The following is a 57,671-nucleotide window of genomic DNA, read 5'->3' as shown; positions in this document are numbered from 1 at the left end:
GAGCTTGGACAGCGTCGGGTCCCAGACCCAGGCCGCGTCGATCTGATTGCCCTGCCACGCACCGGGAATCGCGTCCGGCGCGAGGTTGATCAGCTCCACCTTGCCGGTGAGTCCGGCCTTGTCGAGCGCGGCGAGCAGGCTGTAGTGCGACGTGGAACCGAAGGGCGTCGCCACCTTCCTGCCGGCCAATCCGGCCAACGTGGTGATCGACTTGTCGCGCACGACCAGCGATTCCGAGGTGCCGATCACATCGTGGATCCAGATCACCTGCACGGGCAGGTTCAGCGGTGCCGACAGTGCCTTGGTGGCGGGGCTGGAGCCGAGCGTGCCGATGTCGAGGCCGCCCGCGCCGAACGCCTGCACGACGTCGGCGCCGGAGGAGAACTGGCTCCAGGTGATCTTCGCGTTCGGCAGGCACGCCTGCAGCAGGTTGCGGTCCTTCACCAGCAGGTCGCCGTTGGGGATGGCCTGGAAACCCAGGCGGACGGTGCTGGTGACGCTCGGGTCGGCGGCGAACGGGCAGCTCGCGGCCGCGCCGGTGTCCTCGCGCCCCGACTCCACGCAGCCCGCGGTGACCGCGAGGACGGCGGAGAGCGCGGCCGAGGTCGCGGCGACCTTGCGCAGTGCGGATTTCATGACTTGCCTTTCCAGGGAACAGCTTTGGTGCCGATGAACACGATCACCGCGTCGAGTAGCATCGCCGCCACGCCGATCACGATGATGCAGGCGATGGTGAGCGGCGTATTCAATTGCGTGCCCGCGATATACGCGAGACCGCCGATGCCGGGGATGCCGTTGTTGAGTTCGGCCGCGACGACCGTGGTCCAGGCGAAGGCCGTCGCGATGCGGATGCCGCTGATCACGTTGGGCAGGGTCGCGGGGAGCACGACCAGCGAAACAACCTGTGCGCGACCGGCACCCAGTGAGCGCGCGGCGTTCAGGTAGTCCTGTTTGACGCCGAGCACGCCGTCCAAGGTCGCGATGACGATCGGCGGGAACGCGGCGAGGAACAGCAGCCAGATCTTGGCGGTGTCGCCGATGCCGAACCACACGATCAGCAGACCGATGTAGCCCAGCGGCGGCAGGGCGCGCAGAAAGTTCAGGATCGGCTCGGTAACCCACCGCACCGGCGCGACCATCCCCATCACGAACCCGACCAGCGGCCCGACGACGATCGCCGCACCCACCCCGATCGCGATCCGCTGGAGACTGGCCAGCAGGTGTTCCCAGAGGTAGTAGTTCTGCTCGCCGACCACGAACCGATCCACGCCGTCGGCGATCCGATGCGTGGAATTGGCCCGCACGAAGGCATCCCACACCGCCCTCGGCGACGGCAGATACAGCGGGTCGACCAATCCGGCCGCCGTCACCACCGTCCACCCGGCCAGCACCGCACCGAGCGCCACCACGGCGGCCAGTACCGATCCACCCCGCCGTGGTGCCTTCACAGAACTGGGTTTCGAACCGGCCGCCGCAGCAGCGTCCACGTCCGACACCACTGCGGTCACCCCGGCACTCCTCACCTCCGGTGCCACGGCGGATTCGCCGAGCACTGCGAGTGCAGACGCTATCGGCGCAGGTAGCCGTCGGGGGAGGTTAAAAGTCGCGCTGAGCGGAAGTCCGGTGGACGCGACTCCGCCATTGGGCTAACCTGTTAGCTAAGGAGGCGTCATGGCAGGGAACGCGGCGGAACAGTTCAATATTCACGACGCGAAGACCAACCTGTCGCGCATCATCGAGCGGGTGGAGCGGGGGGAAGAAATCGTGATCAGTCGTGCTGGAACTCCGGTTGCCAAGGTGGTTGCGTTGAGCCGTCGGGTCAATCGCACCGGGCGGGGTTCGCTGCGTGGTCGGGTGGAGTTGTCCGCTGATTGGGATTCGCCCGAGACCAACGCCGATATCGCGCGCGACTTCGGCGCATGAGCCTGCTGCTGGATACCCATGTGATCCTGTGGTGGCTGACCGACGACTCGACGCTCGCTCCAGGGCTCCGGGAGCGGCTCGACCACGATCCCGATGTCTATGTCAGTGCGGCATCGGTATGGGAGATCGCGATGAAGCAGGCATCGGGAAAGCTCGTGGGTCCTGCCGACCTACCCGAACGGGTGGTGGGCGGCGGGTTCCTGCCGCTGGCCATCGATGCGCGCCATACGATCGAGGCGGCACGCCTGCCGATGATCCATCGCGACCCCTTCGACCGAATTCTGGTCGCCCAGGCTCGTTGTGAGGAGTTGACGCTTGTCACCCGCGACCCGCATTGCCTCCAGTACGAGGTCGATTCGCTGCGCTGCTGACTCAGGCGCGCAGGCGTTCCTTGCGTAGGCGGTCGACCTCGGGAAGGTCGAGGGGGGCCAGGTCGGTGGCGGGGATGCCGAGGGCCTTGGCGATGAGAAGGTCGGCCAGCTCGGGGTTGCGGGCCAGCGCGGGGCCGTGCAGGTAGGTGCCGAAGACCGAGCCCTGGACCACGCCCTCGGTGCCGTCGCCCACGCCGTTGCCGACGCCGCGGGTCACGCGGGCGAGCGGGCTGGCATCGGAGCCGAGAGCCGTTCCACCCCGGTGGTTTTCGAAGCCGGTGAGGGGTGCCTTCAGGCCGGGGACCAGCGGCGTGGTGGTGACCTCGCCGATGGCGCGCACCTTCTGCGGCGAGGTGGTGACGTCGAAAAGGCTGACGCCGTCGACCTTTTCGCCGGCCGAGGTCTCATACCAGTTGCCGAGCACCTGGATAGCGGCGCAGATGGCCAGCACGGGCGCGCCCTTGGCGGCGGCCTGCTGGAGGCCGGGGTACTTCTGCAGGTGGCGGGTGGCCAGGCGCTGGGCGGAGTCCTCGGCGCCGCCGAGGGTGTAGATGTCGAAGGAATCCGGGACGGGATCAGCGAGGGTGATGTCGATGATCTCGGCGTCGTAGCCCCGCATCCGCAGACGCTGGCGCAGGACCAGGGCATTGCCGCCGTCGCCGTAGGTGCCCATCACGTCGGGCAGCACGAGGCCGATACGAAGGGTTGACTCGCTCATTTGCGGGCCTCCAGGTCACGGTTGAGATCGCGGAACGCGGTGTAGTTGGCCAGCACCTCGACATGTCCGGCGGGACAGGAGGCGATGGCGCGCACGGGATCCGGGATGAGCGTGTGTTCGACGCCCGCGTAGGTGAGGCGCACGGCGAGATCGGTGGCGCGCTCGCCCGAGGCGACCACCTGCACGCCCTCGAAGTGCTCGAACCGCACATCCCACAGCCAGGACAGGTCCTCGCCGTCGGGCACCTGACCGTTCACCGCGATCACCAGACCGGCCGAGGACGGGTCGATCATCGACAGCGCTTCCTGCCAGCCCGCGGGGTTCTTGGCCAGCAGCAACCGCGCGTCGTGGTCGCCGACGGTGACGGTGCGGTAGCGGCCCGCGATCTCGCGCACGGTGCCGGTGGCATCGGTCGCCTTCGCGGGCTCGGCGCCCATCGCGACCGCCGCGGCCACCGCCTGCGCGGCATTGCCGCGATTCGCGCGACCCGGCAGTGCCAGATGCAGCGGAGCCCGGAAACCGTCAGGGCCGCACAGATCCTCACCCTCGAGCCACCACACCGGCTGCGGGCGATGGAAATCGGCGCCGGTCGAGCGCCAGTTCTCGCCCTCCCAGACGATCGGCTCGCCGCTGCGCGGGCAACTGGTCGCGTCGACGGCCCAGCCGCTGCCCGCCGAGACCCACACCACATTCGGGTGGTCGTAGGCGATGGAGGCCACCAGCACGTCGTCACAGTTGGCGATGACGATCGCGTCGGGATGACGCAGCAGCCCGGCCCGCAGTTTGCGTTCGATCATGTTGATCTCGCCGACCCGGTCGAGCTGGTCGCGGCTGAGGTTGAGCAACACCACGGCGGCTGGGTCGAGCGCGTCGCTCACGTGCGGCAGGTGCAGCTCGTCGACCTCGATCGCGGCCAGCGCCACACCAGGGTGGAGGCTGAGCGCGGCCACGATGCCCGCGTCCATATTGGCGCCGTCGGCCTGGGTGGCGACGTCGCCGAGCGTGCCGAGCGCGGCGGTCGTCATCCGGGTGGTGGTCGACTTACCGTTCGTGCCGGTGATCAGCACTGTTCGCCGACCGCGTCCGAGCTGCGTCATGATCGACGGATCGATCTTCAACGCGATCAGGCCGCCGATCATCGAACCCTTGCCGCGACCCGCCTTCTGCGAAGCCCACGACGCTGCCGCCGCCGCTCGCAAGGCCAAGCGCCCACGCACCGAGATGTCTGCCACGCCGCGAGTCTATGTGCGCGGTGTTACGCGGTGTTACGCGCCGCGTGCGGGAGGGTGTCACACGGTGTCACGCGCCCCGTCGGGGCAGGTCTGACGTGCGGTTCTGGTGGACGCCGGTCAGGTGCCCTCGTCGAACAGGTTGGGCAGTCCCTTGGCGTAACGGTCGGCGTCGATGATGCGCAACGGCTCGAGTTCTGGGGTGCGGCGCAGCCGGAAACCACGGCAGCGCGGCGCCGACGAGCCCGCCACATCGAGCAGCGCGTTCACCGCGGCACGGGCCGACTCGTTGGCGCCCTCCATGGTCGCCAGGTCGACATCGGTGCGCACGTAATCACCGGCGAGGAAGAGATTCTCGATCGACCCGTGCGGCTCGGGGCGGGCGTCCCACGAGCCGGCGGTATTGATGAGCAACGGGTCGGCATTCGCGTTCCGACTGCCCTGCCAGGTGATTCCCGGATCGAGAAACCAGGAATGCACGTCGGCGGGGCGGAGCAATTGTTCACGATCGTTGAGATGGCTGCTCAACTGTGCCCAGACTTCGCGGAAGATCTCCTCGTGGGTGCACGCGGTGGCGGGTTTGCCGTACAGCATTCCCGGCGAATTCCAGTCGGAGATATCGATCGAAAGGCAATCGGCCACCGTCCCGTCGCCGAAGGACGGCAGTTTATCGGTCCACAGCTGATTCTGGCTGATCGAGGTGAGTGACCACGGCGAATCGACATAGGCCGTGTGTCCGCGCGAAATACGCAGGGGCGCGCGGAAATAGATCTGTATTCCGTTCATCCAATCGACGAAGAGCCGATCCGTCGCGGCGAGTTCCGGCGCCACGGCGAGCACCTGCGACGACCACAGCTTTCTCGCGTGTTCCACCGGCAGCGCCACCACGAAATAGTCGGCGTCGACGGTGCGCGCGCCCGTGGCGTCGGTGATCCCGGCCGCCCGGATTCGCCGGTCGCGCACCTCGAGTTCGCTGACCCGTGCGCCGAGTTCGAAACGCACGCCCAGCTCTCGCAGGTGGCGCACCCACGGATCGATCCAGGCGGCGTTGGTCGTGTTGTTGAGCACGCGGTCGAGGCCGCCGTCGTTGCCGATGCCGAGCGGGTTACCGAGGAACTGCTCGCCCATGCTGCCGATGGTGCGCGTGCTGGCCAGGTTCTCCTTGGCGGCGACCATGATCGAGGTCAGCGACCGGGATACGACCGCGCGGAATTCGTGCGAACGTTCGTGCCCGTGGACGAAGTCGTACCAGGAGGTGTGCTCCCACTGCCCGAACCGGCGGGCATCGCAACTGGTGTTGAACACCATCAGCCGATTGGCGAAGAACAGGCCTTCCGCCGCCGACATCTTGGCGGTCGTGGTGATGGCGCCGGCCAGGGTTTCACGGATCGAATCCGGCGTCGCCTGCGCGGTGGTGATGCTGTCGGGCAGCGCGAGCGTGATGTCGTCGCTGTCACGACGGGAGAACCTGGCCTCCGGCACGGCGATGAGGTTGTTCCACACACCGTCGGGGTTACCCGGATACGGAATTCGGCGCATCGTGTCGGGCAGGTTCTGATAAAAGCCGGGGAAGAAACGGAACCCGTGCTCGCCGGGCAGATCGGGTCGGCCGTCGCGGCCGGTCCCCGGCACGCCCACGCTGCGCGCCTTGCCGCCCAGCGCGCGTGCCTCGTACACGGTGACCTCGAACCCGCGCTCGGCCAATTCGTGCGCGGCGGTGAGCCCGGCGACACCGCCGCCGAGGACCGCCACCCGGCGCCCGGGGGGCGCGGCGAATCCCGGCGCTCCCGCTACGGCCCCCGCCGATATCACCCCCGCTGCGACCGTGCCACGAAGAAGGTTCCTTCGCGAAACGGGCCACCGCTGTTCCGCCATATGCTGTTCAGCTGCCTTGCTCGAGTATTGCCTGGGATTTGCTACCACTCTAGAGCGCGGCGAAGACCTGGTTAGATCGACCTGTGCGTCGTTCGCGAGCTCGAAACCGACCGGTCGCACGGAAACACATCGGGCGACCGGTCACATGCTAGCCAGAGCTCGAGCGATCGTGGGTTGAATTCGGGCTCAGGCTCGGGCCAATTCGGGTGTGGGGGCGGGCGACGCCGCCTTCGGCAGGCCTCGGCCGGTGGTCGCCGCGAAGGCGCCCGCGATCACGATCGCCCCGCCGATGAGCGCGGCCACCGACGGCTGTTCGTCGAGGACCACCCAGGCCGCGGCAATGCCGACGACCGGCACGAGCAGCGACAACGGCGCCACAGTGCCCGCCGGATAGCGGCTCATCAGATAGGTCCACAGGCCCGAACCGCAGACGGTCGCGAGCACGGCGATGTAGGCGACCGCGCCCAGTGCGGGCAAGCCGTCGGCGGAGAACGCGGCGCCGATCGCGCGGAAACCCGTTCCAGGCCCCTCGACAGCCATCGACAGCGCCAGCATCGGCAGCACGGGAACCACCGACATCCACAGCGTCAGGTGCAGCGGGTTGTAGCCGGGGGAGTCGGCACCGGCCTGACGGGCGCCGATATTGCCGAACGCCCAGCCGAGGCCACCCGCCAACGTCAGCAGGACCGGCAGCAGGGTGGCGGTGGCCATGCGGTCCGCGCCGATGATGACCATGCCGAACACGGCGACCGCGAGCCCGGCGACCTGCACCGGCCGCAAGCGCTCGCGCAACAGCACCGCGCCCAGCATCACCGTGAACGGTGCCGAGGACTGCAGTACCAGCGAGGCGAGGCCGGTCGGCATGCCGGTGCGCATCGCCGTGAACAGGAACGCGAACTGCAGGATGCCGAAGCCGGTGCCGTAGAGCAGCAACCAGCGGGTCCGCACGGCGGGCCGCGGAATGAAGATCAGCACGGGGATCGCGATCACGGCGAAGCGCAGCGCGACGAAGAAGAAGGGCGGGAAGTGGTCGAGGCCGACGCGAATGGCCAGAAAGTTCAGGCCCCAGAGCACGACGACGGTCAGTCCGAGCAGGCGATCACGGGAGGTCACGCCCTTATCGTGCGGGCCGCTAAAGATCAGCACAATCGAATAAATATGCAGGGATAACGTAGTTTTACTTCATGTTCTCGATCGAGCGACTGCGGATTCTGCGCGAGCTGGCCGACCGCGGCACGGTGGCCGCCGTCGCCGAGGTGCTGTCGATGACGCCGTCGGCGGTCTCGCAGCAATTGAAAGTGCTGGCCAGAGAGGCCGGGGTCGCGCTGCTCGAACCGGACGGACGCCGGGTGCGGCTCACCGACGCGGGCCAGGCGCTGGTGCTGCGCGCCGATGACGTGCTCGCCGCGATGGACCGGGCCACCGCCGAGATGGCCCACTATCGGGGCTCACCCCGCGGACAGGTGCGGGTGGCCTCGTTCCCCTCCGGCGCGGCGCTGCTGCTGCCACCCGTGCTCGCCACACTGGCCGCCGGCGGAGTGGAACTCGTCGCGGGCGACGAGGACCTCCCGCCGAGCGAGGCGTCGAAACTGCTGGCCGACTACGACATCGTGCTCACCCATCGTGACGAACGCGCGCCGTCGCTGGCCGGGCCGAGATTGTCGGCGCGGGTGCTGATGCGTGAGCCCATCGATGTCGTTGTCGCACCGGATCATCCGCTGGCCGGGCGTTCGTCGGTGCGCCCGGAAGAACTCGCCGAGGAGACCTGGGTGAGCGTGCGCGGCGGGTTCCCGGTCGACGACGTGCTCGAGTCCATCGCCACCGTCACCGGCGTGCGGCCACGGATCGCGCAGCGGCTCAACGAGTTCCGGGTGATCGAAACGCTCGTGGTCTCCGGCTACGGCGTGGCGCTGATGCCGCGCTACGCCGTCGCCCACCCTGACCTGTCGGTGCTACCGCTGGCCGGGGTCCGCGCGGCCCGCGTCTACGAGATCATCACCCGCCCACAGGCGCACCGCAGCCCCGCCATCGCGACGGTGCTCGACGCGTTCGAGGCCGCGGCGCGCGCGGTGATCGCGCGCTGACGGTGCTGTCTCAGAACTGACCCGGCTGGTACTGCTGACCCGGGTAGGGCTGGCCCGGCTGATACGGCTGCTGGTGCTGGTGTTGCTGCTGACCGTGGTAGCTGAAGTCGTCGGCGACCATCGCGGCCAGTTCGAGCAGGGCCCGCCTGGTCGGCTTGCTCACCAGTTCGAGGTCGATCTCGGCGCCCTCGGCCAGGTGATCGTCGAACGGGACGATCTGCACGGCGCGGGTGCGGTCGAGGAACAGCTTGCGCAGCTGATCCAGGTCGACCGTGGAAGCGCCACGGCGAGAAGCGTTCACGACGACGACGGTGCGTTCGACCAGCTTGGAGTAGCCGTGGTGGTCGAGCCAGTCCAGCGTCGCCGAGGCGCTGCGCGCACCGTCGATCGCGGGGGAGGTGACCAGCACCAGCGAGCTCGCCATATCCAGCACGCCCGACATGGCCGAGTGCATCAGGCCGGTGCCGCAGTCGGTGAGGATGATGTTGTAGAACGACTGCAGGATGCCGATGGCCTTGCGGTAGTCGGCCTCGCTGAAGGCCTCCGACACGGCCGGATCCTGTTCGGAGGCAAGCACTTCCAGCCGGCTCGGGGCCTGCGAGGTGTGGGCGCGGACATCCGAGTAGCGGGTGATCTGCTGGTCTTCGAGCAGGTTGCGCACGGTCGAACGGGTCTGGCGCGGCACCCGGTGGGCGAGCGTGCCCAGGTCGGGGTTGGCGTCGATGGCGATGACGCGGTCACCACGCTGGGATGCGAAGGTGGAGCCGAGACCGACCGTGGTGGTGGTCTTGCCGACGCCGCCCTTGAGCGAGAGGATCGCGATCCGGTAATCGCCGCGCACGGGCTGGTTGACCCGCTCGCCGAGATCGCGGTAGACGACATCCGCCGCCGACTCACCCGGGTTGATCACACCGCCGGACACCTTGTGCACGGCCTTGCGCCACCCGCTGCGCGGCGACTTCCGCGCGCGCTTGAGCAGGTTCAGATCGTTGACCGAATGGCCGGGCTGGCCCGGTGCCTGCATGTGCTGCGGCTGGAACGGCTGCTGTTGCTGCGGGGCAGGACCGCCTGCCCACTGCTGACCGGGCGGCGGACCCGGCTGGCCGAGCTGACCGGGGAACTGTCCCTGCTGACCGGGGAACTGTCCCTGATCGGGCAGCTGGCCGGGGAACTGCCCCGGCTGTTCCGGCTGCGGACCGGGCGGCATCCCGCCCTGCATCGGCTGCTGGTACATCGGTGGGGGCGGCGGCGCCCAGCTGTAGATGGGCTCGGACTGCGGGCCCTGCTCCTGAGGGGGGAACTGCTGCTGCTGTTCGGGACCGGGGTACGGCTGACCCTCAGCGCCCGGATACTGCGGCTGGCCCTCGGCACCGGGGTACTGCGGCGGCATGCCGGGATGCGGCTGCTCGCCGGTGGCGTGTGGGCCGGGGTAGGGCTGTTCAGCGCCCGGCTGGCCGGGCAGCCACGGCTGCTGCTCGGGGCCGTTCATCGGCGGCTGCCCGCCGTTGTTCTGGTACGGATCCGGCACCGAGTACGGAGCACCTTGCGCGAACTGGCCAGGCGGTGCGAAACCGGCGGACTGGTACACGGTCTGGTCGGCGAGGCCGGCCGGGCCCGGCTCGGCGACGGGCTGCTCACCGGTCGACGGATCGACGGCCTCACCGGTCGGCTCGGCGGCGGGCTCGGCGGGCACGATGTCGTCCTCGGTCGCGGTCTGCACACCGGAGGGACCGGACGCAGCTTCGGACACGTCAGCCGACGGACTCTGCAGCCACGGCGGCGAGGTCGGATTATGGTCGTTGTTGGTCACAGTTCCCCCACTTGCTCGCTGAACGAGCAGGAAAGCTCGGCGCTGAATATGCCCTAAAACGCTAACACGGGGGCAATTTTCGCGCGTCGGGGGCAGTCGCTCCCGCGCCCCGGAGCGGATTCGCATGCGCCCAGCTCAACCGGTATATCCGGAACGAGGCCGACCGGTCGAACCGAAGTTGTCCACAGCCCCGAGAATCTATCCACAGGGACAAAAGCGGCCGGGACCCGAGGTCCCGGCCGCCATAGAGCAAGCTACTGCGCCGCGCGGTTCACGGCCGAGACGACGGCGCGCAGGGAGGCGGTGGTGATCGAGGTGGCGATGCCGACGCCCCAAACAACCTTGTCGCCGATGGCTACCTCGACGTAGGCCGCGGCCTGCGCGTCGTCACCGGCGGACATGGCGTGCTCGCTGTAGTCGAGGACGCGGACCTCGAAGCCGACGGTCGCGATCGCGTCGACGAACGCCGCCAGCGGGCCGTTGCCGGAACCGCTGATCTCCTGCTCGACGCCGTCGACCTTCACCGTGGCGACGATCGAGTCGACGCCGCCGTCGGTCTCGGCCGCGGTGACCTTCTGCTTGATCCGCTCGAGCGGCAGGATCGGGTTCAGGTACTCGGTGGCGAAGACGTCCCACATCTCCTTGGGCGTCACCTCGCCACCCTCACCGTCGGTGATCGCCTGGATCGCCTGCGAGAACTCGATCTGCAGGCGACGCGGCAGCACCAGACCGTGATCGGTCTTCATGATGTAGGCGACGCCGCCCTTGCCCGACTGCGAGTTCACCCGGATGACGGCCTCGTACGTGCGGCCGACGTCCTTGGGATCGATCGGCAGGTACGGGACCTCCCAGACGATGTCGGCCACATCGGCGCCCTGCGCGTCAGCGGCGGCCTTCATCGCGTCGAGGCCCTTGTTGATCGCGTCCTGGTGGCTGCCGGAGAAGGCGGTGTAGACCAGGTCGCCACCGTAGGGGTGACGCTCGGCGACGGCCAGCTGGTTGCAGTACTCCACCGTGCGACGGACCTCGTCGATGTCGGAGAAGTTGATCTGCGGGTCGATGCCGCGCGAGAACATGTTCATGCCCAGCGTCACCAGGCAGACGTTGCCGGTGCGCTCACCGTTGCCGAACAGGCAGCCCTCGATGCGATCGGCACCGGCCTGGTAGCCCAGCTCGGCGGCCGCGACGGCGGTGCCGCGGTCGTTGTGCGGGTGCAGCGACAGCACGATCGAGTCGCGGCGGGCCAGGTTGCGGTGCATCCACTCGATCGAGTCGGCGTACACGTTCGGCGTGGCCATCTCGACGGTCGCGGGCAGGTTGATGATCAGCGGCTTGGCCGGGGTCGGCGCGATGATCTCGGAGACCGCGTCGCAGACCTCGCGCGCGTAGTCCAGCTCGGTGCCGGTGTAGGACTCCGGGCTGTACTCGTAGCGCCACTCGGTGTCGGGGTAGCGCTTCTCGATCTCCAGGCACAGCCGCGCGGCGTCGGTGGCGATCTTCTTCACCGCGTCGCGCTCGGCGCGGAAGACCACCCGGCGCTGCAGGATGGAGGTGGAGTTGTAGAAGTGCACGATCACGTTCGGTGCGCCCGCGCAGGCCTCGAAGGTGCGCTCGATCAGCTCGGGGCGGCACTGGGTGAGCACCTGGATGGTGACGTCGGAGGGGACCGCGCCGTCTTCGATGATCTCGCGGACGAAATCGAAGTCGGTCTGGCTCGCGGCCGGGAAACCGACCTCGATCTCCTTGTAGCCCATCCGCACCAGCAGGTCGAACATGCGGCGCTTGCGGGCCGGGCTCATCGGGTCGATCAGGGCCTGGTTGCCGTCGCGCAGGTCGACGGCGCACCACGCGGGGGCGCGATCGATGACCTTGTCCGGCCAGGTGCGGTCGGGCACCGTGATCGGCTCCACCTCTTCGGCGAAGGGGCGATACCGGAACGTCGGCATCGAGGAGTTCTTCTGGGTGTTCCAGATGGGCTGGTCGGCCGGTGCGGGTTTGCCGGGGGCCGAAATGGTGCGCGAAGCGGATACGAATGCGTCAGCCGAGGACATGCAAGTTTCTCCGTGGGTGTGAAGGATTCCCTGAATGGGAGCGGGTCGACCGGCGCGTTGGAACCCCGCGACGGGAGCCGGTCCGTATCAGGACCCGTCGCGGCGGCCGAGAAGAAGAGCCCGCTGCAGCATGATCCTCCGAGCTTACCGCGTGCCCACCTTCGCTCGTAAGCGACCCGGGCCAATTCGGTGAATCAAGTCCGCTGCCTTTCGCTCACCGGTTGACCAGTACGGTTTTCCCCATAACGCACGCTTGTACGGGCCTTCGCGTCCGACGAGACGTACCAAAGGAATTCGAATGACTTGGTTACAACAGGTGGCCATCTTCGCCGCGGGTATCGCGGCGGGTGGCATCAATACGATCGTCGGATCGGGCACGCTGATCACCTTTCCTACGCTGCTCGCGTTCGGGTTGCCGCCGGTGACAGCGAATGTGTCGAACACGATCGGGCTCGTCCCCGGCTCGGTGAGCGGGGTCATCGGCTACCGGCGGGAACTGGAAGGGCAGCGGGCTCGGCTGCTGCAACTGGGCACCGCGTCGCTGTTGGGCGGCATCACCGGCGCGATCCTGCTGCTGACGATGCCCGCGGCGGCGTTCAAGGCGATCGTGCCCGTCCTCATCATCGTGGCGCTGATCCTGGTCGTCGTGCAGCCGCGACTGGCCGCGTGGGTGAAGCAGCGCAGGGCCGACGGCGCGTCGGCGGCGCCGGAACACGGCGGGCCGATTCTGCTGGTCGCGGTCTTCGCCACCGGCATCTACGGCGGCTACTTCGGGGCCGCCCAGGGTGTGCTGCTGATCGGCCTGCTCGGGGTGTTCGTGCACGAGGACATCCAGCGGCTCAACGGCGTGAAGAACGTCCTCGCCCTGATCGTCAACGGGGTGTCGGCGGCGATCTTCATCGCGATCGCGGAGGTGGACTGGCAGGTGGTCGCGTTGATCGCGGTCGGGTCGATCATCGGCGGGCAGCTGGGCGCGAAGGTCGGGCGGAAGTTACCGCCGAATGTGCTCAGAGGAGTGATCGTGGTGGTCGGCACCGTCGCGGTGGTCCGCCTGCTCACCAGCTGAGGTCCCACCCGCGCACCACGCGCCGCCGTGACATGTGACAAATGCCCGTACGACCGGGCGATTGTCCGGTTTGCAAGGTATTCTTCGCGTCGGCCATGCGTGATGAGGGAGGTGGCCTGGTGCACAGACGTGCCTTTTTCAAGGCGGCGGGACTGGCGGCTGTTGCCGGTGCTGTGGGAACGACGCTGGCGAGCGTGCCCGCTTCGGCGGATCCGCGCGAGGCGATGTTCCGGTCCTGGGTGCCGGAGATCTTCGCGCCGATTCCGGACGCACCCGCCCACACGCAGGCAATCGTCATCGGATCCGGCTTCGGCGCCGCCGTGACCGCGCTGCGCCTGGCCGAGGCCGGGATCGCCAACACCGTCCTCGAGCGTGGTTCGCACTGGCCCAACGACCCGTGGCGCGAGATCTTCACCGGCGATGATCTGCCCGACGGCCGCGGGTTCTGGCATCGCACCAGCTTCACCGGCGTCACCAAGGTGCCGATGAGCTTCAGCGCGTTCGGCGGGGTGCTGGATGTGACCGAGTATTCCGGGATCGACGTGTGGCGCGCCGCCGCGGTCGGTGGCGGCTCGGTGATCTTCAGCGGGGCGATGGTGGCTCCGCCACGCACACTGTTCGACCAGGTCTTCGGTGGCGTCGTCGACTACGGCGAGCTGGAAAGCGTCTACTACCCGCGAGTGCGCCAGATGCTGCGGCTCGACACCATGCCGGCCGACATCTACAACTCCTCGCCGTTCGCGCACTCGCGCGCCTGGGACGACCAGGTGCGCGCGGCCGGATACCAGCCGCTGCCCAACGACTCGATCTTCACCTGGGACGTGCTGCGCAGCGAACTCGCGGGCACCTCCCGCGCCTCCGCCACCTCGGCCCGCTCGAACCTCGGCAACTCCAACGGCGCCAAGTTCGACCTCAACCAGAACTACCTGCGCTACGCCCGCGAGACCGGCAAGTCCCAGGTGTTCCCCGGCCACCGCGTCGACGCCATCGCCCAGGAGGCGAGCGGCCGGTTCGTGGTCGCCGTATCGAAACTGGCCCCGAGCGGCCAGGTGCTGAGCACCCGCAACCTGACCTGCGACAAGCTGTTCCTCGGCGCGGGCTCCATCGGCACCTCGGAGCTGCTGGTCCGCGCCCAGGCCACCGGCACGCTGCCCAACCTCAACGAGCACATCGGCGACGGCTTCGGCACCAACGGTGACGTGGTGCTGGCCCGCGGCGCGAGCGCCATCGCGGGCCAGGGCCAAGGTGTGCCGAGCGCCAGCCGGATCCACGACGAATCCAACGTGCCCCTCACCCTGGAGAACTGGTACATCCCCGGTATCCCGTTCGAGACCGGCGCGCTGGCCTCGCTCGGGATGGTCCTCGATCCGACCCGCGCTCGGTTCGGCTATCACGTCGCGACGGGCGGCGTCGGCCTGAACTGGTCGACGGCCACGCAGCACGCGGTCGCCGCGGCGGCTCGCGTGGTCGACCACCGGATCGCCGAGCGCGCGGGCGCGGTCGCCGAATACGGCGCGCTCGGCTACGACGCCAACGCCCAGTTCACCGCGCACCCGCTCGGCGGCGCGGTCCTCGGCAAGGCCACCGACGCCTTCGGCCGCGTCCACGGACACCCCGGCCTCTACGTGATGGACGGTGCCGCGATTCCCGGCAGCACCGCGACGGTCAACCCGTCCCTGACCATCACCGCGCTGGCCGAACGCAATATCGAGGCCGTCCTGCGCGGCTGAACACGCCACCGACCGGCGTCGGCAACTCCCCTCGCGGCGTCGGTCGACCAATTAGCGTGGGCAGCGATGTCAAGGCCGACCTACGCGGCGCCGACCGCCAGATATTCAGGAGCAACAGTGGCTTCACCGGGGATCGAACGGGTCGAGGCCCTGCCGGACGTGCGCTCGAAAACGCCGACTCTGCGGACCGACATCCTCATGTTGATCCTCGCGATCATCTCGGTGGTGCTGGTCGTGTGGATCACCTTCTTCGACGTCAGCGGCCCGACGTACCACGCGATCGTCATCGTCGACACGTCGATCTGCGCGATCTTCCTCGTCGAGTTCGTCTGGCGCTGGCGGCGGGCGGGGTGGCCGTGGTCGTTCCCGTTCATCTACTGGTACGAAGTCCTCGGCATGATCCCGGTGACCAGCCCGCTGTTCCGCGGGTTCCGGCTGCTGCGCATCGTGGTGATCTTGATCCGGCTCGGCCGGGTGGCCGACCGGGCGCTGGGGGAGCGGGTCACCGCGACGATCGTCAACCGGTTCGTCGGCACGATCGTCGACGTGATCAAGCGCCCGATGACGATCGCGATCCTCGACGAGGTCTCCAAGGTCCTGCGCGCGGGCCACTACACCCAGAACATCGCCGCCGCGCTGGAGGAGAACCACGCCGAAGTCGACCAGCTGATCATGGACCTGATCAAGAACGACCCGCAGACCGGCAAACTGCGCTACGTCCCGTTCCACGACGACATCATCCGGCTCGTCGCCGACACGGTCTACCGGATGCTGCGCCAGTTGCTCGACGACCCGCGCACCGACGAACTGGTCGCCGACATGTTGCGCGAGAACCTCGACCAGATCAACGACGCTGTCCGTGCCGGTGTGCGGGTTCCGCCCTCACACCGGGGGGCGACGCCCGCCGAGCACGGCGTGCGCCACCACCTCGGTCAGGTCAAGCGTGCCTGATCCGGTCGCGCGGCTGGGCGAAGCGCAGGGTCTCGAAGATCACCAGCGCCGCCAGTAGCGCGCACAGCAGGGTGAGTGAGGCGAGCGCGGGCAGGTGCGCTGCGAACGGGATGAGCGCGAGCAGCAACGCGGCCAGCACCAGGCGTTCGGCCGACAGTGACTTGGTCGCATAGTACTTCGCGAACGTGATGCCGAGCAGGAACAGCGCGGGACCACCGTAGAGCGCGCCGAGCGGGATGCCGTACAGCGGATCGGTGAGCGTGTGATGCGAGGAATCGCCGACGTAGTACAGCACTTTCTTCAAGCCGAGCGAGAGCGCGATGATGCCGACGATCATCGGGAAATGCCCGTACATATAGGTGTTCTGGGCGATCTTGATCTGCCGGGCGTCCTTGGCATGGGCGAACGCGTGCTCGATCGAGATCGCGGCGACATCGAAGTACAGCCACCACAGCAGACCGGATACGGCCAAGCCGAGCATCGAGCCGAGCGTGATCGGCCAGGAGATGGGCAGACCGGCCACGCCGATGCCGATCGAGACGATGGATTCACCCAGCGCCACGATGATGATGAGCCCGTAGCGCTCGGAGTAGTGCTTGGCCGAATTGAGCCGCCAGTCGGTGCCCGCGGCCCAGGTCCACACCATGTCCCCGACGATCGCGGCGAGCCACAGCAGGATCTGGGTGAGACCGGTCGTCATCGCGGCGACGACCAGCAGTGTCGTGCCGACGGTGACCGAGCCGACCGCCCAGCGCAGCAACTGCCTGCGCAGCTGGGAATCTCCGGCGCTGATCGTCCAGAACACTACGACGTGCACCAGTCGCACGACCAGATAGGCCACCGCGAAGACCAGCGGACCGAACCAGCCACCGGGCAGGTCGCTGAAGGCCTCGGGGATGGTGAGCGCGGCGAGGAACGCACCGCCCATCGCGACGAACATGGCCACCCGCGTGATGCCCTCGTCGGCGCGTACCACGTTGCCCAGCCACGAATACGCGATCCACAGCCACCACATCAGGGCCAGCACCAGCGTCGCGCGCAGCATGTTCGCCGCGGTGGTGTCGTCGGCGGCCAGCGCGGTGACCATGGTGAAAGCGAAGACGATCACCAGGTCGAAGAACAGCTCGAGCTGGGTCACCGAGTTCTCTTCGGTGACGGGCTGGAACCGGACCCGTCGATTTCCGATCATGGGTCAATGTTCGCACCCCGGGTGGCGATTCGCGGACTGAGAATCGACGACGCGGGGGTGCCCGGACGGTGCGGCTACCCGACCGCGAAGCCCCCGACCTCTGGATACCGCTCGGCGAAGTCGATGAAGTTCGCGACCGTCTCCTCGTGCAGTTTGCGCAGGGTCCGGTTGAACAGGATGCCCGGAATGGGCAGCGGAAGGGACAGCTCCACGTGGTAGTCGACCTCGGTGCCCTCCGGGGTGTCGACCAGTTCGATCCAGCCGCCGCCCTTGGAACCGCGGCTGCTGTCGACGACCCGCCACTCCGACCGGTACTGCTCCCAGGAGTATTCGAGCACCTGTGCGTCGGAGTTACCCATGAAGTGGGCGGTGGCGAAAACCCGGCGCGGTCTGCCGTCGGCATCGCGGGGCCCGACCCGGACATCACTGAGCGAGGTCGACCACTCCGACATCAGGTCAACGGCCAGTAGTGCGTCCATCACTTGGTCGATCTCGGCGTCAACGGTGAATCGGATGTCGATCTTCGAGCGCATCTTTGTCTATCCTCCGAACCCCCGCAGCTTTCGCGCCCGATTGTGCACAGTCGTCCTAGTGATCGTCAACACGTCTATGGTCTGGACATATGACCGGGTCAGCTGCTTATCACACGGTCGACGGCGGTTTCGATCAGTGCCATGCTCTGTTCCTCGGTGAAGATCGCGGGCAGTGTGAGGTGTTCGACGATGAGCCAGTTGAGCGCCAGATAGAGCAGTAGTACCGACTCCGCGTCGCCGGGCATACCGGACGCCAGATGGTTGCGGACGTTGAAATCGATGTCGGCTCGGACGCGTTCGGTGAGCACCGTGCGCAGTTCGGGGCGCCGAGTGGCCTCGAGGCGAAGTTCCAGCAGCGCGAGATAGGCCTTGCGATGCGATTCGATGCGTCCGACCAGCTCTTTCATCAGCGCGGTGATGTTCGCGATGTCCTTGGGGCCGTCGCTGACCAGGGCCATCGTCTCCTCGCTCGGCTGCACCACCTCGTAGAAGCGGACGCCGGCCTGGGTGAGCAGCTCGTCGCGATTGGCGAAGTAGTTCGACGCGGTGCCGGCGGGGACGGCCGCCTGTTTGTCCACCGCGCGGAAGGTGAGGCCGCGGGCGCCCTCGTCGGCGAGGACCTCGATGGCCGCGTCGAGCAGGGCTTGTCGTCGTTCGGGATTAGTTCGCACTTGACACCACTCCATCTGTAGTACTACGTTGAAACCACTTCAATCAGAGTACTACACATGAGGCGGTAACCATGCGAAAGCTTGTCTACTACATCGGCGTCTCCCTCGACGGCTACATCGCCGGCCCCGGCGGGGAGTACGAGTTCTATCCGACGCCGCCGGAGTACTCGGGCTGGCTCAACGCCGAATTCCCCGAGGCCGTCCCGGTCCACCTTCGCCCGCATTTCGGCATCGACGTCGACACACCCAACAAGAGCTGGGACACGATGCTCATGGGCCGCGGCACCTACGCGGCGGCCTACGACGCGGGCGTCCTCAGCCCGTTCGCCCACATGCGGCAATACGTCTTCTCCTCCTCGCTGGGGCCGGTGGACGCACCCAACATCGAGATCGTCGACGGTGATCCGGTCGAGCTGGTGCGCGAACTCAAGCAGCGCGACGGCCTCGACATCTGGCTCTGTGGCGGCGGGAAGCTCGCGGGTCAGCTCCTCGACGAGATCGATCAGCTGATCGTCAAGAGCTATCCGGTCATCGCGGGCGCGGGCATCCCCGCCTTCACCGGCGTCTTCAAACCGACACTTTTCAGCCCGACCCGGCGCAAGGAATTCGACAGCGGCGCGCAGGTCACCTGGTTCGATCGGAGCTGAATCCCGTGGTTATCCACAGGTGACAAGCCTGTGTCGTTTTCCACAGGCAGGGTAGGTAGCAGCGAAACCGGTGGCCCGGGGCCGGTACTCTTGGTCGCTGATACCAACCTGACACTCGATCGTGAAGGACCTGCTGTGGCTCTCGTAGTTCAGAAGTACGGAGGATCCTCGGTGGCTACCGCCGAGCGGATCCGGCGCGTCGCTGAACGGATCGTGGAGACCAAGAAGCAGGGGCACGACGTAGTCGTCGTGTGCTCGGCGATGGGCGACACGACCGATGAGTTGCTCGATCTCGCGGAGCAGGTGGCCCCGGCGCCGCCTGCTCGCGAGATGGACATGCTGCTCACCTCGGGCGAGCGCATCTCGAATGCCTTGGTGGCCATGGCTATCCACACGCTCGGCGCCGAGGCCCGCTCGTTCACCGGTTCGCAGGCCGGCGTGATCACCACCGGCGCGCACGGCAACGCCAAGATCATCGACGTGACCCCGGGCCGCCTGCAAGAGGCGCTCGCCGAGGGGCAGATCGTGCTGGTGGCCGGCTTCCAGGGCGTGAGCCAGGACAGCAAGGACGTCACCACGCTGGGTCGCGGCGGCTCCGACACCACCGCCGTCGCGCTGGCCGCGGCGTTGAAAGCCGACGTCTGCGAGATCTACACCGACGTCGACGGCATCTTCTCCGCCGACCCGCGCATCGTCCCCGACGCCCAGAAGCTCGACAAGATCTCCTACGAGGAGATGCTCGAGATGGCGGCCTGCGGGTCGAAGGTGCTCATGCTGCGCTGCGTGGAGTACGCGCGCCGCTACAACGTTCCCGTTCATGTTCGGTCGTCCTACACCGACAAGATCGGCACCACTGTTTTCGGATCGATGGAGGACATTCCCGTGGAGCAGGCAATCCTGACCGGCGTCGCACACGACCGCAGCGAGGCCAAGGTGACCGTCGTCGCCCTGCCCGACGAGCCGGGCTACGCGGCCAAGGTGTTCCGCGCGGTGGCCGACGCCGAGATCAACATCGACATGGTGCTGCAGAACATCTCCAAGGTCGACACGGGCAAGACCGACATCACCTTCACCTGCCCCAAGACCGACCTGGTCCGCGCGGTGCAGATGCTCACCGCGCGCCAGGACGAGATCGGCTTCGCCGAGATCCTCTCCGACGATCACATCGGCAAGGTCTCCCTGGTCGGCGCCGGAATGAAGTCGCACCCGGGCGTCACCGCCACCTTCTGTGAGGCGCTGGCCAACGCGGGCGTCAACATCGACCTGATCTCCACCTCGGAGATCCGCATCTCGGTGCTCGTGCGTGACACGGAACTGGATGAAGCCGTGCAGGTGTTGCACAAGGCATTCGATCTCGGCGGCGACGAAGCCGCTGTCGTCCACGGCGGAACGGGGCGTTAAGCAATGGGTGTACGTGTAGGTGTTGTCGGTGCGACCGGTCAGGTCGGCGCCGTTATGCGCAAGCTGCTCGAAGAGCGCAACTTCCCGGCCGACGAGGTGCGGTTCTTCGCCTCCGCGCGTTCGGCGGGCAAGACGCTGCCGTGGCGCGGCGGCGAGATCGTCGTCGAGGACACCGAGACCGCCGATCCGACGGGTCTCGACATCGCGCTGTTCTCGGCCGGTGCCACGATGTCGCGTGTGCAGGCCCCGCGCTTCGCCGCGGCGGGCGTCACCGTGATCGACAATTCCTCGGCATGGCGCAAGGACCCCGATGTGCCGCTGGTGGTGTCGGAGGTCAACCCCGAGGCCACCCGCAACCTGCCCAAGGGCATCATCGCGAACCCGAACTGCACCACCATGGCCGCGATGCCGGTGCTCAAGCCGCTACACGATGTGGCCGGTTTGCAGCGTCTGATCGTGTCGAGCTACCAGGCTGTTTCAGGCTCCGGTCTCGCCGGGGTCGAGGAGCTCGCCTCGCAGATCCGCGCGGTGTCCGCCGACGCGGAGAAGCTGGTGCACGACGGTGCGGCCGCCGATTTCCCCGCGCCGAACAACTACGTCGCGCCGATCGCCTTCAATGTGATCGCGCTGGCCGGTTCCCTGGTCGACGACGGTTCCTTCGAGACCGACGAAGACCAGAAGCTGCGCAACGAGAGCCGCAAGATCCTCGGCCTGCCCGACCTGCTGGTGAGCGGCACCTGCGTGCGGGTCCCGGTCTTCACCGGGCACTCGCTGTCGATCAATGCCGAATTCGCCGAACCGCTTTCGGTGCAGCAGGCCAAGGAACTGCTGGCCAAGGCGTCGGGCGTGCGCCTGGTGGACGTCCCGACCCCGCTGGCCGCCGCAGGGCAGGACGACTCCCTCGTCGGGCGTATCCGCCAGGATCCGGGTGTGCCGAGCGGTCGTGGTCTCGCGCTGTTCATCTCGGGTGACAACCTGCGAAAAGGTGCTGCGCTGAATACGATTCAGATCGCGGAAGTTCTGCTCGCGAACCGTTGATTCGGTAGTCCTGGAGGTGGGGCTGCTCAGCGGATCGGGCGGATGCCGGGGGTTCGGGGGTCGTTGCCTACGCAGGCGAGGATGGCGCAGCCGGGTGGGATGCTGGCGAACGGGGCGGCCAGGGGTTGGTTGAGGCAATCGAAGACGGTGCAGCCGGGGTAGGCGCCGGGGCCGATACCGAAAACGGCCAGCAGGATGTTGGCGTCGATGAGTTTGCCGGCGTCGAAATCCAGCGGGGGCTCCACGTACGGTGCGGCGATCGGCACCGGGGCGTCGGTGACGGCGGCGAACAGGCGGCGGAAGAACTCGTGGGGCAGTTCTTCGGCATGGGCGAGGATGCCGCTCGGGCCGTAGGCGGTCTGGTTGCCGAACGGGCCCGTCCACATCACCGTCATGTCCAGGCTCGGCAGGAAGAACACGTTCTGCAGGCCCAGCCCGGACATGAAATACGTATCGGGGGGCAGGAAGTCGGGGGATTCACTGCAATCGGCGCCCAGCCAGAACAGGTAGCCGTAGCAGCTGTTCGCCTTCGACGGTGTGCGGGCTTTGCGCAGATAATCCGAGGAGATCACCCGGTCGGCGCCCCAGCGGCCGTCGTTGGAGACGAGCAGCCCGATCTTGGCCAGGTCGTTGGGGGGCAGCATGAGATGGGCGTAGCCGTAGGTATGGCCGGATCGGTCACTGGCCCAGTAGTAGTCGCTGCGCGGGATGCCGAGCGGGTCGAACAGCTCGCGCTGCGCGAACTGCTGCAGCGGTTCGCCGACGGCCAGCTCGATCACGTACGACAGCAGGTCGACATTGCGCTGGCTGTAGCTGAACGTGGTGCCGGGCGGGTTGGTCAGCTGCACCGACAGCGCCTGCACTGCCGAGTGCGGGTCGAGTGGGATCACCGCGGTGATGCCCTCGGACAGCACTCCCACCTGCATGCCGGAGGTTTCGGTGAGCAGGTTCTCGACGGTGATCGACCGGTGTGCCGCGTCGCCGAGACCGGGCGGCAGATAGCGGTCGATGGGTGCGGCGATATCGATTTTGCCTTCGTCGGAAGCGATTCCGGCCAGCAACGACACCACCGACTTGGTGACGCTCCAGATGTTCCACGGCGTATTGCCGGTCTCGTCGTTGCGCAGTCCTTCACCGACGAGGCAGTTGTGCCGGAAGATCTGAACGTTGAGCCGGTTGCGGGTGGCGGCGAACTGCAGTGCCGCTTCGAGTTTCGCCGAATCCAGCCCCACCTGTTCGGGTTCGGCGCGCTCGAGGTCGCGACCTGAGGTCACCTCGCAGGTGGTACTCGGGGCGGCGTGGGCCGGAACGGCGAATAGGCTCGCCGAGGCCAGCACCGCAGCGATCGTTCCCGCGAAAACGCCCGTGATGTGCCGCATGCGGGCGAGACTAGCCCGTGCCACGCACCGTAACCCGTATAGCGTGGCCGCCGAACCCCCTAATCACAGCGCAGATTCACCTCCCCGCGCGAACCCCGTACACCCCCGCGCCGACCGCGAGCACTCCGAGCCCGGCCAGCACCGACTCGATCGGCAACGCGAACCCGACCACCACACAACCCACCGCCCCGAGCACCGGAACCCAGCGCTGCGGCCTGCCCTCTGCGGCGGTCAACGTGGCCGCCGACAGGTTGGCGATGAGGTAGTACGCCAGCACCGCGAACGACGAGAACCCGATCGCCGCGCGCAGATCCACCGTCGCCGCGAGCACCGCGACCACCACACCCACCGCGAGCTCGGCTCGATGGGGGACTGCGTATTTCGGATGGATCAGGGCCAGCGCGCGCGGCAGGTGCCCGTCGCGCGCCATCGCCAGCGCGGTCCGCGAAACCCCCAGGATCAACGCCAGCAGCGAACCCGCCGCCGCCAGCACCGCACCCACCCGAACCACCGGCGCCAGCCATCCCGCCCCCGCCGCCTCGACGACCTGCGCGAGCGGATCACGCGCGGCCGCCAGCCCACCCGACCCCAAGGTCAGCAACGCCGCCACCGCCACCAGCGCGTACACCGCCAATGCCACCGCCAGCGCCAGCATGATGGCTCGCGGAATGGTCCGCTCCGGCGCACGCACCTCCTCGCCGAGCGTGGCGATCCGCGCATACCCGGCGAACGCGAAGAACAACAACCCCGCCGCCTGCAACACCCCGTACGGCCCGATCTCCTTGTCGAGAACCGATGCCCCCGAATGACTCCCACCGATCCCCACCACAACAACCGCCGCCAGCACAGCCAGCACCACCCCCACGATCACCCGCGACGCCAGCGCCGACTTCTGCACCCCCACATAGTTGATCGCCGTCACCAGCACCACGGCCCCCACCGCCACGGCATTCGCCTGCTCCGGCCACGCGTAGCTGCCCACCGTCAACGCCATCGCCGCGCACGACGCCGTCTTCCCGACTACGAACCCCCAGCCGGCCAGGTACCCCCAGAACGCCCCCAACCGTTCCCGCCCATACACATACGTGCCCCCGGACACCGGATACAACGCAGCCAACCGAGCCGAAGACATCGCATTGCAGTAGGCAACAACCGCGGCGACGCCCAAAGCCACCAACAACCAGGACCCACCCACCCCCGCCGCAGGGCCCAACGCCGCGAACACCCCGGCCCCCACCATCGCCCCCAACCCCACCACCACCGAATCCCCCAACCCCAACCCCCGCCGCAGCTGCCCATCCGAAGTCATGGCCCCATCCTCGAGCATGCGCGCGTGATGAGCGACCCGGACGATGGAACAGCTTGAGGGATTCCGAACAGCCCTGCACGAGCCGCAGCGGGATGGAACACTGGCAGAAGGCATTTCATGTCGACCATCTGGTCAGGGGGATCAGCATGCCACCGTCGAATCTCGACGACGCTTTCCGAGGGAACGCGGCCGATTTCCAGGCGCACGAGGTGTTCTCCGATCGGGATACCGAGTGGGCCGCCGTGGTCGATAGCGTCCGCAATGTCTGGGAAGCGGTGTCGACACCGACGTTCGACGTCCAGGACCTGGAGATTCCACGCCGCAACGTTCTCGTCTTCTATGGGGTTGGCGGAATCGGCAAGACCAGGTTGTCACAGCAGATCGCGCGTCGACTCGGTGGCGACGACGTAGCGATGTCGCACTGGGAAGTGCCGGATCCGCCATTGCCCCGGACAGTGCCTGTGTATCTGGATCTGGCGAAGAACACGACCTTCGAATTGGACGAAGTGATCTTGGCGATTCGGCTGGCTCTCGCGTCACACGGCCATCGAGCGCCCGCGTTCGACCTCGCGCTGAGCCGGTACTGGGAGGCATGTCACCCTGGTGAGTCACTCGACGCCTACCTGCGCGCGCGAACGAGGTTGAGTCGAATCTCTTCGAGGTTGCCCGAACAGGTGAACGAGATCTTGGGTGAAGTCGCGGACAACTTCGAGCTCCCCGGCATGGTCGGTGGCTTGGTGAGTCAGGGTGTCGGCGCGCTGGTCAAGGCGCTGCGCGACCGGCATGACCATGCGCTCGCGCTACGTTGCCGAAGGCTGCCCGCCATTCTCGAGGAAGAGCCCGACCTCGACGCCCTCAGCTACTACCCCCATCTACTTGCCTGGGACATCGCTCAATTGCCGCCGAAGCAATCGCTGCTGCCGGTTGTTCTGCTCGATACCTTCGAAGACATCGCCGAGCGCGGCAACCGGAAGAACGAGCGGCTGATCAACCGCCTGGTCTGGTTGATGCCGAATGTGTTGTTCGTGGTGACCGGTCGTAATCGGCTGCAGTGGGACGATGCCCGCCTACGCGAAAAGCTCTGGCGCACGGGCGCGGTCCGCTGGCCGTTGCTCCGATCCGATACCGGTGAGCCGCGACAGCACTTGGTTGGTTACCTATCCCCGCACGACCGGGAAACCTTCCTGGCTCAGCGATTGGTCAGCGACGGCCTCCCGATGATTCCGGGTGAGCACCGCCTGGTGATCGCGGCGAGGTCGGAAGGTCTGCCACTCTACCTCGACATGGCCGCATCACTGTTCGTCGAACTGTTACAGAGCGAGGGCAGCGTCCCGCCGGTGCAGGCGTTCGACCGCGATTTTGCCGAATTGGTTACCGCGACTTTTCGTGATCTCACTCCGGACGAACAATCGGTGGTCAGGGCAGTGAGTGTGCTCGAATCTTTCTCGATCGAGCTGGCAACCACCGCAGCGGGATTGGCCCGTGACAGCGCGGCACTGTGCGTCGTCGACCGGCCGTTCGTGGAATTCGACGAATCAGGGTTGTGGCCCTATCGGGTACACAAGCTCGTGCGCTCAGCGATCCGCAATGCTGGTTTCGACGCCGATTCGCGGGAGCCTTGGAGTGCGGCCGACTGGCGTCGAGCAGCTCAAAGGGCCTTCGACGCGATCGGTGTCCAGTGGCGTGCCGCCGAGGGTGACCGCAGAGTCTTAGTGTTCTGTCTGCGTGAGGGCCTGCGGCTGGCACGCGACTTCTCGTTGCGCCTCGGGTGGCTCGAAGACGCCGCCGTCGAATTCGCACGGGACTCGGCGGCCGAGGCGATCGACATCGGCGATCCACCGAGCACCGCTGACGGCACACCACTGCCCGTCAATGCCGCGGCGGCCGCGCTGGCCGTCGTATTGTCGGTCATCGCGCGACGCAACAGTGCCCACCGTCAGACAATCGCCGACGAGCTCCGCGCGATTCTCGCGACCGGTGACCTCCCCGCGCGGATTCGGGAGATCCCGGAGTACTACATCGCCATGTGCGAGCGTGATCTAGGCAATTTCGACGCGTCCATGCGCGGCATGCGCAAGGTCGCCGACGGCGGCGGTCGGTTGGCGCCCGACGCGCGACGCGGTCTGCACCACCTGCTGCGCAGGTTGGGCAGATTCCGGAACGCGCTGGAGATCGCCGAGAACCTCGGCGCGACGGGCAGGCAACAGCGTGCGCTGGGCGAGCTCTGGTGGTCGCAGGGAAACATCGCGCTGGCGTGTACCTCGCTGGCGGTAGCGCGCGACCAGTCGTCGTCGGCAGGACTGTCCGGTGAGGCGGCGTTGTGCCAGTCCTATCTAGCCTTCGCCGCGGCGTTCCAGGATCGAGCCCGAGCCAATACTCAGGTCGAGTACGCGCACGAGCTGATCGGGCGCGCACGGGTCGGCTGGGCGGAGGTGCTGTTGCAGGTCGCCACTCTGGTCGTTGATGCCGGGCATGACCCGGATCTGCCGCAGCGCGCCGACGATGTCGCCACTTCGGCCACAGGCGTCGGGCTGACCTCCCTTGCCGGCTACGCGCGTCTGGCAGCTTGCTTCCATGCCGCTGTCGTCGATTCACCGCAATTGAGCGAACACGCACAGATGTTGCTCAGGGAGAGCGTTCGGGGGGCCGAGTTCGCCTACCTGGTCGAGATCGCCTATATGTTCACCAACCGGGATTCTCCGTCGACCCTGCGGTCCGACTGGATCGAAGGGGCGGCAACGGCGAAACAGCGGTGGAGCGGGTTGGTCACGGATCGGCGAGCTGAGCTCGCCGCTACTGAGAGGAACTGACGAAGCGGTCATGGCCGAATACACGACGTTGAAGGACCTTGACCCAGAAGAGATCTGCGCCGAATATGACATCGGTAAGGTGGTATCGATCGAGCCGGTATCCGGTGGGGCGGCCAATTCGAGCTTCCGCGTACGTGGTGTGAAGGATGGTGAACCAACCGATTACGCGCTGACTGTGCTGGACAACGATCCGGCGAGCGCACCACAGCTGGCATCGCTGCTCGGCAGGTTGGCGGGCCGCTTCGACACTACCGAGTTGGTTCGTTCCATCGGCGGCCGGTCAGCGGTAACTATCGGCTGCCGGGTCATAATCCTGAAAGTATGGGTCGAAGGGACCGTATACCCGGTCTTCCCGGAGGATCTTCTCGGTAGGGCTGGCGCAGCGCTCGCGCGACTGCATGCGCTCCCTGTCGATGAGGTAGTCGGTGACGAACCGTTGCCATCGCTCGGCCGCAGACTGACGGCCGAACGTCGTTCGCACATCGTTGATTTCGCTGACCGCGCCTTTGCGCAGTGGCTCGCCGTCCGTCTCACCGCACTCGGCGAAGCCGACAGCGGACGACAGCACACTCTGATCCACGGAGACCTGTACTCGGACAACATCATCGTGCGCGGGAGCGGCGATCTCGTCATCATCGACTGGGAAACAGCGTGTCGGGAGGACCCACTGCTCGACCTCGGCATGGCGATCATCGGTCTCGGCGTCGTCGAGGGTCGGCTGGTGCCGGAGCGCGTCGACGCGATCGTCGAGGGCTATTCCTCCGAGATCCCGCTCACCTCGGAGGAGCGCACTGGCGTGCTGCGCGACATGGTCGAGTTGTCAGCCCTGATCATCGCCTTCCACCGCTACTACCGTCACAACGTTCGCTACCCGGGCTCGACCGCGGCCGACAAATACCGCGAGATGATCGGTGTCGTCGACAGCTTGGCCGGCTGCACGCTGTCCGAAAGATAAAGAACGCCGCCAGGTCGATGAGGGTGACCTGGCGGCGTTCGAGTCGATGGGCCGCCTCGAGGACGGCCCGTCAGGGTGCCGACGCCCCACAAGCGCCTCTCGGCGGGTGGTCGCTCGTAGCGACAATGGGGTGAGGCCCGGGGCTGTTCGGACGTCGACAGTGAGTCCAACCGCGGCTGTCGGTGAACTATTCCGGCGGCTCGATGTGATCCACACAACGGCACGAGGCAGGTACGGCGATACGCGTACCTGCCTCGTCACGGGTGGGCGAAGGGCCTGGTTCCGGGCTCTCTCGTAGTCGGAGTCAGGGGTCAGAAGTTGCTGAACCAGTACAGCAGGCTTGCCAGCAACCAGACGATCGCGGTTTCCATGGTCGATCTCCTTGCGTCGGTGCTTCTATCATCGCCGAAAACCCGACTTCGCCGACAAGTTGTTCTTAAGAAGCTCTAGAGACCGACACCGCATTGTTGCTTCAGACACCGGAACAACCGGGTCCGATCGGTCTCGAGGGGTGATCGGTCGGACCCGGCGGTGCAGACCAGAAGGTGGCTCTTCCAAACGCTGAAGACGCACTGCCGACGGTAACCACACCGACGGGCTGGGCCGAAGATGTTCCACGTCGTGTCGGTGAGTACGCGTGCCGGGCCGGTCGGTCGAGGGGTTGATCGGCCCGGGCGTTTGCGTATGGCCCGGATTCGGGTCAGTGTTGGGGGGTGGTCGATATAGCGGAGCACTCCGACGCGCTCGACCGTGCTGAGGTGCGGCTGCGCGAAGAATTCGCGACGATGTTCGAGCCGGAGACGATCCATCGTTTCCTGCATTCCTCCTACGAGAATTTCGCTGCTCGCGCCACCGTGACCCTGTACCTACCGCTGCTCGCCGAGCGGTTCGGGCGGCAACGGTTGCAGGCGCTGGCCAAGCTCGAGGGCAAGGTGGCCCGGCCGCGCCCGACGGTGCTGTTCCTGTGTACGCACAACGCGGGCCGGTCGCAGATGGCGCTCGGCTTCTTCGAAGAGCTGGCGCTGGGCCGGGCGGTGGCCTGGTCGGGTGGGTCGGTGCCGGGTGGGCAGCTCAACCCGGCCGCGGTGGCGGTGATGGCGGAGGCCGGCGTCGACATCTCGCGCGAGTATCCGAAGCCGTGGACCGATGAGATCATTCGCGCCGCCGACGTGATCGTCACGATGGGCTGCGGCGATACCTGCCCGCTGGTGCCGGGGGTGCGCTACGTGGAGTGGATCATCGATGATCCGGCCGGCCTCGAGGCCGAGCACGTGCGGCCCATCCGCGACGACATCGGTCATCGCGTGACGGGCCTGCTCGCCGAGCTCGGCATCGAGGTCACCGATCCCGTAGATACGCCACCCAGCTCCCGTACGGCGTGATGTCGGTGGCGGCGACGGCGGCGTCGTAGCTGCACGCGAAGCCGACCACCGACCGCCCGTCGGCGAGATCGATGCTGGTCAGGGCCATCGGCGGCGGGAGTTCGGCGAGGAATCGGCCGAGCCCCGCAGGGGAGACGAGGAACAGTTCGCCGAGGATCGGTGCGCCTTGTCCGTCGCCGTGGCGGACCAGTCCGGGTTTGGCCGGGGTGGTGTCGAGGGCGGTCAGTCGGTAGGCGTCGGTGGTGGTGATCTCGCCTGCGAAGCGGGCGCCGAGTTGTTCGAGTTGCCAGTGCAGAGGTTGGCCGCGCAGGTGGGCGCCGAAAACGGCAAGGGGCACCCCGGTTTCCACGAGTAGCGGCGCCGGGGTGCCGGTGATGCGGGCGGCGAGGTCGACGGCCGATTGGTCGGCGAACGCGGGGACTACGACCGTCACGCCGAACGGGAGGCCATCGGCGGTGGGCGTGCCGGGGACGGCGACGGCGGCGAGGTCGAGGAGGTTGCAGAAGTTGGTGTAGGTGCCGAGGCGGCGGTTGATCGCGAGTGGGTCGGCGTCGACTTCGGCGATCGACGGGTGTTCGGTGGTGGTGGGGAGCAGGAGGCCGTCGAAGCCGACGAGCAGTTTTGTCGCTGTGGTGCGGGCGCGGGCCAGAGCGTCCAGGTCTTGTGCGAAGGCATGCGCGTCGAGGTCTCGTGCGGCACTGATTATTCCGGCGACAGTGCGGTCGAGGCCCGGTGCGCCCTTGTCGACGAACTCGCCGACCGCCGCATAGCGCTCGGCGACTATCGCGCCGTCGTAGAGCAGGCGGGCCGCGTCGAGAAGAGGCGAGATGTCGATCTCCGTGAGGTGCAATCCTTGATCACGCAGGGCTGCCACAGTTTCCGTGAACGCCGCTCGATAGGCCGGGCTCAGCGGTTCGAGGTCTTCGGGTCGTGGAATGGCTATCTCGGGCTCGGTGGATGCCGCGAGGCGGACGTCGGCGGGCCATTCGCGGCTGCGCGGGTCACGAGAGTCCTTGCCCGCCATCGTCTTCGCAGCAGTGACGGCCGAGTCCAGGTCTGCGGCGAAAATGGTGACCGTGTCGTAGTCGGCGCAGGCGGGCACGACGCCGTGGGTGGGGATGACGCCGAGCGTGGCCTTGATGCCGACGATGCCGTGCAGTGCGGCGGGTACGCGCCCCGAGCCCGCCGTGTCGGTGCCGATGGCGAGGTCGGCGATACCGAGTGCGACAGCCGCCGCGGAGCCGGAACTCGAACCACCCGAGATTAATTCGGGATGAAGGGCATTGCGGACGGCGCCGTAGGGGCTGCGTGTACCGACGAGTCCGGTGGCGAACTGATCCAGGTTGGTCTTGCCGAGCACCAGCGCGCCCGCCGCGACCAGCCGCTGCACAGCGGCCGCGGTGTCCGTTGCCTCGTAGGCGAATTCGGGACAGGCGGCGGTGGTGGGCAAGCCGGCCACGTCGACGTTGTCCTTCACCGCGAGGAGCAGGCCCGCCAGCGGCAGCTTCTCGCCCGCGGCGACCCGGCGTTCCAGCTCGACGGCTTCGGCCCTGAGAACCTCGTGGGAGCGCAGCGTGATCCAGACCTCGGGCCGATCCACCTCGGCGATCCGTGCGTAGGCGGCGGCGACCCGCGCGGTCGGGGTGACAGACATGAACGCTCCTCTATTCACTCAGAGACATGGCGGCGACAGCGCGCGAGATCCGCTCGAGCACCACATCCAGCGAATCGCCGATGTGGGTGTGCAAGAGCCGCTGGGCCAGCGTGAGATCACCGGCGAGGACGGCGTCGAGAATGCCGAGGTGCTCGCTGATCGTGGTTTCGATGCGGTTGTTGATCATGAAGTCGTACATGCGCACATGCCGGATCCGGGAGTTCACCGCGACCAGGGCGCGCACCATCTCGGCATTGCCCGCCGCGGTCAGCAGAGCGATGTGGAATTCCTCGTCGACAACGACGAAACCCGGCTCCTGGGCGGGCGGGTCGGCCTGCAACGCCAGCCACTTCTGCCGCTCGGCGCGGAGCAGCGCGGTGTCGTGGGTGATCCGCGGATCCGCCCGTACCCGCGTCATCCCACCCAGTTCCAGGGTCAGCCGCAGCTCGTAGAGATCGCGAATCCGCGCCACGCTCGGCCGCACCGGACTGAATCCGAACTCCTCGCGCTGCAACAGCCCGTCCGAGCAGAGCATGGTGAGTGCCTCCCGGACCGGCGTGCGGGAGATCCCGAACCTGGTCGACAGCTTCGGTTCGGTGAGGCGCTCCCCGAACCGGATGTCACCGTTCATCAACTCCCCCCGCAACGTCGTATATACAACGTCGCGCAACGGCCTCCCCGAGCCATCGCCCGGTGCATCCACCCTTGTCGACATGGGTGTATACGCTATCGACCGCTAATTTCTATCAAGTGACAGAAAGTAAGCGCCACGTTATCCCTTGCTCACACCGGCACCCTCACCACGCAGAGCCTCGCGTGGGGAGAACTTGTCAACCAACCTTGAACACGCAGGCAACCCCACTCGCCATGCAGGCGCCCACACTCGACCACGAGCTCACCGCCGCGCTCCCACTCCGCTCACCCCGGAAGGGCGACCCCCATGTGCCCCACCATCCTGGCCCTCATCCTCAGCCTGATCTCCCTCACGGCCCTCACCATCTGCTGGCCGAACCCCCTCGACCGCAAACCCCCACAGACAAGCGAAGAGCCCCTGACCAGTGAACTGATCAGGGGCTCTTCTGTGTCTCAACCAACACGTCGGGGTGACAGGATTTGAACCTGCGACCTCTTCGTCCCGAACGAAGCGCGCTACCAAGCTGCGCCACACCCCGTGAGGCGAACCTGAAGTAGCTTACAACGTGGGGTCGGAAAACGTTAAATTGGCTGGTCAGGTGGGGGTTAGTCGAGGGATCTGATGGAGCTGAAGATGCGCTTGGCCTCGGCGGCGTCGATGGCGCCGGGTACGCCGGTGTCGGCGATCATGACCATGACGAAGCTGCCGTCCTTGGCGCCTTTGAAGGCGTAGGTGTAGATGGAGTAGGTGCTGGCGCAGCCGGGTTTGGGGGCGGGGACGGTGCCGGTGGTCTCGGTGAACATGCCCTCGGTTTTGCCGTCGATCGACTTCAGGGGCTGGGCGGGGCCGGGGGTGCCCTTGGAGCCCTGGTAGGCGAGGGGGGCGGCCTTGGTGCCGAGTTCGGCGCCCGCCGCGGCGTTGTCGGCGTTCTTGGAGCCGGTGAGCAGCGACATGGTGCGGGTGGAGTTCGGGCAATAGTCGCGGCCGTCGGAGGCGTAGCCCTTGCCGATCACCGAGTCGCCGGGGGGTTCGCCGACCCCGCCGATGGTGGTTTCGCTAGCGACCTTCCAACCTGCCGGGACGTCGTAGGCGGCGCCACGGTCGGGGGAGGCCACTACCTGGTAGCCCTCGATGAGGGGTTTGCGGTTCGACGCGGCGCCCGAGGGGGTGGGTGTGGTGGTGCTGGGTTTGGGCTTGCTCGACGAGGTCGGCCCCGGCGTGGTGGACAGGGCGCTGACCATCGAAGGGGTGCCACCCGCGGTGCTGGTCGGTGCGTCGTCGCCGCGGGTCAGCGCGACCGCGGTGATCGTGCCGCCGACCAGCAGCAGCGCCGCCACACCTGCCGCGGCCCAGATCGCCGCCTTGTTCCCGGATTTCTGGCTGGGCGGGAAGGGCTGGCCGTACGACTGGACGCCATGGTGGTCCAGCGGGGGGACTTCACCGTATTGCTGCGGTGCGGGCTGTTGCCAACCCGGTGCGCCGATCCTGGTCGGATCGGCCTGCCCGGCGGGTGTGCCCCACTGCTGGGGCGGAGTCGGCGGACCTCCCCACTGTTGCTGCCCACCGGGAGGCGGAGCGCCCCACTGCTGAACCGGTGCGCCCCATTGACCCGGAGGCTGTTGTCCAGCAGGGGGATTGATGCCCGGCTGCCACTGCTGATTCGAACCAGGTTGTCCGCCAGGGAAGTTGGCGCCCGGAGCTACCGGTACGCCCGGCTGCGGGCTCCACGGCTGGCCGGGTTGCCCGGCAGGGGGCTGCCAGGGCTGATTCGAACCCGGCTGACCCACAGGCGGATTCGACCCCGGCTGGCGTAGCTGGGTGGGGTCGGCCTGCCCTTGCGGCGGAACCTGTTGTCCCGCAGGAGGGTTACCGGAATCCTGCCAATCCTGCGGCCCCGCCGGTGCCCATTGCGTGGGTTCGGGAAGCCCGGGCGGTGGGCCGGAGCCGTCCCAGCGCAGGGTCGGAGGGAGGCCGGTGCTGCCCGGCGTCCACACCGCGGTGGAATCAGGTGCGCCCGGATTCGGCTGTTCCGCAACCGGATCCGGCGAACCGGGCCGCTGCCACTGCTGGTCGGGCTGGTTCGGTGCGCCGGGTCCGCCGAATACGGTCGGGTCGTCGCGCCTGTCGTCGGATCCACTGCTCACGGTCTTCTCCTGATGACACCTCAATGACAATGTCGTTCGGAGCCAGACCCTAGCGGGCTACGGCCTCCGAGGTCGAAATGCCGAAGCCGGTGTCGGCGGACGGCCGCTTGGGCTGGGCGCCGACCAACGTGAGCAGCGTGGCCTCGGGGCGGCAGCAGAAGCGGTAGGGCGCCCACGGTGAGGTGCCGATGCCGGCCGAGACGTGCAGCTGGGTGTGCTCGCCCCACTGCGAGGCGCCCTTCACCCGGGACTTGTCGATGCCGCAGTTGGTGACCAGCGCGCCGTAACCGGGAACGACCAGCTGCCCACCGTGCGTGTGACCGGCCAGTACCAGGTCGTAGCCGTCTTCGGCGAAGCGATCGAGCACGCGCGGCTCGGGGGAATGCGTCACCCCGATGCTGAGCTGGGCCAGCTGATTCGGTGCGCCCGCAACCGTGTCGTAGCGGTCGCGCTGCAGGTGCGGATCGTCGACACCGGCGCTGGCGATGCGGATGCCCGCCACCTCGAGGTCACGCCGGGTGTGGGTCAGATCGAGCCAGCCGCGTTCGGTGAATGCAGCGCGCAGGTCCTTCCACGGCAGCGGATCGCCGTAGACGCGACGGTGATCTTTCTTGAAATACTTCAGCGGATTCTTCGGCACCGGCGCGAAATAGTCATTCGAACCGAACACGAACAAGCCCGGTCGAGCCAGCAGCGCACCGAGGGATTGCACCACCGCGGGCACGGCCTTGGGATGGGAAAGATTGTCGCCGGTATTCACGACCAGGTCGGGTTCGAGGCGGTCGAGTTCGCGCAGCCACTGCTGTTTGAGCTGCTGGCCCGGCATCATGTGCAGGTCGCTGACGTGCAGAATGCGCAACGTCGGCGAACCGGGCGCGAGCACCGGCATCGTGGCTTCGCGCAGGACGAACGCGTTCCGTTCGATCAGCGTGGCGTAGCCGATGCCTGCGACGGCGGCCCCGGCGGCTCCCAACGCGGTTCGGCGGACAGCGGACGTCGAGATAACGGGCATTTGCCCAGCATAGGCGACCCCCTCCCGGATCGGCGCGTGTGTTTCCGCACAAACGGTCTGGAATTTTCGCTGCGACGAAAATGTGATGGGACTGCGCAGAGCGAACGACTACGGTAAACCGCATGTCGGAACTGAAAGCCAAGCTGCGCGCGGATATGACCACCGCGATGAAAGCCAAGGACAAACTGCGTCTCGCGACCCTGCGGATGCTGCTCGCCGCTATCCAGACTTCCGAGGTCTCCGGTACGGAGGCGCACGAACTCTCCGATGCCGATGTCGTGTCGCTGTTGCAGAAGGAAGCGAAGAAGCGCAACGAGGCGGCCGTGATCTACGAGCAGAACGGTCGCGGTGAACTGGCCGCGAACGAGCGGGCCGAAGAAGAGATCATCGAGGAGTACCTGCCGACCCAGCTCAACGACGCCGAGGTCGCGCAGGTCGCCGACACCGCGATCGCGGAGGTGGCCGAGCAGCTCGGTGAGCGTCCGGGAATGAAGCAGATGGGTCAGGTCATGAAGGCGGCCACCGCGCTGGCCGATGGCAAGGCCGACGGTTCGCGGCTCTCCGCCGCGGTCAAGGCCCGGCTGTAGAAACGAGCAAAGGCCGCCGTCCGAATCGGACGGCGGCCTTTGCCGTGTGACTAGCGCGGCACCGGGATGGGGATCGGTGGCAGGCGCGGAATCTGCGGCAGCCCCGGAATCACCGGTGCGGGCGCGGCGGGCGGGGGTGTCGTCGGCGCGGGCACCCGGACGGTGCCGTCACTGATGTAGATCGTGACCACCGAGCCCGGAATGGCCGACCCGTTCGGCGAACTGCCCATCACCGTGCCCTTGGCCTGTGAACCCGCGCCCGTCACCGCGGAGACCTGGAAGCCGGCGCCGGACAGGATCGAGGTGGCCTCGCCCTGCGACTTGCCCGCCACATCGGGGACCTGGCTGTTGTTGGCGCCACGGACGTATTTGTCGTCCACCGGCGGCAGACCCGGCGGTGGGAACCGGTCCATCAACGGTTTGATGGCGTTGAACCAGGTGCGGGCCGGTTCGTTACCGCCGAACAGGCCGGAGGCATCGCTGGCGCCGCAGTTGCGCAGCGGGAACGAGCAGATCTCGCCGGGGGTCGGGCTGTCGCCGTAGACGTAGACCGAGGAGGCCAGCGCGTTGGTGAAGCCGAGGAACGCCGAGGAGCGGTGGCTCTCGGTGGTGCCCGTCTTACCCGACATCGGTGCCGCCCACCCGGCCGCGCGCGCGGCGCCCGCGGCGGTGCCGCTGATGTCGTCCTTGCTCATCGCGTTGGCGAGGGTGTTGGCCAGACCCGGGTCGACGACCTGCTCACAGGCCTGCTGGGTGAGCGGAACGGTCTTGCCGGCGCGGTCGACGACCTCCTTGATCGGCGAGGGCGGGCACCACTTGCCGCCCGAGCCGAGCGTGGCGGCCACGTTCGACAGTTCGAGCGGGTTGATCGCGAACGGGCCGAGGGTGAACGAACCCATGTTGTTGTTCTTGATGTGGTCGGCCAGGCTCGAGTTGCCGTGCCCGGACGTGCCGGGGTTGGTGTAGGACCGCATACCGAGGCGCACGGCCATGTCCACCGCGGCCGAGACGCCGACGTCCTGGATCATTTTCACGAAGGTGGTGTTGGGGGAGGTCGCGAGCGCGTCGGTCACCGACATCGACCCCGGGTAGTTGCCTGCGTTCTTGACGCACCACGAGTCGGCCGGGCAGCCCGGCGAGTTCGAGTAGCCCATGCCCCTGGCGGCGTAGGTGCCCGGTACATCCACCTGGGCGGCGATGCCGAGGCCCTTCTCCATCGCGGCGGCGGTGGTGAAGAGCTTGAAGATCGAGCCCGCGCCGTCACCGGCCATCGAATACGGCTGGCCGAGCAGCGTCTCGTTGGCGTCGCGGTTGAGGCCGTAGGTGCGGCTCGACGCCATCGCGAGCACGGGGTGCGAATCCTGACCGGGCGCGATCACCGACATGACCTCGGCGATGTTGTCGAGGTTGGGGTCGGCCTGCTCGTTCACCGAACGCTTCACCGATTCCTGCAGCACCGGATCGAGCGTGGTCTTGATCAGGTAGCCGCCCTTGTCGATCTGCTCGCGGCTGATCCCGGCCTCGGCCAGGTACTGCAGTGCGTAGTCGCAGAAGAAGCCCTTGTCGTTGGCGGAGATGCACCCGCGCGGCAGGCCCTTGGGTTCGGGCAGCACACCGAGCGGTTCGGCCTTGGCCTTGCGGAACTCCTCGGCGCGGTGCGGGATGTTCTGGATCAGCGTGTCGAGCACGGTGTTGCGGCGGTCGGTGACGCCGGGCACGTTGGTGTAGGGGTTCAGCTTGGAGCTGGACTGCACCATGCCCGCCAGCATCGCCGACTGGGTGATGCTGAGCTGGGAGGCGTCGATGCCGAAGTAGGTCTGCGCGGCGTCCTGGATCCCGTAGGAACCGTTGCCGAAGGGCACCAGGTTCAGGTAGCGGGTGAGGATCTCGTCCTTGGACAGCTCGCGGTCCAGCGTGAGCGCCATCCGGATCTCGCGCAGCTTGCGCGCCGGTGTCGTTTCGATCGCGGCGCGGCGTTCGGCGTCGGTCTTGGCGACCACGAGCAGGTTGAAGTTCTTCACGTACTGCTGGTCCAGCGTGGACGCGCCCTGCTGCACGGCACCGGAGGAGGTGTTGGTGAGGAACGCGCGCAGCGTGCCCTGCCAGTCCACGCCCTTGTGGTCGGCGAAGCGCTTGTCCTCGATGGACACGATCGCCAGCTTCATGTTGTTGGAGATCTTGTCGCTCGGCACTTCGAAGCGGCGTTGTTCGTAGAGCCACGCCAGCGGCGACCCGTTCGCGTCGACCATCGTCGATACGGCGGGGACCGTGCCCTCCACCAGTTCGGCGGACACATTGTCGACGGCGTCGGCGGCGCGGTTGGAGATGAACCCGAATCCACCGGCCAAGGGGAACAACAGCCCAGCGACAAGCACGGCGGCCAGCGCGCAGCTGCCGGCCAGCCTCGCGAGCGTTTGAGTGATCGGCACGATCCCAGACTAGAGGGTGGGGTGGTGAGGTTCACGGCTGTGCTGCTCGACGGGGAATGTCCGGGCGGTGCCAGGGGGGTTGCTCGGGCGTGTCAACAAAATGATCACATCGGCGTGTCGCGACCGGCCACGCCGGTGATCAGCACTACTGCGGGGTTCTGACCCGATTTGAATGGACGCCCGTACCAAAAAATCGGGGGGCGGTCTTGCGTAACCGCCATACCTTTACCTAGATTGAGAACCCAGTGTGATAGAGCTAACACTCAAAGTGGAATGTGGTGCGGGCCGCAGCGGTAGTTGGGTTGCTGTGATCCGCGCTCGCGATTCTGGAGCGCCGCACAACGGTGTTCGGACTGCAAAGGGGCACATCAAATGCACATCACAACCCCCATCGCTCGACTGGATGTAGAGCAGGCCGAGGCAAGGATCGCTTGGGTTGCCCAGGCGCGATGCAAGGAAGTGGACCCTGATCAGCTGTTCGTTCGCGGTGCGGCACAGCGCAAGGCGGCAACGATCTGCCGTCACTGCCCGGTGCTGATGCAGTGTGGTGCTGATGCCCTCGACAATCGCGTCGAGTTCGGTGTGTGGGGCGGGATGACCGAGCGGCAGCGGCGTGCGCTGCTCAAACAGCATCCCGACGTGACGTCGTGGGCTGAATTCTTCAACGCCCAGCGCCAGCACCAGGTGGCTATCTAGCAGACGAGACCGGACCGTTATCACAAACGGCGCCGAGACCGCGTGGTTTGCGGAATCGGCGCCGTTGGTGAGTGTTACCGGATTGTGAGCTATAGCGGATTTGTCTGAATCGATCAGGCCGAAGCCGGGGTGCCGGTCAGCTGATCGCCGACGGCGCGCAGTGCTTCGAGATCGGAAACCTCGAAGGGCAGCGCGGTCACCGAGACGATCTTCACCCGCGGATGCGCGCCGGTGAAGCGGTGCAGCAGTCGCCGCTCCCGCGCCGCCGTCGACACCCGATCGGCGTGGATGCGCAGCACCGACGCGGTCAGCGGGTTCGCATCGGCCAGCTGGTCGGCGGCAGTCAGCGCGTGATCGCCGGACAGCTCCGACAACGCGGGATGGGTCCGGTTCAGCACCAGACCGGCCAGCGGCATCTTCTCGGTCGACAAGCGGTCGACGAAGAACGACGCCTCGCGCAACGCGTCCGGCTCCGGCGCGGCGACGACGAGGAAGTGGGTGCCGGGCTTGGACAGCATCGCGAAGGTGCGCTCGGCCCGGTCCTGGAACCCACCGAACAGCGACTCCAGCGACTGCAGGAACGTCGAGGCGTCCTTGAGCATCTGCCCGCCGACGATCGTCGACACCCCGCGCATCGCCAGGCTCATCGCCCCGGTGACGATCCGGCCGACACCGCGACCCGGCGCCATGATCAACCGGATCATCTTGCCGTTGAGGAAGGTGCCGAGCCGCTTGGGCGCGTCGAGGAAGTCGAGCGCGTTGCGCGAAGGGGGAGTGTCGACCACGATCAGGTCCCACTCCTTGCGCGCGGCCAGCTGGCCGAGCTTCTCCATCGCCATGTACTCCTGCGTGCCACCGAACGACGACGCCACCGTCTGATAGATCGGATTGGCGAAGATCTGCTCGGCCTTGTCCGCGCTGGTGTGCTCGAGCACCATGTCGTCGAAGGTGCGGCGCATGTTCAGCATCATCGCGTGCAGCTCACCGGGTACTTCGGGACCGAGCTCCACGCGCTGTGGAGTGTTGTCCAGTTCGGCCACCCCCAGCGACTGCGCCAGCCTGCGCGCCGGATCGATGGTCAGCACCACCACCTTGCGACCCGATTCGGCCGCACACAGCGCGATCGAGGCCGCGGTGGTGGTCTTGCCGACCCCGCCGGAGCCGCAGCACACGATCACGCGGGCACTCGGGTCGGCGATGATCTGCGAGACATCCAGCGCGGGCGGGGTGGAAACGTGCTCGCTCATCGGACTCCCTGCGCGGATAGCTGTTCGGCCAGTTCGTAGAGGCCACCCAGATCGATGCCGTCGCCGAGGGCGGGCAGGGACAGCTGGGGGACGTCGATCTGCGCCAGTTCGGCGGCACTCGCGTTCTGCGCGGTCAGCACAGTCGCATGGTCGACCGTTTCGGCGATCAGGCCGTCGAAGTCCGATTCGGACAGGGTGATGCCGGCCTTCGCCAGGTCGGCGGCGATCGCGGTGGTGTCGAGCTCGCCCGCCACGGCCGCGTCGCGCTGGGCCGGGGTGAGTTCGGCGGTGGCCGCCCGGTTGACGATCACCGTGCCGATCCGCAGATCGTCGGCGGTGAGTTCGGCGATCGCGTCGGCGGTCTCCTGCACCGGCAGCGCCTCGAGCAGCGTCACCAGGTGGATCATCGTCTGATCGGAGTGCAGCAGATTGGACACCCCCTCGGCCTGCGAGGCGATCGGACCGCCCTTGGCGATCTCGGCCATGGCCGTGGTGACGTCGAGGAAGCCGGCGATCCGGCCGGTCGGCGGTGCGTCGACGACGATGTCGTCATAGGCGGGCCTGCCGTCCTTGCCCACCCTGACCACGCACTCTTTGATCTTGCCGGTGAGGATCACATCGCGCAGACCGGGCGCGATCGTGGTGACGAACTCGATGGCGCCCATCCGGCGCATCGCCCGCCCCGCGAAGCCGAGGTTGTAGAACATGTCGAGGTATTCGAGGAACGCGTACTCGATGTCCAATGCCAGCGCCGTCACCTCGCCACCGCCGTCGGCGCTGGCGATATGGGTCTCGGTGGGCGGCAACGGTGGCCGATCGAACAATTGCGCGATGGACTGGCGGCTCTCGACCTCGACCAGCAGCACTTTGCGTCCCCCTGCGGCGAGCGCGAGTGCGAGTGCGGCCGAAACGGTCGACTTGCCGGTGCCTCCCTTGCCGGTCACGTAGTGCAAGCGGGCCTTGGCCGCGCGCTGTGGCCATCCGGTCGACGGTTCGGGAACCGACGAAACCGGCTCTGCTGTTGGTGCTCCCACGTCGCCGAGCCTATAACCCGTTTCTCCCAGGCGTTCGGGGTGAGCCCTAAACTCACACCATGAGTGAAGTCACCCTGTGGGAGTACGCGACCGTGCCGCTGTTGACGCACGCGACGAAGCAGATCCTCGACCAGTGGGGGTCCGACGGCTGGGAGCTGGTCTCGGTGCTGCCCGGACCGACCGGCGAACAGCACGTCGCCTACCTGAAGCGGCAGAAGTAGCCGTGGCCACCGCGTGGAAGGACGCGCTCGACCGGCTCGGTGTCACACTGCCGCCGGTCGCCGCTCCCGTCGCGGCCTACATCCCCGCCGTGCGCACCGGTTCGCTGGTGTACACCTCCGGCCAGCTGCCCTTCGTCGACGGTGAATTGTCGGCGGTCGGCAAGGTCGGGGCCGAGGTGGATGTGGAGCAGGCCAAGGAGGCCGCCCGGCTGTGCGCGTTGAACGCGCTCGCGGCCGTGCACGATCTGGTCGGGCTCGACCAGGTGGTGCGGATCGTGAAGGTCGTCGGATTCGTCGCCTCGGCGCCCGGATTCAGCGATCAGCCGATCGTGATCAACGGTGCGTCGGAGTTCCTCGGTGAGGTGTTCGGTGAAGCGGGCGTGCACGCGCGCTCGGCCGTCGGCGTCTCGGAACTGCCCAAGAACACGCCCGTCGAGGTGGAATTGATCGTCGAAGTGGACCAAGAAGTCGGATAGGCAGCCGTCATGGCACTGGAACATCCCGCGTACAGCCAGGTCAGGCCGGTCACCCCGACGGCATCGGTACTACTGGCCGACAACCCCAATCAAATGACGCTCGACGGCACCAACACCTGGCTGCTGCGTGGTCCGGACAGCGATTCCTACGTGGTCGTCGATCCGGGACCGAAGGACAAGAAACACACCGCCGACATCGTCGAGGCCACCGGCGGCCGGATCGCGCTGACGCTGATCACCCACCACCATCACGATCACACCGGCGGCATCGATCACCTGGTGAAGGCCACCGGGACGCCGGTGCGATCGGTGGATCCGGCGTACCTGCGTGGCGCGGTCGTGCCGCTGGTCGACGGCGAGGTGATCGAGGCCGCGGGCCTGCGGATCACGGTGCTCGGCACGCCGGGGCACACCACCGATTCGGTGAGCCTGCTGCTCGACGACGCGGTACTCACCGGTGACACGGTTCTCGGCCGCGGCACCACGGTGCTCGAATCCGCGCCGGGGGCGTTGGCGAACTTCCTCGCGTCGCTGGAAAAGCTGCGTGAGCTGGGCGCGGGTAAGGCATTGCTGCCCGCGCACGGGCCCGACCACCCCGACGCGGCGCCGGTGGCCCAGTACTACCTCGACCACCGGCGTGAGCGGCTCGACCAGGTGCGGGCCGCGCTGGTGGAACTGGGTTCCGACGCGGGCGCGCTCGCCGTGGTCCGCAAGGTATACGCCGACGTGGACAAACGGCTGTGGCCCGCCGCGCGCAGTTCCGTCCAGGCGCAGCTGGAATACCTGCGGGCCGAGCAGAACTGAACACCGCTCGATCGCCGACGCGTGTGCCGGGTCGGCGATCGAGTGATGTCCGGCCTGGAACGGCCGATGTCCCGGCACGACGAAACCGCGCCGGTGTGGACGAGGCCCTCTCCTCGTGAGCCCACACACAGCGACGGTCCCGTCATACCGGGACAGCAGATGTTCGAACGTCAGCGAGCGCGACGTGCCAGACGCTCGGAATCCGAGATCAGCACGCTCTTGCCCTCCAGGCGCAACCACCCGCGATGCGCGAAGTCGGCGAGCGCCTTGTTGACGGTTTCCCGGGAAGCACCGACCAGCTGGGCGATCTCTTCCTGGGTCAGGTCGTGGGTCACGCGCAGCGCGCCCGCTTCCTGGGTGCCGAAGCGCTGTGCGAGCTGCAGCAGCGCCTTGGCGACGCGACCTGGCACGTCGGTGAAGATCAGGTCGGCGAGGTTGTTGTTGGTGCGGCGAAGGCGTCGTGCCAGCACGCGCAGCAGCTGCTCAGCGATCTCGGGGCGCTGATCGATCCACGACTTGAGTGCGTCGCGGTCCATCGTCACGGCGCGGACCTCGGTGACCGTGGTCGCGGTCGAGGTACGCGGGCCAGGATCGAAGATCGACAGTTCACCGAACATGTCGGACGGGCCCATGATGGTCAGCAGGTTTTCCCTGCCGTCCGGGGACCGCCGGCCGATCTTCACCTTGCCCGTCGTGATGATGTACAGCCGATCGCCGGGTTCGCCCTCGTTGAAGATGACGTGGCCGCGCGGAAAATCTACGGGCTGCAGCTGCTTGGCGAGCGCGGCCACCGCGGTGGGCTCGACGCCTTGGAAGATGCCTGCTCTGGCGAGGGCCTCGTCCACGAATGTGCTCCTTATGGGATATGGCTTGCGAACCTGGTCGAGCGAATCGACCAACCGCGCAGTCTACGCGGCATTCCGGCACCGCAGTGACAGACACCACGTAAAGAGTGGATTGCGCGTTGAGAATCGATCGTTTAGCTCGCCCGTGCGACATCCAATTCGGAGGTACGGGAACGGCGCTTGCGCACGCGCGCCACGGCGGCGGGCAGGCCGAGCTTCGTCAGCTCTTTCACTTCGGCGTTGCTGGCGTTGTCCAGGTACTGCTGAACCTCTTCGTCGGGTTCGAGAAGCTTTCGGAGCCGATTCTCGACCCGCTCCATCCCCAGCGCGAACAGCATCAACAGCACTGGGAAGAGCACCACAGCGAGTCCTTGCATGACTGGCAGTAAACACGGTCCAGGTCTCAGATGGAACACAGCGGGCAATCTGGCCCGGCAATGTTGTCGTAGTGGTTCCGTATGGTGAAGCGGTGCCCGTTTCCCCTGCCCCCGCCGCCGCCGGCGATGCCGATCCGGCAGCGGATTCGGCCGCTGTACCCACCGGCATCTCGACTGCCCGCAAGCGCAAGAACCGTGCGATAGCTGCGGAAACGCGGATCGGACTGGTCCGGCGCGCCCGCCGGATGAACCGCACGCTCGCCGCGGCGTTCCCCGGCGCGCACTGCGAGCTCGACTTCACCACCCCGCTCGAACTCGCGGTCGCGACGATCCTGTCCGCCCAGTGCACCGACGTCCGCGTGAACCTCACCACTCCCGCTCTGTTCTCGAAGTACCGCAGCGCCCACGACTACGCGCAGGCCAACCGGGTGGAGCTGGAGGAATACATCAGGCCCACCGGCTTCTACCGGAACAAGACCAGTTCGCTGATCGGCCTCGGCCAGGCGCTGGTCGAAAAATACGACGGTGAGTTGCCTCACACTCTGGACGAATTGGTGAAATTGCCCGGGATCGGGCGCAAGACGGCCAACGTCATCCTCGGCAACGCGTTCGATGTGCCGGGTATCACCGTCGACACCCATTTCGGCCGGTTGGTGCGCCGCTGGAAGTGGACCGACGAGGAAGATCCGGTCAAGGTCGAGCACGCGGTCGGCGCGCTGTTCGAGCGCAAGGACTGGACGATGCTCTCGCACCGGGTGATCTTCGAGGGGCGTCGGGTGTGTCATGCGCGCAAGCCGGCCTGCGGCGCGTGCATGCTCGCCGACGACTGCCCGTCGTTCGGGCTCGGCCCGACCGACCCGGCGGTGGCCGCGGGGTTGGTGAAGGGCCCGGAGCGCGATCACCTGCTGAACATGGTCGGCCTGTGAGCGAAGCCTCGCTGCTGCGGCGGCCCGCTGTGCGCTGGGTGCTCGCCGCCGTGATCTTGGTCGTCGCGGCCACGGTGGCGCTGTGGCCGCGTGGGGGTTCGGAGACCACCGGCATCGTGGCGCAGACATCGCGACAGCCGTCGGGCGTGTCGGCCGAGGAACGAGCGGCAGCGGGCTCGCAACCCTGCCCGTCGCCCGCGTCGGCGACCGGGTCGGGGCCGCTGTCCGGTCTCCAGGTGAGCTGTCTGGCGGACGGCAAGCCTGTCGATCTCGCCGCCGCGCTCGCCGGGAAGCCCGCACTGCTCAATCTGTGGGCCTACTGGTGTGGACCCTGCGCCACCGAGCTGCCGCATCTGCAGGAATTCGCGCAACGGGCGGGCTCGGCGCTCACGGTCATCACCGTGCACAGCGATCCCGACGAGGCGAAGGCGCTGTCGCGGCTGACCGGACTCGGCATCACCTTGCCCGGGGTCGAGGATCCGCAGGCCGCCGTGCGCAGTGCGGTCGGTGCGCCCGCGGTGCTGCCCGTCTCGGTGCTCGTGCGGGCCGACGGCACCATCGCGAGCGTGGAGGTGCGTACGTTTGCCGACGTGGCCGACATCGCGGATACGGTATCCGCGAAGCTCGGGGTCACGGTATGACAGAGGACGTAACAGTGGCGTGCGGATCGAAGGCGATGGCGTGAACGATGTAGCGAGGCTCGACGATTCCGGCGTTCCCTCGTGGTTGCGCACCGCGATCAGATCCGGCGGCCCCGACGCCGCCGACACTCTCGCTACGTCCCGTGCCCTGCGCCGGGCCATGTCGATCACCGGCAGACCGCGCCAGGCCGCTGTCCTCGTGCTGTTCGGTGGCTCGCCCGACGCCGACGACTCGGCGCCCGGCGGTCTGCCCGCCGACGCCGACGTCCTGCTCACTCAGCGTGCCTCGACCATGCGCCAGCACCGCGGCCAGATCGCGTTCCCCGGTGGTGCCGAGGATCCCGGCGACGACGGCCCGGTCGGCACTGCCCTGCGCGAAGCCGCGGAGGAGACCGGGCTCGATCCGGCCGGTGTCGAGCCGTTCGCGCTGCTGCCGAAATTGTTCGTTCCGCCGTCGAAATTCGACGTCACTCCGGTGCTCGGCTACTGGCGGGCGCCCAGCGAGGTCCGCGTCGTCGATCAGGGCGAAACCGAGCGTGTCGTGCGTGTTCCACTGAGCGAATTGCTCGATCCGGCACACAGATTCATGGTGCGTGGCAGTCTCGGCTACCAGAGCCCCGCGTTCCAGGTCGACGGCATGCTGGTGTGGGGACTCACCGGCGGTATTCTCGCCGGCATCATCAAATCCGCTGGGTGGGAACGAAACTGGGATCGGGGCGACGTGCGTGACCTGGAGAGCTCGCTGGCTGCGGTCGGAATGACCCTGTGACCGCCTCGGTATGGCTCGACATCGCGGTGGTCCTGATCGCGCTGGTCGCGGCGTCCACCGGCTGGCGACAAGGGGCGGTGGCGTCGGCGCTGGCGTTCTTCGGCGTCGCGCTGGGCGCGGTCGCGGGCATCCTGATCGCACCGCACATCCTCAAACACCTCAGCGAGGGCCGCAGCCGGGTACTCGGCGGCATTTTGCTGATCGTGCTGCTGGTGATCGTCGGTGAGGTCGCGGGCATGGTGCTCGGCCGGGCCGCGCGCACCAGCATCCGCCAGCCGGTCGCGCGCAGTGTGGACAGTGTTGTGGGCGCGGTGTTGCAGGCGGTGACCGTGCTGGTCGCGGCCTGGCTGCTCGCGTTGCCGCTGGCCACCGCGTCCCAGCCCGCTGTCGCCGCCGCGATCAACGGGTCGAAGGTGCTCGCCGACGTCAATTCGGTCGCGCCGGACTGGTTGCGCAAGGTTCCCAACGAATTCTCCAAGCTGCTCGACACCTCGGGCCTGCCCGATGTGATCGGCCCGTTCGGCCGAGCGCCGATCGCCGCCGTCGAACCGCCGGATCCCTCGGTGCTGGCCAGCCCCGTGGCGGCATCGCTGCAGCAGAGCGTGCTGCGCATCCGCGGCACCGCACCCAGTTGCCAGCGGGCGCTCGAAGGTTCCGGCTTCATCGTCGCGCCGGAACGTGTGATGACCAACGCGCACGTCGTCGCGGGCACCAACACGGTGTCGGTCGACACGGCACGCGGCGCGCTCGACGCCACCGTGGTCCTGTTCGATCCGTCCAAGGACATCGCGGTCCTCGCCGTCCCCGGTCTGACCGCACCGGTGCTGCCCCAGGCGCCCGAGCCCGCGAGTTCGGGCGAGAGCGCGATCGTGCTCGGCTACCCCGGTGGCGGCCCGTACACGGCCAGCGCGGCCCGAGTCCGCGAGACCCTCGACCTCACCGGCCCGACCATCCACCGCGACGGCACCGTCGAACGTGAGGTCTACACCGTGCGCGGCCAGGTCCGGGCGGGCAACTCCGGCGGCCCGCTGGTCGACGCCGAGGGCCAGCTCCTCGGCGTGGTCTTCGGCGCGGCAGTCACCGACGACGACACCGGCTACGTCCTCACCCTGAACGAGGTCGCCTCCGAACTGGCCGCAGCCGCCCCGAGCAGCACCCCCGTCAACACCGGCGCCTGCGTGCTGAGCTGATCACCCAGTCCCGGGCAACCTGCGGCTGGTCACCCAATCCCCGGGCAACCCCCGGCTGATCACCCAGGCCACGGGCAACCCCCGGATCGTCGACGAACGCAGCACACAGCCTGGGCCCGGTAGTCCCGGTATGTCAGTACCCAAAGGGGCCCGCCCCGATCTGGACTGACCGAAGGGTGCGACGAAGGAGTACCCGTAGGGAGGGAAGATCGGGGCCTCAGGGGCCCCGCTCGAGCGCGCCAGCGCTCCAAAAACACAGCCTCCAGCTAACCCGGACCCGGTCGAACCCGATAGGTCTCTACAAGCGATTCCGAACCTACGGCGAAACCAAGTCATCGTGAGGCGGCGACCCGTTCACACCGTTCTGCTCGCGCCAGTGCGCGGTCAGCGCCTCGTTGACCCGGCTGGGGTTCTCCTGATGGGCGTAATGCCCCGCACGCGGAATCGAGACCAACGTCCGATGGGGCGATAACGACTCCCCGCGCCGGAACGTGGCGTCGAGCAGATACGAATCGTGCTCGCCACGCAGCATCAGCACCGGGATGTCGATCGGGGTGCGCATCGTGGCCATGAACCGCTTACCGTCCGGCCGCCACTGGCTGCGAAAGGCCCAGCGCTGATACTCGAGCGCACTGTGCGCGGCCCCCGGTATCCGGATGGCGTGCCGCATCCGCGACGCTGTCTCGACGAATTCCGCACTGCGCGACCAGGATTCACCGACCCGATCGTGCAGCAGCCGCTCCACCTCGGCGCCGCCACGCCGGGTGAGCAGGTTTTCGGGATAGCGCGGCAGCTGGTACCGCAGGAAATCGGGCAGCCAGGTCGCCCGCTGCGCCGGATCTCGCAGCACCGCGCTCTTGAGCGCGGCGGGATGCGGCGAGCTGATCAACGCGATCGAGCGGACCAGTCGCGGATGCAGCACCGCGGTGGCCCAGCAGACCAGTCCGCCTTCGGCGTGGCCGACGAGCGTGGCCTCGGTGTGCCCGAGCGCCCGGATCAGGCCGGCGATGTCGCCGGCGAGGGTCCAGCCGTCGTAGCCACGCGGTGGTTTGTCGGTATCGCCGTAGCCGCGCAGGTCGACCGCGACGGTGCGATACCCGTGGCCGGCGAGCGCGGTGAGCTGATGCCGCCACGACCACCAGAAATCGGCGAAACCGTGCAGCAGCAGCACCAGGGGCGCCTCGGAGCGGTCCGTACCGTCGGGTTCGTCGGTGACTGCCTCGACGACGTGGAAGCGGATTCCGTTGGCGTGCACGTCCCGGTGGGTCCACGGTCCGTCGAAACGGACGCTGGAGGGATCCGGGAATGAGTTGGACGACACGCCGATCGAGCCTAGTGGGCGGGTCCGGCTGTTGCGACCGGGCCCGCCCGGCGCGTCATCGGTTGCTCGACTTCTCCAGCGAAGCGTGCGCCTCACGGTGGGTGAACGCCGCGGGCAGCACCTCGGCGGACTGCTTGAGCGAGTCGATCGTCTTCTCCGGTGCGCGCACCTTCCTCACCTTGAGCCAGCCGAACAGTGCCAGCAAGACGGTGGTGAGCACCATCAGCAGGAACACGATCAGGAACGCGGCCCAGCGCCACAGCCACATGTCGAGCAGCTCGGCGACGAAGAAGAAAAAGAAGAACGAGCTGAACAGCAGCACCACCAGCGCGAGGATGAAGAAGACGCTGCCGGTGAGGCCCTTCTTGATCTCACCGGTGACCTCGGCCTTGGCCAGCGCCACCTCGGCGCGCACCAGTGTCGACATCTGTTCGGTGGCATCGCGCACGAGGCTGCCGATGCTCGCCGATCCGGGCGGATTGGCGTCGGTCAACGGGATCGAAGTGACCGTCCGACCGTCATTTCCGCCTTGGGTGTAACTCACTTCGTCGACCCTTCTCCCTGTGGTAACTGGTCTGCATCGCGGCGCGCCTGGTGCACACGTCCTCGGCGCAACAGTAGCGCCGATCCGATCAGCGATGCTGCCATCGAGGTCACCAGAACGGCGGCCTTGGCAAGATCGATGGCATCGTCGCCGACGTCGGCGAGCGCGAGTTCCGCCACGAGAAGGCTAACGGTGAACCCGATCGCGCCGAGTACCGACAGGGCGAACATGTCGCGATACTCCAGTCCGGCTGGGCGTTTCGCCCAGCCGAGCTTGATAACGACCCAGCTCACACCGAAGATTCCGATGGTCTTGCCGAGCAAGAGCCCGAGGATGATCGCCAGCGCGAGCCGGTCGGTGAACAGCGATCCGAACACGGCGCTGTCGAGCGGCACACCGGAGGCGAACAGCGCGAACACCGGTACGCAGAATCCGGCCGAGATCGGTTGGACCACATGCTCGAGGTGTGTCGCGGGCGCGATCTTCTCGCCGGGATCCTTACGCACCCTGGTGAGCAACCCGAGTGCGACGCCGGCCAGCGTGGGATGGATGCCCGCCTCGTGCAGCGCGTACCAGCACACCAGCGCGACCGGAACGTAGAACAGCGGTGTGTGCAGCCGCAGCTTCTGGGCCAGTGCCCACGCGCCGCAGCAGGCGAAGGCGGCGGCCAGCCACAGCAGCGACAGCGAGGCGGTGAAGAGCACGGCGATGAGAACGATGGCGAGCAGATCGTCGACCACGGCCAGGCTCAGCAGGAACACCCGCGCGCTGGTGGGGATCCGCGAGCCGGTCATCGCGAGGATCGCGAGGGCGAAGGCGATATCGGTGGCGACGGGAATGGCCCAGCCCTTGTCCATGCCCGGGACGCCGTGGCCCACTACCAGCGCGATCACGGCGGGGGTGATCACACCGCCCACCGCGGCGATGACCGGCAGCGCGGCTCGTTTCGGATCGCGCAGCTCGCCGACGGCGAACTCGCGTTTGAGCTCGAGCCCGGCGACGAAGAAGAAGATCGCGAGCAGCCCGTCCTTGGACCAGTCGGCCAGGGTGAGGTCGAGGTGCAGTGCGGGAATGTCGAGGTGGGTGTCGATCATCGTCTGATAGCTCGCGCCCCACGGCGAGTTCACCCAGATCAGGGCCACCGCGGCAGCTACGAGCAGCAACGCGCCGCCGACGGTTTCGGTGCGGAGGTAGCGGGTGAGCTCGGAGCGGACGCGTGTGATCAAGGGCAAGCCTTCCGGCAGGGGTCGACTGGACTGCGGGCGCTCATCGATTCGGATTCACGACCGCATGCCGACCAGACTTCCCGGCACACCTCTACGCGATCTTAACGGACCCGGCCGGTGACATCGGAGGTCACCGGCCGGTGCGCGTCAGTTGCTCCCGGTGCGAATGGCCTCGAAAACGCCCGGATCGACCAGCGTGGAGGTGTCGCCGAGTTCGCGTCCCTCGGCGACATCGCGCAGCAGCCTGCGCATGATCTTGCCGCTGCGGGTCTTGGGCAGCTCCGGCACGATGTGGATCTCGCGCGGTCTCGCGATCGGGCTGATCTCCTTGGACACCTGCGCCTTCAGCTCGGCGACCAGCTCGGGCCCCGCCGATGCCGCGGCCTCGCCGGTGAGGATCGTGAACGCGACGATCCCCTGCCCGGTGGTCGCGTCCGTGGCGCCGACCACCGCCGCCTCGGCGACGGCGGGATGCCCGACGAGCGCGGACTCGACTTCGGCGGTGGAGATGCGGTGTCCGGAGACGTTCATGACGTCGTCCACCCGGCCGAGCACCCACAGGTCGCCGTCGGCGTCGAGCTTGGCGCCGTCGCCCGCGAAATACCACCCCTGCTCGGCGTAGCGCTCCCAGTAGGTGGCCCGGTAGCGATCCATATCGCCCCAGATGCCGCGCAGCATCGACGGCCACGGCTTGTCCAGCACGAGGTAGCCGTTGGCCTCGGTCTCACCGAGCTGCACCGGCTTGCCCTCTTCGTCGACGACCGTCGCGGAGATGCCGGGCAGCGGGCCCATCGCGGCGCCCGGTTTGGCCGCGGTGACGCCGGGCAACGGCGCGATCATGATGGCGCCGGTCTCGGTCTGCCACCAGGTGTCCACGATCGGAGTCTTGTTCGCGCCGAATACTTCTCGGTACCAGCGCCAGGCTTCGGGGTTGATCGGTTCGCCGACGGAGCCGAGCAGTCGCAGGGTGCTCAGGTTGTGGGTGTCGGGGATTTCGCGGCCCCATTTCATGAAGGTGCGGATCAGGGTGGGTGCGGTGTAGTAGATGGTGACGCCGTACTTCTCGATGATCTGGAAGTGGCGGTGTTCGTCGGGGGAGTTCGGGGTGCCTTCGTAGACGACCTGGGTGGCGCGGTTGGCGAGGGGTCCGTAGACGATGTAGCTGTGTCCGGTGACCCAGCCGATGTCGGCGGTGCACCAGTAGACGTCGTTTCCGGCTTTGTGGTCGAAGACGTTGTGGTGGGTGTAGGCGGTTTGGGTGAGGTATCCGCCGGTGGTGTGCAGGATGCCCTTGGGTTTTCCGGTGGTGCCGGAGGTGTAGAGGATGAACAGCGGGTGCTCGGCGGGGAAGGGCTGTGCCTCGTGCGAAGGCGATGCGGCGGTGACGGTTTCGTGCCACCACAGATCGCGTCCGTCGGTCCACGGCACTTCCGTGCCGACCCGGCGCACCACGAGCACGTGCTCCACCGACGACGGCACGTCGCCCTTGGCGGCCAGTGCCTCGTCGACGGCCTCCTTGAGCGGTGCGGGCTTGCCGCGGCGCCACTGACCGTCGGTGGTGATGATCAGTCGGGCCTCGGCGTCGTCGACCCGCTGGCGCAGCGCGCTCGGCGAGAATCCCGCGAACACCACCGAGTGGGTGAGTCCCAGCCGCGCGCACGCCAGCATCGACACGATCGCCTCGGGCACCATCGGCATGTAGACGGCGACGCGATCGCCTGCCTCGAGTCCGAGCTCGGTCAGATAGTTCGCCGCTCGCGAGACCTCTTCCAGGAGTTCGCGGTAGGTGATGTCACGGGAGTCGCCGGGTTCGCCTTCCCAGTGGACAGCGACCTGGTCGCCGTGTCCGTCGATGACGTGGCGGTCGACGCAGTTGTAGGCGACGTTGAGTTCACCGTCGCCGAACCAGCGCGCGACCGGCGCGTCGGTCCAGTCGAGTACCTCGGTGAAGGGTTTGTGCCAGTGCAGCCGGTTGGCCTGTTCGGCCCAGAAGCCGTCGCGGTCGGTCTCGCCGCGCTCGTAGAGCGTGGCGTCCGCGTTGGCGGCGGCGGCGAATTCCGCACTGGGCGGAAACGAGTCCTGGTGTCCTGCAGCAGTTTCGGTCACGTCGATTCAGCCTCACATGCCTGGTGCGGTCGGGTCGGTCGCCGGGGTGCGGCCCCGCTGTCTAGACAGTAGCCAACAGACCCTCGACGGCGTGTCCCGTTGTCGTGTCGATGTTTCGCTGCGGTCAATAGGGCTAGTTCATCCGATGACTTCGCCGGACAGACCGGACGGTCGCGAGCTATCGTTTTTACTCAACGGTTCAGCTGAGCGTTACCGATATTTGTTCATATTTTTCTGCCGAGGGCGAGGGGCTCGGTAATTCTTCCTGCGTTTCCAGCGAGTAACCGTACTGATACATGTGAACTGAAAATGGCTCGGATCGCTGAAAAATCCAGCCGGAGCCGCTAACCTCCGACCGTTAGCCACGGAATTGAACCGGGAGAGAGCGTTGAGATTCATCAGAGCGACCGCGCTGGTCGCGGCGGGACTGGCGGCCACAAGCCTCGGTCTCACCGCGTGCTCGTCCGACGACAGTGCTGATTCGAGCATCGTCACCACCAATGCGGGCGAGCCGCAGAATCCGTTGGTGCCCAGCAATACCAACGAGAACATGGGCGGCCGCGTGGTCGACCGTTTGTTCGCCGGGCTGAAGTACTACGACGCCAACGGTGAGGCCCACGACGAGGTGGCCGAGAAGATCGAGACGGCCGATCGGAAGTCGTACAAGATCACCATCAAGCCGAATTGGAAGTTCACCGACGGCACCACGGTCACCGCGAAATCGTTCGTCGACGCGTGGAACTACGGCGCCCTCGCCGACAACGCGCAGCTGCAGAGCTACGTGTACAGCCCGATCGCCGGGTTCGACGAAGTGAGCGCCGAGAATCCCGCCGTCAAGACGATGTCGGGCTTGAAGGTCGTCGACGACCGCACCTTCACCGTCGAGTTGAAGTCGCCCTCGATCGACTTCGAGAGCGCGCTCGGCTACGCGCCGTTCTATCCGCTGCCCGACGCCGCTTTCAAGGATATGAAGGCATTCGGTGAGAAGCCGATCGGTAACGGTCCCTACGCATTCGGTTCGTGGGAACACAACGTCAAGATCGATCTCACGCCCAACCCGGACTATCCCGGTGGCCGCCCGGCCAAGAACAAGGGCCTCCGGTTCGTGATGTACCAGTCCTACGACACCGCGTACGCGGATCTGCAGGCCGGGAATCTCGACACCCTCGACACCATTCCCGACAGCGCGATCACCACGTACCAGAGCGACCTCGGCGACCGCGCGATCACCAAGCCGACCGCGCAGAACCAGCACATCGGCATCCAGACCACCGTGCCGCATTTCGGTGGCGAGGAAGGCATTCTGCGTCGCAAGGCCATCTCGATGGCGATCAACCGCCCGCAGATCATCGACAAGATCTTCAACGGCACGCGCACGCCGTCGCGCGACTTCACCGCCGCGACCCTGCCCGGCTACGACGCGAAGCTGCCGGGTTCGGAGGTGTTCGATTACAACCCCGATCAGGCCAAGAAGCTGTGGGCGCAGGCCGACGCGATCTCGCCGTGGTCGGGTCAGTACCAGATCACCTACAACAGCGACGGCGGCCACCAGGCCTGGATCGAAGCCGTCGCCAACAGTGTGAAGAACACCCTCGGCATCGACGCGGTCGCCAACCCGATGCCGACGTTCAAGAACATCCGTGACGCGGTGAACGCCAAGACGATCGGTACCGCGTTCCGCTACGGCTGGCAGGGCGACTACCCGACGATGATGCAGTTCCTCGGTTCGCAGTACTACAGCTTCTCCGAGACCAACAACGTCAACTACAACAATCCCGAGGTGGACCGGCTGTTCAACGCCGCCCTCGCCGCCCCGACACAGGCGGATTCCTACAAGCTGATCGCGCAGGCGCAGGCGATCATGATCAAGGAGATGGCCGACATCCCAGTGTTCGACTACGTCGCCAACGCGGGTCGCTCGGACAAGGTCACCAAGGCCGAGCTCACCTGGAACGGCCTGTTCGACTTCGAGAACATCGAGAAATAGAACTCGACAGCTGGGCCGGGTCACTGTGCGGTGGCTCGGCCCCGGTCGTTTTCGGAGGAAGCGATGGCTTGGTACGTAGTTCGGCGTCTGCTCCAGATGATCCCGGTATTCCTGGGCGCGACGCTGCTCATCTATGCAATGGTCTTTCTGATTCCGGGTGACCCGATCAAGGCGTTGGCCGGCGAGAAACAGCTGACGCCGGCCGCCGAGGCTGTACTGCGCGCCCGATATCACCTCGATCAGCCTTTCATCGTGCAGTATCTGCATTACTTGAAGGGAATTCTCACCTTAGATTTCGGCACCTCGTTCTCGGGTCGACCGGTCCGCGAAGAACTCGAACGCGCCTTCCCGATCACCATCAGGCTTGCATTTCTCGCCGTGTTTATCGAAGGTTTGTTCGGAATTTTGTTCGGCATGATCGCCGGATTGCGAAAGGGCAAGCTCTTCGATTCGACCATGCTCATCGCGAGCCTGGTGATCATCGCGCTGCCGGTGTTCGTCGTCGGTTATCTCGCACAATTCTTTCTCGGTGTGAAATGGGGGATCGCCCCGGTGACCGTCACGGGTAAAGCGAGCCTGAGCGAGCTGATCGTGCCCGCGTTCGTGCTCGGGTCGCTGTCGTTCGCCTACGTGCTGCGATTGACCCGGAACTCGGTGGCGGAGAACAAAACCGCCGATTTCGTTCGCACGGCGACGGCGAAGGGACTCGGTCGGCGTCGCGTGGTGTCGGTGCACATTCTGCGGAATTCGATGATTCCGGTCGTCACCTTTCTCGGCGCCGATTTCGGTGCGCTGATGGCGGGCGCGATCGTCACCGAGGGCATCTTCAACATTCCCGGCGTCGGCGGCACCATGTACCAGGCGATCATCCGCGGCGAGCCGCCCACAGTGGTGTCGTTCGTGACGGTGCTGGTGGTGGTGTTCCTGATCGTCAACCTCGTGATCGACCTGCTCTACGCCGCACTGGACCCGAGGATCCGCTATGCATGACAAGCAACAGCATTTCGTGGCCCCCGCCGACGAGGTGGAGGTGCTCGCCACCGACCGTGTCCTGGACAAGGGCACCCCGACCAGCATCTGGGGCGACGCGTGGCGGCGACTGCGCCGAAACCCCGTGTTCGGAGTCTCGGTGGTGTTGATCGTGTTCGTCATGCTCGTGGTGGTGTGGCCGTCGCTGTTCACCAGCCAGGACCCGCGGTTGTGCCTGGGCGAGTTCGGTATGGACGGCCCGCGCGAAGGTCATCCCTTCGGATTCGACAAGCAGGGCTGTGATGTCTACGCGCGCACCATCTACGGCGCGCGTGCGTCGGTGAGCGTCGGCATCGCATCGGCGATGCTGTTCCTGCTGGTAGGTGGCATCCTCGGCGCGATTTCCGGCTTCTACGGCGGGCTGCTCGACACGATCGTCTCGCGCATCGCCGAGATCTTCTACGCCATTCCGATGGTGCTGGCCGCGATCGTGCTGCTGCAGCTGCTGCGGCCCGCCGGGATCATGACGGTCGTCGCGATCCTGGTCGCCTTCACCTGGCCGCAGGCCGCGCGCATCACGCGTGGCGCGGTGATCGAGGCCAAGAACAGCGAATATGTCACCGCCGCGAAGGCACTGGGCGTGTCGCGACTCGGCACCCTGATGAAGCATGTACTGCCCAACTCGGCGAGTCCACTGATCGTGGTCGCCACGATCTGGCTCGGCGTCTTCATCGTCACCGAGGCGACGCTGTCCTATCTCGGCGTCGGCCTGCCGCCGAGCATCGTGTCCTGGGGCGCCGATATCGACCGCGCCAAGACCGAGATCCGTACCTCGCCGATCCTGTTCTATCCGGCGACCGCGCTGGCCATCACGGTGCTGAGCTTCATCATGCTCGGCGACGCGGTGCGCGACGCGCTCGATCCGAAGGAGCGCACCCGATGAGCCTCGACAAATCCGCACCGCAGCCCCTGCTCGAAATCCGGGACCTGGACGTCGGTTTCACCTCCGACGGCAAACAGATCCCTGCCGTTCGCGGCGTGAACCTCACCGTCTACCCCGGGCAGACCGTCGCCATCGTCGGCGAATCCGGCTCGGGCAAATCGACGACCGCGCACGCCATCATCAACCTGCTGCCCGGCACCGGCACAGTGACCGGCGGGTCGATCCTGTTCGACGGCAAGGATCTGACCAAGGCATCGGAGAAGGAGATCGTCGCCATCCGCGGCAACGGCATCGGTCTGGTCCCACAGGACCCGATGTCGAACTTGAACCCGGTGTGGAAGATCGGTTTCCAGATCCGGGAAACCCTGGTGGCCAACGGTATCGCCACCGGTGACGCGGCCCGCAAACGCTCGGTGGAACTCCTGGCCGAGGCAGGTATGTCCGATGCCGAACGCCGCGTGAACCAGTACCCGCACGAGTTCTCCGGCGGTATGCGCCAGCGCGCGCTCATCGCCATCGGCCTGTCGTGCAGGCCGAAACTGCTGATCGCCGACGAGCCGACCTCGGCACTCGACGTGACGGTGCAACGCCAGATCCTCGGCCATCTCGAACAGCTCACCACCGAGCTGGGGACCGCGGTGCTGCTGATCACCCACGACCTCGGCCTCGCCGCGGAACGGGCCGAGCACCTGGTGGTGATGTATCGCGGCAAAGTGGTGGAATCCGGTCCCGCACTGCGGATTCTGCGTGATCCGCAGCACGCGTACACCAAGAAGCTGGTGAATTCGGCGCCGTCGCTGGCGGCATCTCGGATGTCGTCGTCGCGGCAGCGCGCCGAAGTGCGGGCGCAGGCTGTCGAAGCAGCCGGCGCCGACAAGGCATCCGACGCACTGCCCGACACCGTGCTCGAGGTGCGGAACCTGTCCAAGGCGTTCAAGATTCGCGGCAAGCGGCCCTGGCAGTCCGCGGACTTCGTGGCCGTCGACGACGTGAGTTTCACGGTCCGTCGCGGGACCACCACCGCGATCGTCGGTGAATCGGGATCCGGCAAGTCGACCATCGCGCAGATGGTGCTCGGCCTGCTCGAACCGACCTCGGGCACCGTGGAGTTCGACGGCAAGGACGTCGCGAAGCTGGACAGCAAGGGCGCGTTCGCCTTCCGGCGCCGGGTGCAGCCGATCTTCCAGAATCCCTACGGCTCGCTCGACCCGATGTACTCGATCTTCCGCACGATCGAGGAACCGCTGCGGGTGCACAAGATCGGTACTTCCGCCGAGCGCGAAGCGGTGGTGCGTGACCTGCTCGACAAGGTGTCGCTGCCTGCTTCGGTGCTGCGGCGCTATCCCAACGAGTTGTCGGGCGGGCAACGTCAGCGGGTGGCGATTGCCCGCGCGCTGGCCCTCTCGCCCGAGGTGGTGGTCTGTGACGAGGCGGTCTCGGCGCTGGACGTGCTGGTTCAGGCTCAGATCCTCACCTTGCTCAACGATCTCCAGGCTGAACTGGGGTTGACGTATTTGTTCATCACTCACGATCTGGCGGTTGTTCGGCAGATCGCGGACAACGTGGTGGTCATGCGTGAAGGCAAGGTGGTGGAGGCAGCCACGACGGATGAGGTGTTCGCGTCTGCGCGCGAGGGGTATACGCGGGCGTTGCTCGAGGCGATTCCTGGTCGGGGGTTGCTTACGGGGTAGCGGGGTTCGCGCGGGGTAGAGGTGTTCGGTAGTCCCAGACGGTTTGACGCTGTGTTTTTGGCGCGCTGGCGCGCGC

The 57,671-nt window shown here is 67.0% G+C and carries 51 protein-coding genes and 1 tRNA gene (1 of these 52 running past the window's edge); 25 read left to right on the top strand and 27 right to left on the bottom strand.

Going from position 1 to position 57,671, the window contains the following annotated elements:
* Positions 1–636, bottom strand: partial view of an ABC transporter substrate-binding protein gene (locus tag ACFWFP_RS31785; RefSeq protein WP_379301261.1) — the 5' portion only. It extends 423 nt beyond the left edge of the window; only the first 636 of its 1,059 coding nucleotides appear in the window; it begins with the start codon at positions 634–636; its stop codon lies off the left edge, out of view.
* Positions 633–1,499, bottom strand: a complete 867-nt coding sequence (locus ACFWFP_RS31780; protein ID WP_379301309.1) for an ABC transporter permease — start codon at positions 1,497–1,499, stop codon at positions 633–635. Before ACFWFP_RS31780 ends, ACFWFP_RS31785 begins: the two co-directional genes overlap by 4 nt.
* Before the next feature lie 172 nt (positions 1,500–1,671).
* On the opposite strand from ACFWFP_RS31780, the gene ACFWFP_RS31775 reads away from it, so the two are divergent.
* Together ACFWFP_RS31775 and ACFWFP_RS31770 are read left to right on the top strand one after the other, a co-directional pair.
* Positions 1,672–1,923: a type II toxin-antitoxin system Phd/YefM family antitoxin gene (locus ACFWFP_RS31775; protein WP_379301259.1), complete on the top strand. Its 252-nt coding sequence runs from the start codon at positions 1,672–1,674 to the stop codon at positions 1,921–1,923.
* Positions 1,920–2,294: a type II toxin-antitoxin system VapC family toxin gene (locus ACFWFP_RS31770; RefSeq protein WP_379301257.1), complete on the top strand. Its 375-nt coding sequence runs from the start codon at positions 1,920–1,922 to the stop codon at positions 2,292–2,294. The genes ACFWFP_RS31775 and ACFWFP_RS31770 overlap by 4 nt, the downstream gene beginning before the upstream one ends.
* Before the next feature lies 1 nt (position 2,295).
* Here the strand turns inward: ACFWFP_RS31770 and ACFWFP_RS31765 are convergent, their stop codons facing one another.
* The 4 genes from ACFWFP_RS31765 to ACFWFP_RS31750 form a co-directional block, all read right to left on the bottom strand.
* A complete protein-coding gene (locus ACFWFP_RS31765) occupies positions 2,296–3,012 on the bottom strand; it encodes a type 1 glutamine amidotransferase (protein ID WP_379301255.1) in 717 nt (238 codons plus the stop codon).
* Positions 3,009–4,244: a MurT ligase domain-containing protein gene (locus tag ACFWFP_RS31760; RefSeq protein ID WP_379301253.1), complete on the bottom strand. Its 1,236-nt coding sequence runs from the start codon at positions 4,242–4,244 to the stop codon at positions 3,009–3,011. The genes ACFWFP_RS31765 and ACFWFP_RS31760 overlap by 4 nt, the downstream gene beginning before the upstream one ends.
* A gap of 117 nt (positions 4,245–4,361) precedes the next feature.
* A complete protein-coding gene (locus tag ACFWFP_RS31755; RefSeq protein WP_379301251.1) occupies positions 4,362–6,116 on the bottom strand; it encodes an FAD-dependent oxidoreductase in 1,755 nt (584 codons plus the stop codon).
* A 186-nt stretch (positions 6,117–6,302) separates the two neighbouring features.
* Entirely contained in the window at positions 6,303–7,229 is a 927-nt protein-coding gene (locus ACFWFP_RS31750) for an EamA family transporter (protein ID WP_379301249.1), read from the bottom strand.
* 71 nt (positions 7,230–7,300) lie between these two features.
* Here ACFWFP_RS31750 and ACFWFP_RS31745 point away from each other — a divergent pair, with 71 nt between their 5' ends.
* Positions 7,301–8,200, top strand: coding sequence for a LysR family transcriptional regulator (locus tag ACFWFP_RS31745; protein WP_379301247.1), 900 nt, complete (start codon positions 7,301–7,303; stop codon positions 8,198–8,200).
* 10 nt (positions 8,201–8,210) lie between these two features.
* Here the strand turns inward: ACFWFP_RS31745 and ACFWFP_RS31740 are convergent, their stop codons facing one another.
* Positions 8,211–9,689 (bottom strand): MinD/ParA family protein, encoded by a 1,479-nt coding sequence (locus ACFWFP_RS31740; protein ID WP_379301307.1) that lies wholly within the window; start codon positions 9,687–9,689, stop codon positions 8,211–8,213.
* Positions 9,690–10,264: 575 nt separating this feature from the next.
* On the bottom strand, positions 10,265–12,061 hold the full coding sequence (leuA, locus tag ACFWFP_RS31735) for a 2-isopropylmalate synthase (protein ID WP_379301245.1): 1,797 nt from the start codon (positions 12,059–12,061) through the stop codon (positions 10,265–10,267).
* 298 nt (positions 12,062–12,359) lie between these two features.
* On the opposite strand from leuA, the gene ACFWFP_RS31730 reads away from it, so the two are divergent.
* From ACFWFP_RS31730 to ACFWFP_RS31720, 3 genes are all read left to right on the top strand, one after another.
* Positions 12,360–13,127, top strand: a complete 768-nt coding sequence (locus ACFWFP_RS31730) for a sulfite exporter TauE/SafE family protein (RefSeq protein WP_379301243.1) — start codon at positions 12,360–12,362, stop codon at positions 13,125–13,127.
* Positions 13,128–13,246: 119 nt separating this feature from the next.
* Positions 13,247–14,857 (top strand): GMC oxidoreductase, encoded by a 1,611-nt coding sequence (locus ACFWFP_RS31725; protein WP_379301242.1) that lies wholly within the window; start codon positions 13,247–13,249, stop codon positions 14,855–14,857.
* 117 nt (positions 14,858–14,974) lie between these two features.
* Positions 14,975–15,808, top strand: a complete 834-nt coding sequence (locus tag ACFWFP_RS31720; protein ID WP_379301240.1) for an ion transporter — start codon at positions 14,975–14,977, stop codon at positions 15,806–15,808.
* Here ACFWFP_RS31720 and ACFWFP_RS31715 read toward each other — a convergent pair.
* The 3 genes from ACFWFP_RS31715 to ACFWFP_RS31705 all read right to left on the bottom strand — a co-directional run bounded on the left by ACFWFP_RS31715 (position 15,795) and on the right by ACFWFP_RS31705 (position 18,201).
* Positions 15,795–16,997, bottom strand: coding sequence for a low temperature requirement protein A (locus ACFWFP_RS31715; protein WP_379301238.1), 1,203 nt, complete (start codon positions 16,995–16,997; stop codon positions 15,795–15,797). The two genes, ACFWFP_RS31720 and ACFWFP_RS31715, sit on opposite strands and share 14 nt — an antisense overlap.
* Positions 16,998–17,071: 74 nt before the next feature.
* Positions 17,072–17,530: an SRPBCC family protein gene (locus ACFWFP_RS31710; protein WP_379301236.1), complete on the bottom strand. Its 459-nt coding sequence runs from the start codon at positions 17,528–17,530 to the stop codon at positions 17,072–17,074.
* A 98-nt stretch (positions 17,531–17,628) separates the two neighbouring features.
* Positions 17,629–18,201, bottom strand: a complete 573-nt coding sequence (locus tag ACFWFP_RS31705) for a TetR/AcrR family transcriptional regulator (protein WP_379301234.1) — start codon at positions 18,199–18,201, stop codon at positions 17,629–17,631.
* A gap of 71 nt (positions 18,202–18,272) precedes the next feature.
* Between ACFWFP_RS31705 and ACFWFP_RS31700 the strand changes: the two genes are divergently transcribed.
* The 3 genes from ACFWFP_RS31700 to ACFWFP_RS31690 all read left to right on the top strand — a co-directional run bounded on the left by ACFWFP_RS31700 (position 18,273) and on the right by ACFWFP_RS31690 (position 21,287).
* Positions 18,273–18,848, top strand: a complete 576-nt coding sequence (locus ACFWFP_RS31700; RefSeq protein WP_379301232.1) for a dihydrofolate reductase family protein — start codon at positions 18,273–18,275, stop codon at positions 18,846–18,848.
* Between the two features lie 135 nt (positions 18,849–18,983).
* On the top strand, positions 18,984–20,249 hold the full coding sequence (locus ACFWFP_RS31695) for an aspartate kinase (RefSeq protein WP_378961573.1): 1,266 nt from the start codon (positions 18,984–18,986) through the stop codon (positions 20,247–20,249).
* A gap of 3 nt (positions 20,250–20,252) precedes the next feature.
* Positions 20,253–21,287 (top strand): aspartate-semialdehyde dehydrogenase, encoded by a 1,035-nt coding sequence (locus tag ACFWFP_RS31690; protein WP_379301230.1) that lies wholly within the window; start codon positions 20,253–20,255, stop codon positions 21,285–21,287.
* Positions 21,288–21,313: 26 nt separating this feature from the next.
* Here ACFWFP_RS31690 and ACFWFP_RS31685 read toward each other — a convergent pair whose 3' ends face one another.
* Positions 21,314–22,666 (bottom strand): serine hydrolase domain-containing protein, encoded by a 1,353-nt coding sequence (locus ACFWFP_RS31685; RefSeq protein ID WP_379301228.1) that lies wholly within the window; start codon positions 22,664–22,666, stop codon positions 21,314–21,316.
* 76 nt (positions 22,667–22,742) lie between these two features.
* Positions 22,743–23,975 (bottom strand): APC family permease, encoded by a 1,233-nt coding sequence (locus ACFWFP_RS31680; protein ID WP_379301226.1) that lies wholly within the window; start codon positions 23,973–23,975, stop codon positions 22,743–22,745.
* 92 nt (positions 23,976–24,067) lie between these two features.
* Here ACFWFP_RS31680 and ACFWFP_RS31675 point away from each other — a divergent pair, with 92 nt between their 5' ends.
* The 3 genes from ACFWFP_RS31675 (at position 24,068) to ACFWFP_RS31665 (ending at position 29,122) form a co-directional block, all read left to right on the top strand.
* A complete protein-coding gene (locus ACFWFP_RS31675) occupies positions 24,068–26,785 on the top strand; it encodes a hypothetical protein (protein ID WP_379301224.1) in 2,718 nt (905 codons plus the stop codon).
* Between the two features lie 10 nt (positions 26,786–26,795).
* On the top strand, positions 26,796–27,740 hold the full coding sequence (locus ACFWFP_RS31670) for a phosphotransferase (protein ID WP_379301222.1): 945 nt from the start codon (positions 26,796–26,798) through the stop codon (positions 27,738–27,740).
* A gap of 713 nt (positions 27,741–28,453) precedes the next feature.
* On the top strand, positions 28,454–29,122 hold the full coding sequence (locus ACFWFP_RS31665) for an arsenate reductase ArsC (protein ID WP_379301220.1): 669 nt from the start codon (positions 28,454–28,456) through the stop codon (positions 29,120–29,122).
* Here ACFWFP_RS31665 and atzF read toward each other — a convergent pair.
* The 5 genes from atzF to ACFWFP_RS31640 all read right to left on the bottom strand — a co-directional run bounded on the left by atzF (position 29,079) and on the right by ACFWFP_RS31640 (position 34,566).
* Positions 29,079–30,776: an allophanate hydrolase gene (gene atzF, locus ACFWFP_RS31660; protein WP_379301218.1), complete on the bottom strand. Its 1,698-nt coding sequence runs from the start codon at positions 30,774–30,776 to the stop codon at positions 29,079–29,081. The two genes, ACFWFP_RS31665 and atzF, sit on opposite strands and share 44 nt — an antisense overlap.
* A 10-nt stretch (positions 30,777–30,786) precedes the next feature.
* The gene (locus tag ACFWFP_RS31655; protein ID WP_379301216.1) at positions 30,787–31,491 is read right to left on the bottom strand and encodes a GntR family transcriptional regulator; all 705 of its coding nucleotides are present in this window, start codon (positions 31,489–31,491) and stop codon (positions 30,787–30,789) included.
* A 383-nt stretch (positions 31,492–31,874) separates the two neighbouring features.
* Positions 31,875–31,948, bottom strand: a tRNA-Pro gene (locus ACFWFP_RS31650).
* 67 nt (positions 31,949–32,015) lie between these two features.
* Positions 32,016–33,554, bottom strand: coding sequence for a hypothetical protein (locus ACFWFP_RS31645; RefSeq protein WP_379301214.1), 1,539 nt, complete (start codon positions 33,552–33,554; stop codon positions 32,016–32,018).
* Positions 33,555–33,603: 49 nt separating this feature from the next.
* Positions 33,604–34,566: a metallophosphoesterase gene (locus tag ACFWFP_RS31640; protein ID WP_101464816.1), complete on the bottom strand. Its 963-nt coding sequence runs from the start codon at positions 34,564–34,566 to the stop codon at positions 33,604–33,606.
* A 122-nt stretch (positions 34,567–34,688) separates the two neighbouring features.
* On the opposite strand from ACFWFP_RS31640, the gene ACFWFP_RS31635 reads away from it, so the two are divergent.
* Positions 34,689–35,153, top strand: coding sequence for a GatB/YqeY domain-containing protein (locus tag ACFWFP_RS31635; protein ID WP_378994328.1), 465 nt, complete (start codon positions 34,689–34,691; stop codon positions 35,151–35,153).
* Positions 35,154–35,203: 50 nt separating this feature from the next.
* On the opposite strand, the gene ACFWFP_RS31630 is transcribed toward ACFWFP_RS31635, so the two are convergent.
* Entirely contained in the window at positions 35,204–37,582 is a 2,379-nt protein-coding gene (locus ACFWFP_RS31630; protein ID WP_379301212.1) for a penicillin-binding protein, read from the bottom strand.
* 372 nt (positions 37,583–37,954) lie between these two features.
* Here ACFWFP_RS31630 and ACFWFP_RS31625 point away from each other — a divergent pair, with 372 nt between their 5' ends.
* The gene (locus ACFWFP_RS31625) at positions 37,955–38,278 is read left to right on the top strand and encodes a WhiB family transcriptional regulator (protein WP_056821932.1); all 324 of its coding nucleotides are present in this window, start codon (positions 37,955–37,957) and stop codon (positions 38,276–38,278) included.
* A 113-nt stretch (positions 38,279–38,391) separates the two neighbouring features.
* On the opposite strand, the gene ACFWFP_RS31620 is transcribed toward ACFWFP_RS31625, so the two are convergent.
* Positions 38,392–39,525, bottom strand: coding sequence for an ArsA family ATPase (locus ACFWFP_RS31620; protein WP_379301210.1), 1,134 nt, complete (start codon positions 39,523–39,525; stop codon positions 38,392–38,394).
* A complete protein-coding gene (locus ACFWFP_RS31615) occupies positions 39,522–40,559 on the bottom strand; it encodes an ArsA family ATPase (protein ID WP_379301208.1) in 1,038 nt (345 codons plus the stop codon). The genes ACFWFP_RS31620 and ACFWFP_RS31615 overlap by 4 nt, the downstream gene beginning before the upstream one ends.
* Before the next feature lie 59 nt (positions 40,560–40,618).
* Here ACFWFP_RS31615 and ACFWFP_RS31610 point away from each other — a divergent pair, with 59 nt between their 5' ends.
* Genes ACFWFP_RS31610 through ACFWFP_RS31600 form a run of 3 tightly spaced genes read left to right on the top strand, consistent with a single transcriptional unit; the run spans position 40,619 to position 42,060 of the window.
* Entirely contained in the window at positions 40,619–40,780 is a 162-nt protein-coding gene (locus ACFWFP_RS31610) for a DUF4177 domain-containing protein (RefSeq protein ID WP_101464811.1), read from the top strand.
* 2 nt (positions 40,781–40,782) lie between these two features.
* Positions 40,783–41,256, top strand: coding sequence for a RidA family protein (locus tag ACFWFP_RS31605; protein ID WP_379301206.1), 474 nt, complete (start codon positions 40,783–40,785; stop codon positions 41,254–41,256).
* Positions 41,257–41,265: 9 nt separating this feature from the next.
* Entirely contained in the window at positions 41,266–42,060 is a 795-nt protein-coding gene (locus tag ACFWFP_RS31600) for an MBL fold metallo-hydrolase (RefSeq protein ID WP_379301204.1), read from the top strand.
* 170 nt (positions 42,061–42,230) lie between these two features.
* On the opposite strand, the gene ACFWFP_RS31595 is transcribed toward ACFWFP_RS31600, so the two are convergent.
* Together ACFWFP_RS31595 and ACFWFP_RS31590 are read right to left on the bottom strand one after the other, a co-directional pair.
* Positions 42,231–42,905 (bottom strand): Crp/Fnr family transcriptional regulator, encoded by a 675-nt coding sequence (locus ACFWFP_RS31595; RefSeq protein ID WP_040703546.1) that lies wholly within the window; start codon positions 42,903–42,905, stop codon positions 42,231–42,233.
* 134 nt (positions 42,906–43,039) lie between these two features.
* Entirely contained in the window at positions 43,040–43,282 is a 243-nt protein-coding gene (locus ACFWFP_RS31590) for a hypothetical protein (RefSeq protein WP_056821920.1), read from the bottom strand.
* A gap of 245 nt (positions 43,283–43,527) precedes the next feature.
* Here ACFWFP_RS31590 and nth point away from each other — a divergent pair, with 245 nt between their 5' ends.
* From nth to ACFWFP_RS31570, 4 genes are read left to right on the top strand one after another with little or no spacing between them, the layout of a single operon-like run.
* A complete protein-coding gene (nth, locus tag ACFWFP_RS31585) occupies positions 43,528–44,208 on the top strand; it encodes an endonuclease III (protein ID WP_379301305.1) in 681 nt (226 codons plus the stop codon).
* Complete coding sequence (locus ACFWFP_RS31580) at positions 44,205–44,849, top strand: TlpA family protein disulfide reductase (protein ID WP_379301202.1); 645 nt, start codon at positions 44,205–44,207, stop codon at positions 44,847–44,849. Before nth ends, ACFWFP_RS31580 begins: the two co-directional genes overlap by 4 nt.
* Before the next feature lie 40 nt (positions 44,850–44,889).
* A complete protein-coding gene (locus tag ACFWFP_RS31575; protein ID WP_379301200.1) occupies positions 44,890–45,618 on the top strand; it encodes an NUDIX hydrolase in 729 nt (242 codons plus the stop codon).
* A complete protein-coding gene (locus ACFWFP_RS31570; protein WP_379301198.1) occupies positions 45,615–46,808 on the top strand; it encodes a MarP family serine protease in 1,194 nt (397 codons plus the stop codon). Before ACFWFP_RS31575 ends, ACFWFP_RS31570 begins: the two co-directional genes overlap by 4 nt.
* 316 nt (positions 46,809–47,124) lie before the next feature.
* Here ACFWFP_RS31570 and ACFWFP_RS31565 read toward each other — a convergent pair whose 3' ends face one another.
* The 4 genes from ACFWFP_RS31565 to acs form a co-directional block, all read right to left on the bottom strand.
* Complete coding sequence (locus ACFWFP_RS31565; protein WP_379301196.1) at positions 47,125–48,129, bottom strand: alpha/beta fold hydrolase; 1,005 nt, start codon at positions 48,127–48,129, stop codon at positions 47,125–47,127.
* Between the two features lie 55 nt (positions 48,130–48,184).
* Positions 48,185–48,673, bottom strand: coding sequence for a phage holin family protein (locus tag ACFWFP_RS31560; RefSeq protein WP_379301194.1), 489 nt, complete (start codon positions 48,671–48,673; stop codon positions 48,185–48,187).
* On the bottom strand, positions 48,670–49,899 hold the full coding sequence (gene nhaA, locus ACFWFP_RS31555; RefSeq protein ID WP_379301192.1) for a Na+/H+ antiporter NhaA: 1,230 nt from the start codon (positions 49,897–49,899) through the stop codon (positions 48,670–48,672). The genes ACFWFP_RS31560 and nhaA overlap by 4 nt, the downstream gene beginning before the upstream one ends.
* Positions 49,900–50,046: 147 nt before the next feature.
* The gene (gene acs, locus ACFWFP_RS31550; protein ID WP_379301190.1) at positions 50,047–52,005 is read right to left on the bottom strand and encodes an acetate--CoA ligase; all 1,959 of its coding nucleotides are present in this window, start codon (positions 52,003–52,005) and stop codon (positions 50,047–50,049) included.
* A 388-nt stretch (positions 52,006–52,393) separates the two neighbouring features.
* Between acs and ACFWFP_RS31545 the strand changes: the two genes are divergently transcribed.
* From ACFWFP_RS31545 to ACFWFP_RS31530, 4 genes are all read left to right on the top strand, one after another.
* Positions 52,394–53,992 (top strand): ABC transporter substrate-binding protein, encoded by a 1,599-nt coding sequence (locus tag ACFWFP_RS31545; protein ID WP_379301188.1) that lies wholly within the window; start codon positions 52,394–52,396, stop codon positions 53,990–53,992.
* Positions 53,993–54,055: 63 nt separating this feature from the next.
* Positions 54,056–54,982 (top strand): ABC transporter permease, encoded by a 927-nt coding sequence (locus ACFWFP_RS31540; RefSeq protein WP_379301186.1) that lies wholly within the window; start codon positions 54,056–54,058, stop codon positions 54,980–54,982.
* Positions 54,975–55,904 (top strand): ABC transporter permease, encoded by a 930-nt coding sequence (locus tag ACFWFP_RS31535; RefSeq protein ID WP_379301184.1) that lies wholly within the window; start codon positions 54,975–54,977, stop codon positions 55,902–55,904. Before ACFWFP_RS31540 ends, ACFWFP_RS31535 begins: the two co-directional genes overlap by 8 nt.
* Positions 55,901–57,595 (top strand): dipeptide ABC transporter ATP-binding protein, encoded by a 1,695-nt coding sequence (locus tag ACFWFP_RS31530; protein WP_379301182.1) that lies wholly within the window; start codon positions 55,901–55,903, stop codon positions 57,593–57,595. Before ACFWFP_RS31535 ends, ACFWFP_RS31530 begins: the two co-directional genes overlap by 4 nt.
* Positions 57,596–57,671 lie beyond the last annotated feature (76 nt).

Source organism: Nocardia sp. NPDC060249 (assembly GCF_042728755.1).
In the GTDB taxonomy this organism is placed as follows: Bacteria; Actinomycetota; Actinomycetes; order Mycobacteriales; family Mycobacteriaceae; genus Nocardia.
This window is presented reverse-complemented; position numbering and strand designations above follow the sequence as displayed.

Coding starts and splice junctions, on each gene's coding strand:
- ACFWFP_RS31715 (WP_379301238.1), bottom strand. CDS start 16,997: ATGATCGGAAATCGACGGGTCCGGTTCCAGCCCGTCACCGAAGAGAAC.
- ACFWFP_RS31690 (WP_379301230.1), top strand. CDS start 20,253: ATGGGTGTACGTGTAGGTGTTGTCGGTGCGACCGGTCAGGTCGGCGCC.
- ACFWFP_RS31620 (WP_379301210.1), bottom strand. CDS start 39,525: ATGAGCGAGCACGTTTCCACCCCGCCCGCGCTGGATGTCTCGCAGATC.
- ACFWFP_RS31700 (WP_379301232.1), top strand. CDS start 18,273: ATGCGAAAGCTTGTCTACTACATCGGCGTCTCCCTCGACGGCTACATC.
- ACFWFP_RS31635 (WP_378994328.1), top strand. CDS start 34,689: ATGTCGGAACTGAAAGCCAAGCTGCGCGCGGATATGACCACCGCGATG.
- ACFWFP_RS31610 (WP_101464811.1), top strand. CDS start 40,619: ATGAGTGAAGTCACCCTGTGGGAGTACGCGACCGTGCCGCTGTTGACG.
- ACFWFP_RS31745 (WP_379301247.1), top strand. CDS start 7,301: ATGTTCTCGATCGAGCGACTGCGGATTCTGCGCGAGCTGGCCGACCGC.
- nth (WP_379301305.1), top strand. CDS start 43,528: ATGAACCGCACGCTCGCCGCGGCGTTCCCCGGCGCGCACTGCGAGCTC.
- ACFWFP_RS31675 (WP_379301224.1), top strand. CDS start 24,068: ATGGAACACTGGCAGAAGGCATTTCATGTCGACCATCTGGTCAGGGGG.
- ACFWFP_RS31670 (WP_379301222.1), top strand. CDS start 26,796: ATGGCCGAATACACGACGTTGAAGGACCTTGACCCAGAAGAGATCTGC.
- ACFWFP_RS31540 (WP_379301186.1), top strand. CDS start 54,056: ATGGCTTGGTACGTAGTTCGGCGTCTGCTCCAGATGATCCCGGTATTC.
- ACFWFP_RS31730 (WP_379301243.1), top strand. CDS start 12,360: ATGACTTGGTTACAACAGGTGGCCATCTTCGCCGCGGGTATCGCGGCG.
- ACFWFP_RS31775 (WP_379301259.1), top strand. CDS start 1,672: ATGGCAGGGAACGCGGCGGAACAGTTCAATATTCACGACGCGAAGACC.
- ACFWFP_RS31535 (WP_379301184.1), top strand. CDS start 54,975: ATGCATGACAAGCAACAGCATTTCGTGGCCCCCGCCGACGAGGTGGAG.
- leuA (WP_379301245.1), bottom strand. CDS start 12,061: ATGTCCTCGGCTGACGCATTCGTATCCGCTTCGCGCACCATTTCGGCC.
- ACFWFP_RS31765 (WP_379301255.1), bottom strand. CDS start 3,012: ATGAGCGAGTCAACCCTTCGTATCGGCCTCGTGCTGCCCGACGTGATG.
- ACFWFP_RS31755 (WP_379301251.1), bottom strand. CDS start 6,116: ATGGCGGAACAGCGGTGGCCCGTTTCGCGAAGGAACCTTCTTCGTGGC.
- ACFWFP_RS31710 (WP_379301236.1), bottom strand. CDS start 17,530: ATGCGCTCGAAGATCGACATCCGATTCACCGTTGACGCCGAGATCGAC.
- ACFWFP_RS31655 (WP_379301216.1), bottom strand. CDS start 31,491: ATGTCGACAAGGGTGGATGCACCGGGCGATGGCTCGGGGAGGCCGTTG.
- ACFWFP_RS31770 (WP_379301257.1), top strand. CDS start 1,920: ATGAGCCTGCTGCTGGATACCCATGTGATCCTGTGGTGGCTGACCGAC.
- ACFWFP_RS31600 (WP_379301204.1), top strand. CDS start 41,266: ATGGCACTGGAACATCCCGCGTACAGCCAGGTCAGGCCGGTCACCCCG.
- ACFWFP_RS31590 (WP_056821920.1), bottom strand. CDS start 43,282: ATGCAAGGACTCGCTGTGGTGCTCTTCCCAGTGCTGTTGATGCTGTTC.
- atzF (WP_379301218.1), bottom strand. CDS start 30,776: ATGTCTGTCACCCCGACCGCGCGGGTCGCCGCCGCCTACGCACGGATC.
- ACFWFP_RS31680 (WP_379301226.1), bottom strand. CDS start 23,975: ATGACTTCGGATGGGCAGCTGCGGCGGGGGTTGGGGTTGGGGGATTCG.
- ACFWFP_RS31740 (WP_379301307.1), bottom strand. CDS start 9,689: ATGAACGGCCCCGAGCAGCAGCCGTGGCTGCCCGGCCAGCCGGGCGCT.
- ACFWFP_RS31640 (WP_101464816.1), bottom strand. CDS start 34,566: ATGCCCGTTATCTCGACGTCCGCTGTCCGCCGAACCGCGTTGGGAGCC.
- ACFWFP_RS31685 (WP_379301228.1), bottom strand. CDS start 22,666: ATGCGGCACATCACGGGCGTTTTCGCGGGAACGATCGCTGCGGTGCTG.
- ACFWFP_RS31625 (WP_056821932.1), top strand. CDS start 37,955: ATGCACATCACAACCCCCATCGCTCGACTGGATGTAGAGCAGGCCGAG.
- ACFWFP_RS31530 (WP_379301182.1), top strand. CDS start 55,901: ATGAGCCTCGACAAATCCGCACCGCAGCCCCTGCTCGAAATCCGGGAC.